This window comes from Alphaproteobacteria bacterium, from assembly GCA_018667735.1.
GTDB lineage: Bacteria > Pseudomonadota > Alphaproteobacteria > Rickettsiales > JABIRX01 > JABIRX01.
This window is the reverse complement of the sequence record JABIRX010000006.1, coordinates 1-41,382: the sequence shown is the minus strand read 5'-3', so window position 1 is coordinate 41,382 and position 41,382 is coordinate 1. Positions and strand designations below refer to the sequence as shown.

The 41,382-nt window shown below is 32.1% G+C and carries 44 protein-coding genes, 1 tRNA gene and 1 pseudogene; 27 read left to right on the top strand and 19 right to left on the bottom strand.

Going from position 1 to position 41,382, the window contains the following annotated elements; genetic code table 11:
- The coding region (locus HOH73_00665) for a HAMP domain-containing histidine kinase (protein ID MBT5827384.1) at nt 1-1,070 on the top strand (1,070 nt) is incomplete at its 5' end.
- Nucleotides 1,067-1,588: a response regulator gene (locus HOH73_00660; protein ID MBT5827383.1), complete on the top strand. Its 522-nt coding sequence runs from the start codon at nt 1,067-1,069 to the stop codon at nt 1,586-1,588. The genes HOH73_00665 and HOH73_00660, both read left to right, overlap by 4 nt.
- Nucleotide 1,589: 1 nt before the next feature.
- Here the strand turns inward: HOH73_00660 and lysA are convergent, their stop codons facing one another.
- The gene (gene lysA, locus HOH73_00655; protein MBT5827382.1) at nt 1,590-2,837 is read right to left on the bottom strand and encodes a diaminopimelate decarboxylase; all 1,248 of its coding nucleotides are present in this window, start codon (nt 2,835-2,837) and stop codon (nt 1,590-1,592) included.
- Between the two features lie 101 nt (nt 2,838-2,938).
- Nucleotides 2,939-4,333, bottom strand: a complete 1,395-nt coding sequence (argH, locus tag HOH73_00650) for an argininosuccinate lyase (GenBank protein ID MBT5827381.1) — start codon at nt 4,331-4,333, stop codon at nt 2,939-2,941.
- Between the two features lie 53 nt (nt 4,334-4,386).
- On the opposite strand from argH, the gene HOH73_00645 reads away from it, so the two are divergent.
- A complete protein-coding gene (locus tag HOH73_00645) occupies nt 4,387-4,956 on the top strand; it encodes a TlpA family protein disulfide reductase (protein ID MBT5827380.1) in 570 nt (189 codons plus the stop codon).
- Entirely contained in the window at nt 4,956-5,204 is a 249-nt protein-coding gene (locus HOH73_00640; GenBank protein MBT5827379.1) for a BolA family transcriptional regulator, read from the top strand. Before HOH73_00645 ends, HOH73_00640 begins: the two co-directional genes overlap by 1 nt.
- Nucleotides 5,205-5,342: 138 nt before the next feature.
- On the opposite strand, the pseudogene HOH73_00635 reads toward HOH73_00640, so the two are convergent.
- Both HOH73_00635 and grxB read right to left on the bottom strand, forming a co-directional pair.
- Nucleotides 5,343-5,559 (bottom strand): annotated as a pseudogene (locus tag HOH73_00635) (phosphotransferase).
- 500 nt (nt 5,560-6,059) lie between these two features.
- On the bottom strand, nt 6,060-6,731 hold the full coding sequence (grxB, locus tag HOH73_00630; GenBank protein MBT5827378.1) for a glutaredoxin 2: 672 nt from the start codon (nt 6,729-6,731) through the stop codon (nt 6,060-6,062).
- Between the two features lie 165 nt (nt 6,732-6,896).
- On the opposite strand from grxB, the gene HOH73_00625 reads away from it, so the two are divergent.
- The 4 genes from HOH73_00625 (at nt 6,897) to HOH73_00610 (ending at nt 11,478) form a co-directional block, all read left to right on the top strand.
- Nucleotides 6,897-8,213 (top strand): hypothetical protein, encoded by a 1,317-nt coding sequence (locus tag HOH73_00625; GenBank protein ID MBT5827377.1) that lies wholly within the window; start codon nt 6,897-6,899, stop codon nt 8,211-8,213.
- A complete protein-coding gene (gene glpK / locus HOH73_00620; GenBank protein MBT5827376.1) occupies nt 8,191-9,660 on the top strand; it encodes a glycerol kinase GlpK in 1,470 nt (489 codons plus the stop codon). The genes HOH73_00625 and glpK overlap by 23 nt, the downstream gene beginning before the upstream one ends.
- 6 nt (nt 9,661-9,666) lie before the next feature.
- Nucleotides 9,667-10,923: an anthranilate synthase component I family protein gene (locus HOH73_00615; protein ID MBT5827375.1), complete on the top strand. Its 1,257-nt coding sequence runs from the start codon at nt 9,667-9,669 to the stop codon at nt 10,921-10,923.
- 339 nt (nt 10,924-11,262) lie between these two features.
- Nucleotides 11,263-11,478 carry a hypothetical protein gene (locus tag HOH73_00610; GenBank protein MBT5827374.1) on the top strand — a complete coding sequence of 72 codons (216 nt, stop codon included), beginning with the start codon at nt 11,263-11,265 and terminating at the stop codon, nt 11,476-11,478.
- Between the two features lie 247 nt (nt 11,479-11,725).
- Here the strand turns inward: HOH73_00610 and HOH73_00605 are convergent, their stop codons facing one another.
- The 8 genes from HOH73_00605 to HOH73_00570 all read right to left on the bottom strand — a co-directional run bounded on the left by HOH73_00605 (nt 11,726) and on the right by HOH73_00570 (nt 17,140).
- A complete protein-coding gene (locus HOH73_00605; GenBank protein ID MBT5827373.1) occupies nt 11,726-12,283 on the bottom strand; it encodes a heme-binding protein in 558 nt (185 codons plus the stop codon).
- Between the two features lie 49 nt (nt 12,284-12,332).
- Nucleotides 12,333-12,704 (bottom strand): DUF2237 domain-containing protein, encoded by a 372-nt coding sequence (locus HOH73_00600; GenBank protein MBT5827372.1) that lies wholly within the window; start codon nt 12,702-12,704, stop codon nt 12,333-12,335.
- Between the two features lie 1,052 nt (nt 12,705-13,756).
- Nucleotides 13,757-14,221: a hypothetical protein gene (locus HOH73_00595; protein MBT5827371.1), complete on the bottom strand. Its 465-nt coding sequence runs from the start codon at nt 14,219-14,221 to the stop codon at nt 13,757-13,759.
- A 67-nt stretch (nt 14,222-14,288) separates the two neighbouring features.
- The gene (hisI, locus tag HOH73_00590; GenBank protein MBT5827370.1) at nt 14,289-14,678 is read right to left on the bottom strand and encodes a phosphoribosyl-AMP cyclohydrolase; all 390 of its coding nucleotides are present in this window, start codon (nt 14,676-14,678) and stop codon (nt 14,289-14,291) included.
- Nucleotides 14,669-15,868, bottom strand: coding sequence for a GTP-binding protein (locus HOH73_00585; protein MBT5827369.1), 1,200 nt, complete (start codon nt 15,866-15,868; stop codon nt 14,669-14,671). The genes hisI and HOH73_00585 overlap by 10 nt, the downstream gene beginning before the upstream one ends.
- Nucleotides 15,869-15,989: 121 nt before the next feature.
- A complete protein-coding gene (locus tag HOH73_00580; GenBank protein MBT5827368.1) occupies nt 15,990-16,352 on the bottom strand; it encodes a DUF393 domain-containing protein in 363 nt (120 codons plus the stop codon).
- Nucleotides 16,345-16,497 (bottom strand): DUF2256 domain-containing protein, encoded by a 153-nt coding sequence (locus tag HOH73_00575; protein ID MBT5827367.1) that lies wholly within the window; start codon nt 16,495-16,497, stop codon nt 16,345-16,347. The genes HOH73_00580 and HOH73_00575 overlap by 8 nt, the downstream gene beginning before the upstream one ends.
- Before the next feature lies 1 nt (nt 16,498).
- On the bottom strand, nt 16,499-17,140 hold the full coding sequence (locus HOH73_00570; protein ID MBT5827366.1) for a hypothetical protein: 642 nt from the start codon (nt 17,138-17,140) through the stop codon (nt 16,499-16,501).
- A gap of 270 nt (nt 17,141-17,410) precedes the next feature.
- Between HOH73_00570 and HOH73_00565 the strand changes: the two genes are divergently transcribed.
- Nucleotides 17,411-17,743: a hypothetical protein gene (locus tag HOH73_00565; GenBank protein MBT5827365.1), complete on the top strand. Its 333-nt coding sequence runs from the start codon at nt 17,411-17,413 to the stop codon at nt 17,741-17,743.
- A gap of 477 nt (nt 17,744-18,220) precedes the next feature.
- Here HOH73_00565 and HOH73_00560 read toward each other — a convergent pair whose 3' ends face one another.
- Nucleotides 18,221-20,128 (bottom strand): hypothetical protein, encoded by a 1,908-nt coding sequence (locus HOH73_00560; GenBank protein MBT5827364.1) that lies wholly within the window; start codon nt 20,126-20,128, stop codon nt 18,221-18,223.
- Nucleotides 20,129-20,270: 142 nt separating this feature from the next.
- Here HOH73_00560 and HOH73_00555 point away from each other — a divergent pair, with 142 nt between their 5' ends.
- Complete coding sequence (locus HOH73_00555) at nt 20,271-20,507, top strand: hypothetical protein (protein ID MBT5827363.1); 237 nt, start codon at nt 20,271-20,273, stop codon at nt 20,505-20,507.
- Here HOH73_00555 and HOH73_00550 read toward each other — a convergent pair whose 3' ends face one another.
- Complete coding sequence (locus tag HOH73_00550) at nt 20,508-21,725, bottom strand: tyrosine-type recombinase/integrase (protein MBT5827362.1); 1,218 nt, start codon at nt 21,723-21,725, stop codon at nt 20,508-20,510.
- Between the two features lie 306 nt (nt 21,726-22,031).
- On the opposite strand from HOH73_00550, the gene HOH73_00545 reads away from it, so the two are divergent.
- From HOH73_00545 to HOH73_00515, 7 genes are all read left to right on the top strand, one after another.
- Nucleotides 22,032-23,210 carry a hypothetical protein gene (locus tag HOH73_00545; protein MBT5827361.1) on the top strand — a complete coding sequence of 393 codons (1,179 nt, stop codon included), beginning with the start codon at nt 22,032-22,034 and terminating at the stop codon, nt 23,208-23,210.
- Between the two features lie 127 nt (nt 23,211-23,337).
- Nucleotides 23,338-23,541 (top strand): helix-turn-helix domain-containing protein, encoded by a 204-nt coding sequence (locus HOH73_00540; GenBank protein ID MBT5827360.1) that lies wholly within the window; start codon nt 23,338-23,340, stop codon nt 23,539-23,541.
- Complete coding sequence (locus HOH73_00535) at nt 23,531-25,228, top strand: hypothetical protein (GenBank protein MBT5827359.1); 1,698 nt, start codon at nt 23,531-23,533, stop codon at nt 25,226-25,228. Before HOH73_00540 ends, HOH73_00535 begins: the two co-directional genes overlap by 11 nt.
- Nucleotides 25,229-25,395: 167 nt before the next feature.
- Nucleotides 25,396-26,064, top strand: coding sequence for a hypothetical protein (locus HOH73_00530; protein ID MBT5827358.1), 669 nt, complete (start codon nt 25,396-25,398; stop codon nt 26,062-26,064).
- A gap of 532 nt (nt 26,065-26,596) precedes the next feature.
- Nucleotides 26,597-27,685 carry a virulence RhuM family protein gene (locus HOH73_00525; protein ID MBT5827357.1) on the top strand — a complete coding sequence of 363 codons (1,089 nt, stop codon included), beginning with the start codon at nt 26,597-26,599 and terminating at the stop codon, nt 27,683-27,685.
- Nucleotides 27,648-27,836 carry a hypothetical protein gene (locus HOH73_00520; protein MBT5827356.1) on the top strand — a complete coding sequence of 63 codons (189 nt, stop codon included), beginning with the start codon at nt 27,648-27,650 and terminating at the stop codon, nt 27,834-27,836. The genes HOH73_00525 and HOH73_00520 overlap by 38 nt, the downstream gene beginning before the upstream one ends.
- Nucleotides 27,826-29,283: a TIR domain-containing protein gene (locus tag HOH73_00515; GenBank protein ID MBT5827355.1), complete on the top strand. Its 1,458-nt coding sequence runs from the start codon at nt 27,826-27,828 to the stop codon at nt 29,281-29,283. The genes HOH73_00520 and HOH73_00515 overlap by 11 nt, the downstream gene beginning before the upstream one ends.
- Nucleotides 29,284-29,398: 115 nt before the next feature.
- On the opposite strand, the gene HOH73_00510 is transcribed toward HOH73_00515, so the two are convergent.
- A tRNA-Met gene (locus HOH73_00510) sits at nt 29,399-29,475 on the bottom strand.
- Between the two features lie 165 nt (nt 29,476-29,640).
- Between HOH73_00510 and HOH73_00505 the strand changes: the two genes are divergently transcribed.
- Nucleotides 29,641-30,531 (top strand): peptidoglycan DD-metalloendopeptidase family protein, encoded by an 891-nt coding sequence (locus tag HOH73_00505; GenBank protein ID MBT5827354.1) that lies wholly within the window; start codon nt 29,641-29,643, stop codon nt 30,529-30,531.
- A 154-nt stretch (nt 30,532-30,685) separates the two neighbouring features.
- Here HOH73_00505 and HOH73_00500 read toward each other — a convergent pair whose 3' ends face one another.
- Complete coding sequence (locus tag HOH73_00500; GenBank protein ID MBT5827353.1) at nt 30,686-30,985, bottom strand: hypothetical protein; 300 nt, start codon at nt 30,983-30,985, stop codon at nt 30,686-30,688.
- A gap of 61 nt (nt 30,986-31,046) precedes the next feature.
- On the bottom strand, nt 31,047-31,751 hold the full coding sequence (locus tag HOH73_00495) for a prepilin-type N-terminal cleavage/methylation domain-containing protein (GenBank protein MBT5827352.1): 705 nt from the start codon (nt 31,749-31,751) through the stop codon (nt 31,047-31,049).
- Between the two features lie 86 nt (nt 31,752-31,837).
- On the opposite strand from HOH73_00495, the gene rsmG reads away from it, so the two are divergent.
- The 6 genes from rsmG to HOH73_00465 are packed head-to-tail and all read left to right on the top strand — an operon-like array spanning nt 31,838 to nt 36,716.
- Nucleotides 31,838-32,458, top strand: a complete 621-nt coding sequence (rsmG, locus tag HOH73_00490; protein MBT5827351.1) for a 16S rRNA (guanine(527)-N(7))-methyltransferase RsmG — start codon at nt 31,838-31,840, stop codon at nt 32,456-32,458.
- Nucleotides 32,449-33,231 carry a ParA family protein gene (locus HOH73_00485; GenBank protein ID MBT5827350.1) on the top strand — a complete coding sequence of 261 codons (783 nt, stop codon included), beginning with the start codon at nt 32,449-32,451 and terminating at the stop codon, nt 33,229-33,231. Before rsmG ends, HOH73_00485 begins: the two co-directional genes overlap by 10 nt.
- The gene (locus HOH73_00480) at nt 33,228-34,103 is read left to right on the top strand and encodes a ParB/RepB/Spo0J family partition protein (GenBank protein ID MBT5827349.1); all 876 of its coding nucleotides are present in this window, start codon (nt 33,228-33,230) and stop codon (nt 34,101-34,103) included. The genes HOH73_00485 and HOH73_00480 overlap by 4 nt, the downstream gene beginning before the upstream one ends.
- Before the next feature lie 2 nt (nt 34,104-34,105).
- Nucleotides 34,106-34,999, top strand: coding sequence for an LD-carboxypeptidase (locus tag HOH73_00475; protein ID MBT5827348.1), 894 nt, complete (start codon nt 34,106-34,108; stop codon nt 34,997-34,999).
- A gap of 13 nt (nt 35,000-35,012) precedes the next feature.
- Nucleotides 35,013-35,900 (top strand): YihY/virulence factor BrkB family protein, encoded by an 888-nt coding sequence (locus HOH73_00470; GenBank protein ID MBT5827347.1) that lies wholly within the window; start codon nt 35,013-35,015, stop codon nt 35,898-35,900.
- 3 nt (nt 35,901-35,903) lie between these two features.
- Nucleotides 35,904-36,716 (top strand): alpha/beta hydrolase, encoded by an 813-nt coding sequence (locus tag HOH73_00465; GenBank protein MBT5827346.1) that lies wholly within the window; start codon nt 35,904-35,906, stop codon nt 36,714-36,716.
- Here the strand turns inward: HOH73_00465 and HOH73_00460 are convergent.
- The gene (locus HOH73_00460) at nt 36,700-37,749 is read right to left on the bottom strand and encodes a prephenate dehydrogenase (GenBank protein ID MBT5827345.1); all 1,050 of its coding nucleotides are present in this window, start codon (nt 37,747-37,749) and stop codon (nt 36,700-36,702) included. The genes HOH73_00465 and HOH73_00460 overlap by 17 nt on opposite strands.
- 72 nt (nt 37,750-37,821) lie before the next feature.
- On the opposite strand from HOH73_00460, the gene prmC reads away from it, so the two are divergent.
- On the top strand, nt 37,822-38,667 hold the full coding sequence (prmC, locus tag HOH73_00455; protein ID MBT5827344.1) for a peptide chain release factor N(5)-glutamine methyltransferase: 846 nt from the start codon (nt 37,822-37,824) through the stop codon (nt 38,665-38,667).
- On the opposite strand, the gene HOH73_00450 is transcribed toward prmC, so the two are convergent.
- A complete protein-coding gene (locus HOH73_00450; GenBank protein MBT5827343.1) occupies nt 38,664-39,275 on the bottom strand; it encodes a hypothetical protein in 612 nt (203 codons plus the stop codon). The two genes, prmC and HOH73_00450, sit on opposite strands and share 4 nt — an antisense overlap.
- A 7-nt stretch (nt 39,276-39,282) precedes the next feature.
- Between HOH73_00450 and HOH73_00445 the strand changes: the two genes are divergently transcribed.
- Both HOH73_00445 and HOH73_00440 read left to right on the top strand, forming a co-directional pair.
- Entirely contained in the window at nt 39,283-39,876 is a 594-nt protein-coding gene (locus HOH73_00445) for a hypothetical protein (GenBank protein MBT5827342.1), read from the top strand.
- Entirely contained in the window at nt 39,857-41,170 is a 1,314-nt protein-coding gene (locus tag HOH73_00440) for an exodeoxyribonuclease VII large subunit (GenBank protein MBT5827341.1), read from the top strand. Before HOH73_00445 ends, HOH73_00440 begins: the two co-directional genes overlap by 20 nt.
- Nucleotides 41,171-41,382: the final 212 nt, after the last annotated feature.

Here is a 41,382-nt window from a genome sequence, read left to right as displayed (position 1 = left end):
TTTGCTCTTGTTTGACTATCCCAAGTCCAAAACTGTATCTGAAGTTTATATCTGAAAAGTCTTCTTCAAAATTCATCATCTCAGACCATGAAATGGTAATCATTGAGAAACAAACTAGGATTAGTAATAAATTACTTATTTTCTTATTTTTTGACATAGCTATATTTACCGCTCATATTTTTATTGCAGGTGGCATCAATAACCCCTTTATTTCTTTATATATCTTACCCATTATTTTATCTGTTATAATGCTACCTAATTTTATGGGTATTAGCCTAATTATATATGCCATCTTCTTTTATAGCTGTTTATATTTCTTTTATATTCCATTCCAATTTACAACCAATACGCCTCCCTTAATTTTCTATAAATTTCATCTATTTGGCATGCTTGTATCTTTTATCTTGGTTGCTTTAACCGCTAGTTTTTTTATTTATTTATTAGTTAGAAATTTACGCCAGAAAGAATATTTAGTAGCACAAGATTATCATTTAAAATATCTTGGTTTACTTGCAGCTAACACAGCGCACCAGTTAAGAACACCGCTTAATTCTATAGAGTTAATCGGTGCTGAATTAGCTGAAAAAATTACGCCAAAGAAGAATTTCACAAGATTAAAAGAGCAAGTAAAGCGAGCTAATAATATAATTAATGATGTAGTTAAATATAGCAATAAAGCAGATAGTAATAAAAAACACCTCTTAAACGAAGTGCTTTTAGATATTTGCGCCAAATGGGAAAATTATTTTCCTAGCTGTAAAATTACAATTTCGTCAAAAATAGAAAGTAATTATCATATAATTTACAGCGATGATATTGCTTATGCATTATATAATTTATTTGATAATTCACTCAATGCAGGGGCTAACCATATTAAAGTAGTTATTATTAGCGAAAAACAAAAAGTAACCATTCAAATTAGTGATAATGGGGCGGGCTTTTGCAAGAATTATAAATCTGGTTATGGGCTATATTTAAGCAAATTAACTTTAGCAAAAATTAACGCAAAACTAAAAATTTCTAAGCTAAAGCCAGCAATTATTACCATAGATTTACCTATTAAAATATGAATACATTACTTATTTTAGAAGATGATGAAACTTTAGCCCAACTATTTAAAGCCGGCTTCATTCGAAAGGGTTTTGTTGCTTACACAGCATATAATATTGAACAAGCAAGTAGCTTGCTAGAGCAATATAATTTTACACATGCGCTCTTAGATTTAAATATTGCGGGTAATTCTTCACTAAATTTTATTGAAACTCTAAAAGACAAGGACGATAATATCAAAATAGTCATGCTAACTGGCTATGCTAGTATTAACGTTGCTGTTAGTGCTATTAAGAATGGTGCTCTTAATTTTTTAACAAAGCCAGCTTCCGTTAAAGAGGTTTTAAATGCATTTTTAGATGGCAAGCAAAATGAAATAGAGAGCTTTACTAAAACCAATCTAAAAAAACTTGAATGGGAAAATATTCAAAAAATATTGGAAAAGAATAATTTTAATATTAGCAAAACTGCCACGCAACTAAATATGCACCGCAGAACTCTACAAAGAAAACTACAGAAAAACTACCATACTAAATAAACTATAATTCCAAGCTAATCATTTCATTGTAATCAGGCCTTCTTCTAATAACATTATAGTCACTGCCTGTAACCAGAACTTCTGGTATTAAAGGTCTGGTATTATATTCATTAGCCATAACCGCACCATATGCACCAGCAGAGCGTATGGCGATCAAATCTTCACTTTCTAATAGTTGAAATTGTAGATCTTTATGAAACACATCTGTAGTTTCGCAAACAGGACCCACAAAATCATAAAGTTTTTGCCCTTTACTATGTTTGATTACGGGAACAAATTGATGCTTTGCATCATATAAAGCAGTTCTCATTAAATCATTCATACCAACATCAATAATTGCGAATTCTTTTGCTTTAGTTTTTTTAATAAAATTTACTGAACCAATTAAAATGCCAGCATTTGCGGCAATCATTCTACCTGGTTCAAAGATAAATTTTTTATCTTCTAGTTTAAATTCTTCTACTAATTGATTGATTAATTCACCATATTTTACTGGTTCTATTGTCTCATTATCACCATATGGCACTCCCACACCGCCACCTAAATCTATAGTAGTTAATGCATAATTTGCTTCTTCTAGCTTTTGTATAAATTCAAATAATTTTCTGAAAGCTGCGGCAAAAGCAGATAAATTGTTAATTTGTGAGCCAATATGTACAGATAACCCCTTAAAGTTAACATGCTTGGCCTTAGATGCTAACTTCACCGCTTCTTCTGCCATATCTAAATCTATACCAAATTTATCCCCCTTCTTGCCTGTAGAGATTTTTTCATTACCACCAGCTCCAACATTAGGATTCACTCTAATAGCAACTGGAGCTATCATGTTCATTTCTTGTGCTATTTGATTTATTTGCTCTATTTCTTCGCATGATTCTGCATTAAACTGAAAAATACCCTTCTCTAAAGCATAAGCTATTTCTGTCGAGGTTTTGCCCACACCTGAAAAAACTATTTTACTACTTTGCACTCCAGCTTTTAAAGCCCTAAAAATTTCTCCTTGTGAAACTACATCGGCACCAGCACCTTGCTCTGCCAAAAGTTTTAATATCGATATATTACTGTTAGCTTTTACCGCAAAACAAATTAGCTTTTTATTTAACTTTAAGGCGTCTGACATAACTTTATAATGTCTAATAAATGTGCTTGCCGAATATAAATAAAATGGAGTACCAACTAGCTTGGCAATATCTGGAATTGCGACATCTTCTGCATGTAATATATTTTCTTTATAATTAAAATAATCCATTTACTTCCTCTTGCTGCTTAATGTTTTTCTGCTCTGGTATATATAATACACCCTTTTTACCACAGGATATAATATTAAAAATTAATAATATAATGATAAATTTAAACATATTTCTTTTTTGCCTCTTTTAACGCCACCTCAACTTGCAATGGTGCCGTACCTCCATACGAGCTTCTTGATTTAACCGAGTTTTCTACAGTTAAAACAGAATAAATGTCTTCTTTAATTCTGGGCTCTATTTTTTGCATATCCTCAAGTTTTAAATCTGCTAAATCCACTTTATTTTGCTCTGCTAATTTGACTAATTTGCCAGTGATATGATGCGCCTCTCTAAAAGGAACTTTGAAATTTCTCACTAAATAATCAGCAAGGTCTGTAGCGGTTATAAAACCTGACGCTGTGGCACTTAACAGATTCTCTGCTTTTACCTCCATATCTGTAACCATACCTATCATAGCTTTTAACGCTATTATAATAGTATTATGACTATCAAATAAAGGCTCTTTATCTTCTTGCATATCTTTACTGTAAGCAAGTGGCAATGCCTTCATTGTAGTTAGTAAAGACATTAAATTACCATATATACGCCCAGTTTTACCTCTAACCAACTCTGCTGCATCTGGGTTACGCTTTTGTGGCATTATTGAACTACCAGTAGTAAAGCTATCTGACAATTTAATAAAATCGTAAGCTTTACTAAGCCAAATGATAATTTCTTCGGCAAAGCGACTTAAATGACTAATTGCTATAGAGGTATTGGCCAAAAAATCTAAAGCAAAATCGCGATCAGAAACACTATCTAAAGAATTGTTGGTTGGCTCTTTAAACCCTAATAATTTGGCCGTTTTATGGCGATCAATTGGAAAAGAAGTACCAGCTAATGCCGCCGCTCCTAGGGGGGACTGGTTTAATCTGTTATTTGCATCTTCATAGCGTGATAAATCTCTAGCTAACATTTCTACATATGCATGTAAATGATGCGCAAAAGTTACTGGTTGTGCGGCTTGTAAGTGAGTATATCCTGGCATAATTGTTTCAAGATTCTTCTCAGCCAGTTTAATTAAAGCAGAAATTAATTCTTTCAGTAAGATTATAACTTCAGAATTTGCTTGTTTTACATATAATTTAAAATCAGTAGCAACTTGGTCATTTCTGGAGCGTGCGGTATGTAATTTACCCGCCACATCTCCTATAATAGCTTTTAATCTAGCTTCTATATTCATATGAATATCTTCTAATTCAGCTTTAAACTCGAATTTACCAGTGCTAATTTCCTCTTTTATTTGCTCTAAGGCGGTAATAATTTCTGCTGCTTCTTGCTTGGTAATAATTTTGCAACTAGCTAGCATGGTAGCATGCGCTATTGAGCCCTTTATATCTTGTTGATATAATTTCTGGTCGTAAGCTATTGACGCATTAATATCTTCCATCACCTGGCTAGGTGCTTTTGAAAAATGCCCTCCCCACATTGGGTTTGCTTTTGAATCTTTAGTCATTTTTTTCTTTATAATTTATATTTTAGTAATTATATTTCCTGTAAAAATTTAATATGGCTAAAGAATCACAGAATTTTACTATAATTTCACTTTTTGCAATAATTTTAGCCTTTACAGGTTACATAGTTTATAACAAGCTTTTTAAAAAAATCGAGCTAGAAAGTTACGATATTCCAAAAGCTGAAATTGGTAGGATCTCCCCACCCGAACCTTTGCCTTTATTTAATTTCACTGATGAGAATAATAAATTAATTAATATAGAGCAATATAAAGGCAAAGTATTAATTATAAATTTTTGGGCAACCTGGTGCCAGCCATGCGTTAAAGAATTACCTCAATTTGATCAAATGATTGAAATTTTTGGCGAAGAAAATATGGCTATTATCCCAATCTCAATTGATAGCGCAGTGTCTTTAACTCGATTAAAAGAGTTTTATCAAGAGCATAATATTAATAATTTAGCAATATATAGAGACTTGGGTTTAAAAGCTTATGCAGCTGTTATGTCTTATGGCGTACCCACAACCTTGATAGTTGATCGTGACTTAAATGCACATTTAAAAGTATCTGGTTATTTAAATTGGGAAGATCCGCAAATTATGAATTTATTAAATAGCTTATAATGTATCAAAATATTATTGAAACAAAATTAACTCAGCAGCTAAATTGTAGCGCATTAGAGGTAATTAATGAATCACATTTACATGCAGGTCATAATGGCTTTTCTGGCGAGGGTGAATCACATTTTAGAATCAAAATTTCTGCAACAGAATTTAACCAGCTCTCACGCGTTGCAATACATCGTAAAATCAACAGCATTCTTAAAGCAGAATTAACTGAAATTCACGCTTTAGCAATTGAAATCATTTAATTTCTATAGTTAGTCTAATAAGATTTCATCCATTATGGCAGACCAAAGCTTAGAATCTTTATTATCCTTAGCTTTAATAGATAATAACTTATAGCTTGCTTTCCATAACACCATAGCTCTTGCTCTTACCCAAACATCTTACTCTAAAGATAATCTGGATTTAAATAGATCTTGAGATTTACCCTTAAAAAATTCCAATATAACGCTAAATCACAAGCTGGATCACCCACTGCCACACCTCCAAAATCTATAATTGCATTTATTTTTCCATTTTTAAGCAATATATTTCCTATAGCTAAATCTCCATGTAGCCAAACTGGCTTTTTTCCCATTGTGATTTTAAAGCTTGCTCCATGATAAATATTGCTTTCTGGCTGTTTATGCTTGTACTAAATTTTTTGATCTTAACTATAGCATCAGCATAAAAAAACTTAAGCCCAGCTCCCCTGCAAAAATTATGCTTACCAGCTGGAGGATCATTTTGGGTGTTAATTTCATGTAAATCATTAATAAGATCAGCAATAGCTTGACTATTTCCGCTAAATTTAACTTATTTCTTTCAATTAAGTTCAAAGACTCACCCTACAATCACTCATATATTGACCAATTATATGGATAAGCAACTGAAGACTGCCCAAGATGTAGCCGCTTTAGGTATTTTTAATGAAATATTCTTAGCTAATTTTGGCAACCATTCATACTCTAATTTAACTTTTCCTGCATATTGTGGCGCTATAGCCATTCTAATTAGTAAATTATGGCCTAAACGAAAGCTACGATTATCATGCCCTTGCTGCTGAACAGCAACTATCTTTAAATCTTTATCAGGATGCAGCTAAACTAAAAATCCATTTGCTAAATTGCTATTTTATCATGTAATTCTACTTTAGCAAAATCTGCCATAAATTTGCGATATGCAGTCAATTTTGGTCCATATTCCAAATCTTTAATTATAGATAAACTTCTAATTACCGCATATAAATGAATATCCATTAACGACAAATTAGCACAAACTGACTCACTATTATGCAAAATATCTTCTAATTTAACTAATAATTTATTTACCTCCTTAATATAGCTGGCTTGCTCAGCTCTATGCGCCGCAAAAGAGCCTATATATAACTCTTTTTTATGTTGAAAATAAGCCCTAGAACCCTTTGTTGCAAACTCACCCAAGAAGCCCTTGCGCTCAGAAACTAAAAGCCAAGCTGGCATCGCAAGCTTGTAACTATATTCTTTTATCTCAATTAGCCAATTTGCTATTTTACCAATATCTAGCTCTTTTGGTTCAGTTAAAATTTTAGCACCATAATTCTGCTCTATATGATTTATGATATCTAGGCTTTCAGCCATATAATCGCCATTTTCTGTGGCTAAAATAGGCACCATTTTTTGCCCTATCATCTTTATGGGCAAAGCCTCATCATCATTTAACAAAGTTACTAATTCAACCTTCACATTCTTAAAACCAAAAATCATTCTAGCTTTAACACAATAAGGGCAGTGATCATATATATATAATTTCATAATTTAAACTTGATGTGCTTATTAGTTAATAATTAGATATTAAATAAGTTTAGCAAGAAAATTGTCAAAATTTATTAAAACTTCTTAAATCATACTGTTTATAATTTAACTTTTGCCAATTGAAAATTAAGCCTTACGCTTAAATATAACTATAACTTAAAAGTAATGCCTAAATTCAGCTTATATTTAATTTTTAGCATAATACTCTCTGGCTGCTTACATGGTGAAGCAAAATATGACAAAAATATTTTAGCACAGAAAGTCTCTTCCTCGAACCTAAATATCACACAAAGAGCCCAAGAGGCATCCTCACTAAATCTGGCCGAAAAAGAAGTATATTTTTATCAGAGATTTAAAAAAAACTTTATAATTGAACCTAATTTAGTTAAAAGATACCATCATTTAAATAGCAGCAAAATAGAAGCTCATATAGATGAGTCGTTACTATTTCTTGGCTATTTAGCCCTGCGCTATCAGGCTACTGAGGAAGAACAATATCAGAAATTAGCACATAATATTATCAAAGGAATTTATTATCTAGAGAATCTTGATGGTTTTAACGGCTATTTGCCCAGATATGTTATTAAAAAAGGTGATACATTCACCATTGCTAGCGAACAAATTGCAACTAATAGTTATAGCTTATTAGCTTTTGCATATTTACTTGCATATCAGAATTTTACTGAGCCTAAAATTAAAAATATGCTCTCCAAACATTATACCACCATCATTAAATATATTTTAAATAATAACTTAGAATTAATAGAACCCGATGGTTCAGAAGTTGAATTTGGCAAATTTAAGGCAAAATTAGACCCCTCTAAACAATTAACTGGTCTTGCCTTCTTTGAGGTTGCAAATATTTTAGTTAGCAATGACAAGATCAAGGCAGCGCTACAAGATAAATTAGATAATTTTTATCGCAAAAAATATCGCAAGAAAAACAAAATCACCTATCTACGCCTTTTTGGCTTTTGGGACCTTGCCTCTACCTCGTCTAATTGGCTAAATTATTTAAAATTATACACCTCTATAAAAGCTACAAATGACGAAGTTTATAAAAAAATCTTTGCTAAGTTATATCAAAATTTAAAGAAAGAGCAAAATATCTTCTATGACTTGCTTTATTATGACATCTTCCAAGATAGTCCTCAAAGCTTAAATTATAGCAAAAATATTTTAGCCAGCTTTCCCTTAAGCCTTAATAATCTAGAAATCATTAATACCGGAAGAGAAGGAGTGAAAACCACAAAATTCACTAATATCATCAAAAATAAACGCTGGCTAGAAAGCAAACAGCCTTTACCTATTTATGCCAGACCAAGTACCTATCATGATTGGAAACGCAATCAATTTAGAGTAAATGGCAATTATAATGGCCAAGGTAATGTAGAGTTTTCTGGCTTAGATTTTCTTCTAGCATATAGCTTTTATCAAAAAAATTTAAAATCAAATCAAGATGGATCTAATTATAGCAATTGACCAAGGAACCACCTCAACTAAAGCGCACCTTATTAACCAAAAAGCAGAAATAATTTACACTGCGCGAAAATCTATCTCCCTAATAACTCCAAAAGATGGCTGGGTTGAACAAGACCCTGATGAAATTTTAAACTCTGTAATATTTTGCATAAAAGATGTTTATCACAAAGCGCTAAAATTAAATTGCAACATCTTAACTATTGGACTTACAAATCAACGCGAAACTACTTTAATTTGGCACAAAAAAACTGGCAAAGTAATTTATAATGCAATTAGCTGGCAAGATAGCCGGACGGGTAATGAGCTTAAATCACTCACTAAAAAAGAACAAGATTACATTACTGAAATTACTGGCTTAGTCCCTAGCCCATATTTTTCTGCCAGCAAAATAAAGTGGCTTATTACGCATAAATTAAAGAATAAAAACCTAGAAAATTATGCGCTTGGCACCATTGATAGCTTTATAATTTATCACTTAACTGGTAAAAAAACTCACGCAACAGACACTTCCAACGCTTCAAGAACCATGCTTTTTGACTTAAGAAAACTGGATTTTGATGCTAAATTACTCAAAATGTTTCACGTGAAACATTGTATGTTACCTCAAGTAAAAAACTCTATGGATCATTATGGCACTTTATGCCCTAGCATATTGGGCGAAGAGCTAGCTATAAGCTCAGTTATAGGTGACCAACAAGCAGCAACAATTGGTCATTGTTGCTTTAATGAAGCGGATGCTAAGGCAACTTTTGGCACTGGTTGCTTCATTATGGTAAATACTGGAAAAAAGATCCATAAATCTGAGGCCAAATTATTAACTACTATTTTATATAGCAAAAAAAATGAAGTTTTTTATGCTCTAGAGGGCTCAGTATTTTATGCTGGCTCTGCTTTAAATTGGGCTAAAGATAAATTAGAATTATACTCTGATTTTGCTCATGCAGAAAAAGAGGTGGCACAATTAGAAGATAATGGTGGAGTTTACTTGGTGCCAGCTTTATCCGGACTTGGAGCCCCCTATTGGCAAGACAAAGCTAGAGGAGTAATTATTGGTTTAAGTCATAATACAAGCAAAGCACATTTATTGCGCGCCACTTTCGAAGCTATTGCTTACCAAACTCATGACTTATGTGCGGCACTTAAACAAGAAGGCTTTGGCTTAGATAGCTTAAATATAGATGGAGGTATAGCTTCTAATAATTGGTTTAACCAGTTTCTTTGCGAAATTTTAGCTAAGGAAGTTTATAAACCATATAACCTAGAGCTTACTAGTATGGGCGCCGCTTATTTAGCTGGCCTGCAAACTGGCTTCTTTACATCCTTTGCAGAGCTTAGAAAACTACATAAAATTGAACAAAAATATACACATAATAAAATTAGCGAAAAAACCAGAAAAAAATATATCTCTTCCTGGAAAACTGCTATAAGTTTTGCAATAAAAGCGTAAATTGCCGTGAAATTTAGACATAAATTAACTTTTAACAGCCCGTTAAATCTAGCCAATGCTATAAACAGACAATCTGACTATGTAGCATTTTTATATTCTGGTGCAAAGCACTCATATAGTGGCACAAAAAGCTATTTAGCATGGGGCGTAGAAAAGCTTACTACATCTAATAGTGAGCTAGAATTAGCTTTAACAGAGTCTAAAGATGTTGTTGAAAATATGTGGTTTGGTTATTTTGCTTATGAATTTAATCATGCGAAGCAAGAAAAATTAACTATAGCAAAGAAGAGTCACTTGAACAACGATGAATTACTGTTTTTTAAACCGAAAAATCTTATAATCTTTGAGCATAACACTAATATCGCGAAATATTACAGTGTAAATAACACAAGCCTAGATATTAATGAGCTAGTTCCACAAGATCATCATTTTACTATCAATAATCTTAGCTCTAATATAAGCCGCACTGAATATTTAGCTAAAGTTGTACAAATAAGAGAAGATATTAGTGCAGGTAGTTATTACCAAGCCAATTTAACTAGAAAATTTTATGGCGAAATTTCAGGGCAGGATAATTTTGCTATTTTCAGCTCTTTATGTAAAGAAAGCCCGGCTCCATATGCAAGCTATTTAAAATTAGCTGATTTTGAGGTTATTTCTTCATCTCCCGAACGCTTTATAAATATTGATAAGTCAGGTTTAGCTAATACAAGACCAATTAAGGGCACTATTAAACGCACTTCAAACAGTAAAATAAAATTAAAGAAAAGCCGCAAAGACCAAGCTGAGAACTTAATGATAGTTGACTTAATGCGCAATGATTTAGGTAAATTAGCAAAACTTAACTCTGTTACCACTGACAGCCTATTTGACATTGATAGCTTCAGTAATTTACACCATATGTCTTCCAGTATCTCAGCGCAAAAAAATAGCTCATCATTAGCCTTAATTACCAGCTCTTTACCACCTGGTTCCATGACTGGCGCTCCAAAAATTGCGTCCATGCAGGCTATTACAAAATTAGAGTTGCAACAAAGGGGGGTATATTCTGGAATTATTGGCTATTTTGGTGGAGATGGCTCAGCAGATTTCTCTGTAGTAATTCGTACTATAATTATTCAGGGTAATTATTTTGAGTTTCAAGTTGGTGGAGGAATAATATATGATTCAGAACCAGAAAAAGAATTATTAGAAACCTACATAAAAGCTAAGGCTATATGCAAGACTCTTAACATAAGTGAATTAGAGCTAGATAATCTGTAAGCTAAACCTCAAAACCAGCACTTAATTGCCTAATATTTATAGGATATGCTTTTGTAGTAAAATTAGTTAATTTTAGCTGATTACAGGCAATTTTCTCAAGCTATTTTAATGATCTGGCTAAATGGCCAAACCTGCGCTAGAATTTGGTAATAAAGAGCCTAAAGAAATAAGAGGCAAGCCAATAATTAACGCTAATTTAAAGGCTTAATTATTACTTTTTTATCGAAAAAAGCTGCAGGCAAATTGCAAATAAAAAGCTTAGCTTTTTAACGCCATTTAGCTAATGATTTCCTACCTCCAAAAAGAGGTTGTGGAACTGATAAGGAGTGTGTAGTTGGAATGATTGAAAGAGGTGGCAAAGTTAAGACTAAGCAGCACTCTAACAAAGAAGGAAGTAAACTGGATTGCAAATCATTGCATTCTATTCTTTTTAAGAATATTGGCCCAAAATCTACAACTTTGATGACTGATGATTTTAGAGGATATAAACCATTTAAAAAGGTTGTTTCTCATTTATTAGTTAATCACAGCAAGATGATAGAAAAAAGCTATTAAAGTGCGAAATACACAGAAAATATACCACCTTACCCCCCGAAATATAACTAAAGAAAGATAATAAAAGCGTTCTAGCTAGGTAGCTAGAATTCAATTTATTTCTAGATTTTTTTATTAACACTATAGAAAAGGCACATAATATCTTATATATGAGAGTGATGAATAAACAAACATTAGGAATTTGCAGCCTTAACTGCAAGATATACCAACCAAAATAAAGTTAAAACTCAGATTTAAGCATCACTGTTTAATTTATTAATTCTAACATTATTTCATTACGGCGCAAAAAAGGCAAAGTCCATGGCGGATTATAAAAGGCAAATAATACGCTCTCTTTAACCCTTAATTCATTAATTTTTACATAATATCTTAATTCTTCTAGCGCTTCTTTTAGCTTACCATCAGAGGCCAGGCCACTAAATCTAATAACTAGATATTTTCTTTTATTTAGCTTCCTTAGCTTAATTTCTGGATTATTTACAGCTGGTAAAGCGGCATACGTAAATTTGCTTGGCATTATAAAACTAATATTCCATGCTTCTTTGGCTTCTGGTGTAAAATCTGCTTTTGCTAAATATTGCCTTACTGGCGCTGTCATAGAAATTTTAATATTTTGTTCATTATTACCAAATATATAATCAGCTAATATACGGAAAGCTGAGCTAGCGGCAGCTTTTCTTTGTCCATGCACCGTCACCTCTGCGATAATATTTGCTTCATAATTTCTAATTTCAATATTATTTTCTTTAGTTAAAACCTGGTATTTAGGCTCTTCTGTTTTACTAAAAGCTGGTTTAAAACTCATATTTACCAATATAATAAGAATAATGATTCTATAGAAATTTTGCTTCATTTTATTGAATATAATGTTTTTCTAATTTTTCCTTAGCGATAAAGTCAAAAACTTTTTCATTTGTAGCTTCCGCCTTGATCGGTGGAGCAACGCCATTTTCATATGCTTCCATCCACCTTAAAGCGCATAAGCACCATGAGTCTCCAGCTTTCAAACCTGGAAATTGATATTCTAACCTTGGTGTAACCAAGTCGTTCCCTTTTGCCCTGGAAAATTCTAAAAACTCATCTGTAACCACAGCGCACACCACATGTGTTCCGTGATCTAGTTGATTAGTATGACAAAAACCATCTCTAAAAAACCCTGTCATAGGAGCGTAGCAGCATGCTTCTAATTTAGCTCCCAAAATGTTCTTAGCCTCTTTTTTACTCATAGCAGATAAAAATATAGTGATTAATATTAACGATATTAATTTAGTTAAATTTTTCATATTTATAATTTAGTTAAGCCTGCTAAATAATAATCGATAATTCCATTATAATTAAGCTAAGAAATAAGCGCAAGATATGTTCAGTAAAGTCATCAGAATATCCCAGCCTATATTAGAAATTAACAGCTAATTTAAAGCACTATTTACAATAAATATGACTAAATTAGTATAAATAGCAAAATTAAGAAGTAGCTACAAACTTATCTCTTTTTAGCTCCTATGGCTTCTCAATTTTACTAAAATTATTTTCTATTTATGCCAAAAGCCAGCATTTTATCTATAAATTATCTATTTTTAGTTTGCTTTATCTTAATCTTAGTATTTTCGTCAAACTTTATTTAAATGCCCTTAACAGAACTAAACCAAAAAATTTAGAATAAAGCATATTGTCTTTTCTCCATGTAAGTGAAATTTGCTTCAGCTCTATTAGCATCTAATAATTTACTGCAAATATTCTACCATTCACCTTAGAAAATAATCACCTTAATTTAGACTACTAACTTTTCTTTTATTTTTGTTGTAAATTAACTACTCTTTTTCCCAATATGAGAATGTTAAAAAAACATAAAGCGTTGGATTCTCAGTTAATAGTTAGAAAAATTACATAATTTTATTTAACAGGGGTATATTTCTCTCCAGCTAAATAGATCTTCTAATTATTCCTTTTTTACTTAATATTTGGTCGCTAACTATCTTGCTTAGCTTTTTACCTCTTTTTACTAAAAACTTACATAATGCCGAATCCCATCTATAAAGCTAATTCTCTTCTGCAATTTTTTTCCATAAATTTTACCTTGAAATTTTGCATTAGCAATAGCTAGCCCTGCAATTCTAAGGCAAAATTTCTAGCACAAAATTCATTGAATATAATCATCCTTACAAATGAGACTTGGTATAACAACAAAAACTATGCAAAACATTACTCCATAACCATAAGGGTGGCTCTAGCCGCATAATCTATCTTATGCAATTAAGCTTAGGGGGTTGCAAAAATATTAATTTTTAAATGGCAGTGAAGAATGATGTAAATCTATTTTTAATTGACCAGAATATTTTTTATAAGAAAAGCTATATTCTACCATTACCTCATTATTATCATAATCAGTGAAGAAACAATTACCCATAACTAAAGCTCTATCTTCTTCTAATATCATGCGCGCATCATCTGCAAATCTAACCTCCTTCCATGGGGTAATAGCAAAACCTTTATCTTCTTCATAATTTGGATTACCACCAATAAAATAAGATAATGCAGCCTCTCGATTCGCTCTAAATTGCACTCTTGCAGCCTTGGTTGGTTTAAATAAAACAGGACCTTCTGCAAAAGCGTATAATTGATCTATAAATTTGTGGCTATATTCTTTACATAAATCTAGATTACCCTTAAGCGAGCCTATCTTTACAATACCATCTGCCCATTTTTTTTGAATTTCTTGTATCTCAGCTTTCTTTATTAACATAATCTTCTTTCTGTAATCTATAATAAATTTCTCTCATTATTATTTAAAATATTTTACTTTGGCAAGCTTATTTCATTGGTTCACTTATTATTTCTATTTCTTCACCCCTAACCGCATAATAGAAACAATTTGGCCGATTAGTATGGCAGGCAGGTCCTATTTGCTCTACTAAAACTAAAACTGTGTCTTTATCGCAATCATAGCGAAACTCTTTTAGAGTTTGAAAATGCCCTGAAGTTTCTCCTTTACGCCATAATTTTTTTCTTGATCTAGACCAATAACAAACTTTATTAGTTGCTAAAGTTTCAGCAATAGCGTCTTTATTCATCCAAGCAAGCATTAAAACTTCTTTGCTCTTATGCTCTTGCGCTATTACTGGCACTAAGCCCTTATCATTATATTTTATTTCAGCTGCTATATCTTTTTTCATATTAACCTTATTGCTAATTAACTCCATTTAGGAAAAGGGTCTTTCGCATTTAACCATTTAGCTTTATTTTTAGCATAATCAGTAATTAAACACGCATCAAGCTGTTTTCTCATATCTTCTTCATCCATTTGCTTCACTAGTCCAATAAAAACTATTTGTTGCCTTCTATCGCCATAATCTTCATGCCAATATTTTTCAATAGCTTCTTCAAATTCAGCTCCTGCTGGCCACCTCTCTTCCGGCACCGCAGCTAACCACTGACCTATTTTTTCTTTACGCACAAATGCACCAGCCTGTGATAATTCTACTACAAAATCTGGCTGTGTGGCAAGCCAGAAAAATCCTTTAGACCTAATTACACCAAGCCACTCTTGATTAAAAAAATGGTGAATCTTTTCTGGATCAAAAGGCGCTCTTGCTTCATATACAAAGCTTGAAATACCATATTCTTCTGTTTCTGGTTTATGATCTTTAAAATTATTTAACTCTTGCGCCCATAATGGATGTTGCTGCGCTTCTTCAAGATTAAAAAGCTTGGTGTCTATCACTTGGTTAATGTCTATTTTTGCCTCTTTAGTCTCAATAATCTTAGCTTTTATATTTAGGCCACGAATTATTGATTTTACTATTTGGAGCTGTTCTTCTGAAATTAAGTCTATTTTATTCAATAATATAACATTAGCAAACTCTATTTGCTCAACTAACAAATCTACTAAAGCTCGATCATCTTCTTCACCAAGGCTTTCATCGCCATCCTTTAAAAAGTCTGTAGAGCTGTAATTTCTTATCAAATTAGCGGCATCAACTACTGTTACCATAGTATCTATTTTTGATACATCTGCTAAGCTTGCACCATTTTCATCTCTAAAATCAAAGGTGGTTGCAACTGGCAAAGGCTCAGATATACCAGTACTTTCTATTAGCAAATAGTCATATTTATTTTTAGCAGCTAATTCTTTTACTTGCTCTAATAAATCTTCTCTCAAAGTGCAGCAAATACAGCCATTGCTCATTTCCATTAACTTTTCCTCTGTTTTTGATAGCTCTGATCCGCCTTTTTCTATTAAATCAGCATCTATATTTACTTCGCTCATATCATTTACAATTACTGCTACTTTTTTACCTGCACGGTTATTTAAAATATGATTAAGTAAAGTGGTTTTTCCTGCGCCTAAAAATCCAGACAAGACTGTTACTGGTAATATATTGCTTTGCATTATTTTCTGCCTAAAAATTAAGGGTAAATGTTATAATATAACAATCTATTTAGCAAATAATTTATAATTTACTCCATATATATGCTTAAGATTATTAATTACTTAAGTGGAATTTAAGCTTTTATTTTTCTTTTATAGTGCAATATGTAGTCTCATTATAACGATATTTAGCAAAGACAAAGTAGCTTATTTTTGCTACTTGCTTAATAATTGGCAAAGCAATTATTTTACTTAAAATATGCCATTTTGGCAAAGCTGACCAAATTACAATAAAGCCATCTATACCTAATTTTAAATTTCCTTTTTTATCTTTTACATGCAATATTTTGAGCGCAGCTTTAAGCTCTATTTGTTCTTCCTTAAGAATTTCTTGATTTTGTGTAATATCATACCAAAGAAAGGTATTTTTTGGCGCTATTTTCATGTAATAGTTAATTTCTTTACTACATAATCCACATTTACCATCATAAAATATTTTAATCATCTTTCTTAATTTTAGTATTTTTATTGTTGCGACATCTTTTGGAGCAATATTTTACTTCGGCCCAAACTTTCTCCCACTTCTTACGCCAGTTAAATGGGCGTTTGCATATTATACAAGTTTTTTCAGCTAATTGATTTTTTTTCATTTTAATCTGGTTTATAGATTGGCAATGATGATGAAAGTTGCTGTATGTGGTTTTTATAGCCTACTCGCTGTAATGCTGCGGCTGCCAGATTAAAATATTCTACCCCTATTTCTGTTTCCAAGATATTTTTAGGTAGAAGCTGCTTTTGCAGATATTTTTTACATGAATTAACCATTATTTCTGCATCATCTATATGTGTATTACCTTTATCGGTACCACTTACTAAGGCCTCAAAAATCATAACTTCTTCTGTGGCTGCAGTAAAATTATCGGCAGAAAATGAGAATTTTAAATTTGGTTTTAGATGCAATAAATTTTTAAAAATATGGGTCATTATGGGCAAATTAAGAGCCAGAACTTGAGCCCCCGCTCCCGCCGACCATGGTCTTCTACCCTCCCCTTTTCTGGCTTTGGTTGCTAATAATAGATCGGTCCTTAAAGGTACAAATAAGGGAGCTTCTAAGCCTAAAATTAAACCATTATTTTCACATATACTACTTAATACAGGGTATAATTTTAGCAAATCAGCGCCTTTGTAATATTTGTTATGCAAAGCATCATAAACACACCAACCAATATTACCTAATTTGGGAGAACCAATGTCAATAACACAGATAGAATATTGATTTAGTAATTTAGTCATTAATTTTATTAATTAGTTAGCGCAACCAATAATAACAGTTGTTTTTGTGAATACAGCATTAATATTTTATTATCTTAAAGTATTTCTTATAACTAAACATAGAACATATTTGCTCGTTATTATTCAACTGTTTTAAAGGTGAAACCTATATTAGATTCCAAGCTGTGGCTTTAATCTGCTAAAAACTCAATTAAAACCATAAAAAACTAATACTGCTTGAACTAAGTTACATTTTATGTTATCATCTTAATTAATTTAATGGTATTTATTATGATAGCTGAAACTTTATTACTTAGCGCAGCAGGCGGAGTTGTTAGTGCAATGGCAAGTTATGCAACCAAAACAGCAATCGAGCAAGTAGATCCAGCAACCATAGCAGATTTGGAAAAAACTAGTCTTAAAGCAGAAAGGCAAGAGCAACAGAAGACAGAGGCAAACATAGAAAATAGTGGCTTAACAGCCAAGAGCCCAAAAACCTCTAATCCAGATGATGACACCCAGCTAGACCAAGCAAAAAATTCTAGTTTAACTAAAAAAGAAGAGCTGACATTTGCAGAGAAAGTAGAGGCTGGAAGAGCTAACCCGTCAAGTCACACCAGGTAACTTGAGGTGAATTGGGTGCAAAGGCCGACCCAAAGTCTGGCGCAAGCCAGTTTGAATAGCGCCCTAGAAAAAAGCATAGCGATTATCCCGTTCAGGCTGAAGGTCAAGATAGATTAAGCATGCTGTCTGATTGAGTATATACTTGATATTGGTTGCGGGGGCAGGATTTGAACCTACGACCTTCAGGTTATGAGCCTTAAATAAGTGAAATCTCTTTAATTCTCATTCAATCTTTTTATGTCTCTTGGGGTTTGAATTCTATAGCTTCTATTTTCTTTTATGATCTATTTAGATCTTTTGAAATCTTATTAAGTTGCGGCATTTTTACGGCACTTTAATTTTTTCTTACAGGTGAAATACCTTAAAAGTTATTTGAAGTGTTGAAACTCGAGGAACATTTAGAACCCCACTTTAAAGGAAATTACTTTCACTAAAGACAAAATATACCATTAATTACAATAATAAATTTATTTTTATCTATCTGCTGAATCCGTCTCCCTTACCTTTTCCCTGCTGTTCTCTTACCATATCAGCAAATTTAGGGTCGTGATCCATGGCTTCTTCTAGTTTTCCTTCTTTTAAAAGGGAGTTAGTGGTTGGTCTTCTATAATGAGGCTCTGTTTCTCCCATAGATACACCTGATCTTGATAATTGCTCACCTAGTGCTTTATGTTCTGGAGTGTGTTGTTTTTTCTCTTCTGGTAGGGTTAAACCAGATTTCTTTAGTTCTTTTTCTACATCAAACCCATTTTCTCTAGCTTGATCTAAATAATGTTTTGCTCCTTCATTTTTCCCTTGTGATAGATACAATTCTCCTAATAAATATTGATATCGGTTAAACCCTCCATCCGCAGCTATTTTTAATTGGGGCTCTGCCTGCTCAAGATTCCCTTCTTTCTTTGCCGCTTTACCTAGAGAGCCTACTGCAGATAAACTACCTAACTCTGCTGCTTTTTCGGTATATTCTGTATCTTTTCCTTTGCAAAATTTATTAAAATCCATATCTGATGGTTTTTCTACTAAATGCTCTACTGCTTCTTTATATGGAATATGAGGATCTTGCATCCATTCATAAGCTGTAGATAGATAAGTGCAACCTCTGCTACTTCCCATATCTGCACATTGGTTTGCTGCTTTAAAGTGTTGTTGTGCAACCTGATCAAAGTCTTCACATTTTCCTCCTACTGATGGCATTTGCATTATGACCGCACTTGCCTGACATAAAGCAGATGCTTTAGCAGGAGTAGTAAAATTTTCTGTATATTTTTCTGCAACTTCTCTTGCATAACTTTCTGTATGATCTTGAATTTGTTTAAATGTTACATTCCCTGAAAGACCAAAATGTTCTTCCAATACGGGAGCTAATTTTTTTATTTCTTGCTCTCTATCTGTTTCGTTTAATTTATTTAAATGACCCGTAATTTTAAACTTACAAATAGCATAATATCCTTCAGCATCTATCCTTTCTCCTTCTGACCTATTTCCATCCTTCGTTACTTCTGTGAATCCACCTATTTCTTTATGAATATTAGCCCAGCCATCCTTGCTATAACTAGAATTTATATATTCCTTTATTAATGGAGAATTAGGGTCTAATCCATTTTGTGATAAATCTCTAACTGAGGCTATTTCTTGTTTTAATATATCTAGTGACTTTGTATCGTTAGCGTGTAAAGGAAAATGATTCCTTGCTTCTTTTACAAAAGATAAGGGGTTATGGGTTTGTAGGGACTCCATATCTTGGGATAACCCACTACTATTTCTTCTAGCAAGAAAACCAGAATTAGATATTGCCACATCAATAGAAACAATGTCACCACTTGGTAAAGATATTTGAGGAGGTTTTTCATCTCCTATACCAAAGCTAGATAAAGAGCCCTGTGTACCAAAAAGTTGAGGTTGATCACTATTTCTAAGAGTTCTATCTGTTAAATAGCAACAAAACCCTCCATTGGCTCCATCCTCCTTCATTAATGATAACATCTCACTCTGCCTTCCTACTACTCTACTGTCTGATAATTTATCTTGCCATGTAGATGCTATATCCTGCCCTGTAATATCATAATTTTCTGCCTTTATCCTCGGAGTTATATTTGCGTCTAAATGTTGTACACACAAAAATGCTGCTGTTTCTACAGCTAAAGCATCTTTTTGTGATAATCCTATTTTTGTTAATTTGTCTTGAGACGGCCATCCATACTGATCTGTATATGATTTTAGGGTTTTATAATTTTCTTCTACCATTGTAGAATATTGTGCAAAATGCTCTTGTGCAGGATGCTTTCCACTTGTATCTGGAAAATAATCAGTTGTTCTAGTTTCTACTATAGAAACTAAAGCCTCTCTTTCTGTAGAATTGGTAATATTCCTTAGTGATTCAAACATATATTATCGGAGTATTTTAATTATAAAATAATTGTAACATTTCTACCGCAAAATTAGAAATAAAATTTTACTTTTATTCATTTACAATTGCAACTGCACCGCTTTGATTGAATGGGTTGTTAATCTAATTGAATATTTTACTATGAACGATAAAACCCAAGCTTTAAACGAAGAAATTAGTCTTTTTAAATCCCAAATGTTGCAGGTGAATAAAATTATATCCAGCTATGAAAGTGACTTAAATCTTGCCCGAGAAGAAGTCCATATTTTAAGAGGATCTTTTGCAACTTTAATGAAATTAATGAATGCTGAATTAATTAATTCTCTGGATAAAAATACTTCTCTATTGGAGAAAATAGTTTTTATGAAAAAAGATTAATTATTCCCACCAGAAATCTTGCTTTTCTGTATATTCTTTAATCTTACTCCAAGCTCTTCCTATTGAATCACGTTGAGCTTCCAAGCTTGATCTTGCATAAGTTTCTGTAACATTTTTATTCTGATGACCTAAAATAGCACTAATTATAAAGGGGTTGCTTTCTGTTTGGTTCAGATATGTAGCTAAAGTTCTCCTAATATCGTGAATTGTTAAATCTTCTATTTTTGCATTTTCTAATATTCTAGCCCAACCTTTTTTAGGGTCTTTATAATAACCACCTTCTCCTTTCCCATGAAATACATAATCGCTTTTGATTTTAGATCTTTCTTGTAATTTCTTTCTAAACCTCAGTATTTTTATTACATCTTCTACCAATGCTATATCTTGATTTCGTCCTGGCTTGGTTTTGTTTTCTAGATGTAATTGTAACTTAGGGATATTAGCATCTAAATTTACATCACTCCATTTTATTTTAAGAATATTGGTTTTCCTAACCCCAGTTAAAAGAGCCACCATAACAAAATCTTTTACTGTTTGGTTATGCTCTTTTGTTAAAGCATCAAAAAATCTTGGGATCTCATTAGTTTCTAAAAATCTATCTCTAGATTCTTCCTTAAATTTTTTAATTCCTTTAGCTGGATTAAACTGAAGCCTCTCCCAGTAAATTGCTTTATTATAAATTGCACTAATCCTTTGAATTACTCTATTAGCATGCGTTCTACCTGAATTTTTTCCTATTTTATCATGAAGCTCAATTACTTCTTGTTTGGTAATGCTAGCAGCTTTTCTATGAAACCAGTGTTTTGCATGCTTATTTATTTCTGCCTCATCGTGACTCCAGCTATCTTTTTCCTCTTTTGCATATCTATTTAAGAATTCTGTAAATATTTCTTGGAACGTCCTTTGGCTAGTAGTTTTATTATCTAGGGTAGATAGGTATAGATTTTTAGAATTTCGTATTACAGTGATCGCCTCCATAGCTCTTGACCTTGCCTGAGATACAGTAACATCTGGAAAATCTCCTATTAATATTCTTTTATCTCTTTTGTTACGATCACGCCTTCTAATGGAAAAGCTTTTTCTACCTGTTTTTCTAACAATTACTGATAAGCCAATTTGCTGAGTGTCGTAATATAAAACTGATTCCTCAGTTGGAGTTAAGTTTTTAACTTTATCATTAGTTAATAATAAAGATCTTTGTCTAATTTTATGCGCCATATCTATAACCAAAATAATTAATATTGGAGATAGATGCTAGATAATGTTTTTAAGTATTTGAAGCGATATGGATAGCCTCGGTATAGGTTAGGGTTAATTATTATGACATTGACTACATCTAATATAGATAACTGGTTCATGATATTATTTCTAGAGTATTATTAAAATATTACTCTCAATCAAAACGTGACTGTTGCAATTGTAAATGAGCAATTTTTACATGGCTTATCTATAATAATGGTGGCTTTTATTGTCCTTAATCTGCTAAAATAGATCGTTTACCTAATTTTTAATGTGTATTGATTTATGTCTAGCTCTTTAAAAGATTATAATAGATTTGGAAGCCTATCTGAAGCCACTTATGAGATAAATATTCCAGAAGATAAGATCAAAATAAAAACGAATCCAAGATATTATGGAATCATTGAGCTGTTTAATAAAATAGGTAGAACTCAAATTAAAAATTGGGATGATGAAGATAAATTCTCTCTTTATAATATCCAAGAATATGTACTAGATCTTATTGATGAGGCTTATAATAAAATAGCCAAGTTACACGAAGAAGGAAAGGATATATCAGGGTATTTGTTTCTGGCTAATGATTTAAGAGGCTCTAAAAAAAGCTCTATTGATTATTTAAAAGACCGTATAAATGATTTTGAGGATAATAATTCTTGTAGCGATATTACAGATTATATATCTCAATTTGTGGATAATATAGGTAAAGATTATTTATCTGATGATCTATTTATAGAGCTCTCTGAGAGTTACAAAAGATACCATTCTGTATTACAGATCCTAAGAGATCTTATTAAATCTAATAAATTAGAATTTAAAATAAAATATTCTGATATTGAAACAATAAAGGAATTTGATCCTAACAAATATGATGATTTATTTATAGATCCTTTAAATTCTTACGTGGTTGATAGAAATCTAACTATTTGCAATAATCTTTTAGTTTCTAAAGATGAATTCCAAACATACATAAAAAGTGAATTCTTGGAAATAGTTGGAAGAAAAAATATGGATATTAGTGATGTTAATGATGAAAGAAGAAAACATGGAAAGATGCATGCTGAGAAGGCACCCACTAGTATTCTAAAGAATGCTGTAATTAATCATATGCAAGAAATCATAGCTCCAATAGTAACAGAAAAATGGAGTAAGAAAACATCAAATAATAAAGGAGAGTTAGAATATAAATATAATGAAGACCATACTGTAATGACTGATTATATATTGGAATATATTGCTAATTCCAATAATGAATCTGAATATCTTCTCCAAGATGACAAAGGAAATATTTTTAACCTTAAAGAACAATATATTTGTTTTGCAGGTGGTATCAAACAGGAAAGCAAGAAATACCGCGGGATTAAAAAATTATTTAAATCTGTAGAGGGGCATGTGCGAGAACAGCTTATTGAAATTGCTAAGAAAGCACCTGAATATAAGAAAAGAAATTTAATCAAAGGAATCTGAGAAAAACTAACCCTTACCCTAGGTTAGGGTATCACTACAAATTGAAAGATTATGAACAAATGGTAAAAATGAGGCTACGAATTTAAGGAATAATTCGTAACTTTATTAATTATTATTTGAGGTAATCATGCCAAAATCTGATGAAATTCTAACTCCTGAAGAAGTAGCAGAAATATTAAAAATATCTCCCAAGCAATTAGCCCAATGGCGTTATTTGGGAAAACATAAAGATCTACTTTATTTCCATTGTGGTAGAAAAGTTCGCTATAAATCTTCTGACATAAAAGCTTTTATTAACAGAAATTATATAGAGGCCAATCATGGAAAATAAAAGTAAGAATCCTGAAGTATCAGCGGCTACTCATACTCCAGAAAACATATCTAAAACTAATGACAATTCATATAATGCAAAAATAAAGTCATTGATGGGGCGTTATATTGCCTATGCTGATTCTTTATGTGGTGACAAAAGAACGAACTTCTTAAATAATGAGGGAGGAGCTTACCATATTGTAAAAGTAATACTCCGATATGATTTGAGTTTGATTAAAACCAATAACCAAATATTTGTATTTTTAGGTGATGAAGGAGCTTGCACTCTAGATTCAGAGCAATTCTATGATTTTGTAATAAGTAAATCCTTTGAATATGAATTACATGCTATGAGCTATGCTACTATAAAGACTGGAGCTAGATTTATTGAGTCTCTAGCTCGTAGAAATAGTGTTAGCACAGAATCGTTTATTAGGGTTGGAGAAAAGGACGGTGATCTATATTTAGATTTGATGGATGATAAATTACGAGCTGTAAAAATCACTTCTGATGGCTGGGATGTTATTGATAATTATGATGTAATGTTTCGGCGTAATTCATCCATGAAAGGGCTTTTTATTCCTGAGAAAAATGGAGATGCTAATTTGCTTCGTAATTATATAAATTATGGCAGTGAAGAAAATTTTAGATTAATTCTTACTTGGATAATCCATACATTATTTCCCCAAAAACTAGTTGGTTCTAAAGTAATTTTAAATCTATCTGGAGATCAAGGTTCGAGTAAAAGCACAACCAGTAAAATTATTAGAAGTCTAATTGATGATAGCCATACTCCTCTTCCATCAATACCAAATAATGAACGAGATTTAATGATTGTTGCTAATACTGGCTATTATTTAGGATTAGATAATGTTTCATTTATAACCCCTAAAGTATCTGATAGTTTAGCAAAGATCTCAACTGGAGCTTCTTTTGCTGCAAGAAGATTACGTACTGATTCTGAGACTATACAATTTTCTGTATCCTCTCCGGTAATTCTAAACGGTATCAGTGAAACTATTATTAATAGAGGTGATTTAGCTGAGAGGTCAATTATAATAAAACTTCCCAAGCTTGAGGTAAAAAAGAGTGATGCTTATTTATTAAATAATTTTAGATCTGATGCACCTAAAATTCTAGGTGGGATTCTTGATATTACTGCTAAAATATTAGAAATCTTACCTGAAATAAAAATTGATAATTTACCTAGAATGTCAGATTTTGCTAGAATAGGAATAGCTCTAGATGAGGTCTACCCTTCTTCTTATAAATATTATGAAGGCTTTGAAGAAGCCTATAGTGAGAACCTCATGCAATCTAATTATGACAACATAAACAACTCTCTTTTAGGAATAACAATTATGGAATATCTAAAAGTAGGTTTTAACCCATTAGATGGGACTCCTACTGATGTTTATGAACAATTAGAAGATCATTACACTCAAACCCACCCATTCGTTGGTAATGAATTTCCTAGAAACTCAATCTCCTTTTCTAAAGCTCTTACCAGATTAACTCCTAGTCTTGAAAAAGTTGGTATAGAGGTTATAAAAAGTAGAGGAAAAACTAGATATACAAAACTCTTTGATAAGAATTCTGCAATTGTACCAAGGGAAGTTGTTAATGACCCTGTTGAAATGGCAGAAAAGAGAAGGAAGTTTAAATTAAAGAGTGATTTGAGGAAGAAAAAGAAAAAATTAAATTAGTAAAAAGCGCTCTAATGAATATCAAGGTAATTATTTGACTGGTAAAATGGTGTAGAGTGAAATATTCCTGTTTGAATTTATCTAGTATTTCTTTTGATTTCTTATTGCACCAAGGTTATTAATGTAATCAATAAATCTCATAAATTAAAACTCATCTTTAAAAAGTTATGAAAAAGGCTCCTCTCTTTTTGGTAAAATTTGGAAAGGAAGAGCATATAGATGATCTCATGAAGGGGAATATTTATATGAATACAGTTAGTTTCTTCCAAAAAATAAAAGATAACAAAATTCGAGGTGATTCTTATGAAAATAATACTTATTTAGCATCGCCAAAGGAAAGCAATATTATGATTAATGGTATTGTAATCAAAGATATAGTGCAATCAGTTGGCATATATAGCCCTAAAGATGATAATAATAAATATACGCACCTTTTTTCAGCATCAGCGGTATATAAGGAAGATGCATTAAATGATGGAGATAATATTTTTGATAATCGAGTGAAAGAATTTGGTGATACCATATTGGTGATTCACAATTTAAATGAATTTTCTACTCGGTTGAATCGAGCAATAAAGAAATCCGACTTTTACACAATATCTGCTTCTAATGTTGAATATCTTCCCTCTTTTTTTGATGGAAAAGTAGATCTTTTTAATAAGTTAGATGAATATGCATGGCAGAAAGAGTGGAGACTAGCTATTGGCTCGAATACAAAAGAACCTTTTAAAATTAATGTGGGGTCAATAGAAGATATATCTAAAAAAATAAAAATTTCTGAATTTAAAAATAAAATGGTTGAACAGAATAAAGAATTAAATTTTTATTTCTCTTAGCTTTTATATTGCTAGGGCGTCGTTACGTCGGTTGCATCGAGTAAATTGGCTTGATTAGTTTTTATGTGGCAATGTTAATATAACCGACTTCTTTGTAGATGAATATAAAGTGGCTAGCACAATATTTACCTAACGGTCGTTACAAGATTCTTATTAATAATGAACCCTTGTATCCGCTTGATTATTAGAAGAATCTAATTTTTAAAATAAAGAAAAATCTTGGTATAAAATTTGGAATGAATTCCTTTAAAATCTCTTAAAAACTCATGAGATCTGTTAAAGTTGCGGCATTTTCGCGGCATTATTTTGATTTGGGAGTTTTGGGGTTTTCGTGAAACCCTTATGGAAACTGGTTGCGGGGGCAAGATTTGAACTTACGACCTTCAGGTTATGAGCCACATAGACATCATATTTGCTATCATTTCTCTTTACTCATAAAGCTTGACATATAAAGGGCTAAAGCCTACTCTTTCATTTACTAACTTTGCTGGAAATTGGTTAATTTTTATTAAAAAGGTGTCCCTGAAATATTATGAAAGTTAAATTAGAGAAATTTAGCAACTTCGTTATTTTCCAAACCGCATCAGGAAAAGTTCATATCGATGTGTTTTTTAAAGATGATAATCTGTGGCTTACGCAAAAGAAAATAGCAGAACTATTTGAGACAACAAAACAAAATATCAGTCTGCATTTAAAAAATATATTTGCAGATAATGAGTTAGAAGAAATCTCAGTAGTAAAGGATTTCTTGACAACTGCCGAAGATGGGAAAAATTACAAAACTAAATTTTATAATTTAGATGCAATTATTGCCGTTGGTTATCGGGTTAATTCCTACCAAGCAACTCAGTTTAGAATTTGGGCAACTAAAATCATAAAAGAATATACTATCAAAGGCTTTGCTATGGATGATAATCGTCTCAAGCAAATCAAAAATTTTGGAAAAGATTACTTTGACGAGCTACTGGAACGGATTCGAGAGATTAGAGCTAGTGAGCGGAGAATTTATCAAAAAATCACTGATATTTACGCTCTTTCTGCTGATTATGATAAAAACGCACCAGCTACCAAAGACTTCTTTGCAACTGTTCAAAACAAGCTCCATTTTGCTATTACTGGCAATACTGCCGCTGAAATAATTTATAATGAAGCAGACTCTAAAAAAGCCTTTATGGGTTTAAAAACTTGGAATGATGCTCCAGATGGAATAATATTAAAAAATGATGTCTCAATTGCCAAAAATTACTTAGGCAAAAAACACATTAAAGAACTAGAACGAATCGTAGCCTCTTATGTTGATTTAGCCGAGAATCGAGCAGAGAGAGGAATTGTCACTAATATGCAAGATTGGATTACTTTCCTAAATAAATTCCTAGATATTTCAGATTATCCTATTCTAGCAGACAAAGGCAAAGTAACTGCTTTGGAAGCAAAGCTAAAAGCAGAAAACGAGTTTGAGAAATTCAGAGTTATCCAAGATAAAAATTTTCAAAATGATTTTGATAGAGCTATTTCCAAGATGGAAAAGCTCAAAAAGCCAGTTATTGAAAAAGAATTAACAGAAAGATTCTTGGATTCTAAAAGTGAAAAATCACATCGAGAACCAAGCCAAAGCAAGTGATGATATTTTGTCTGAGGTTATAAAAATAATGGCAAAAAGTGCAGAAGATAGAAAAACCATCATGCTTCAGGCAAGACTTGCTAAGCAAGGGGTCGATAAAGATAAAATAAAAGGTGAGATTAAAGATACTAAGGGAGACGATGATGAATAAATCAAAAGACTTACCATTAAAGTTATTTATATCATATAGTTGGAGTAGTGAAAATCATCAACAATGGGTTCTTAAACTAGCCACAGAGCTAAGATGCAAAGGAGTTGATGTAATACTTGATAAATGGGATTTAAAGGAAGGAAGCTGTATGTATACTTTCATGGAAAAAATGGTTTCTGATGAAGCGATTACAAAAGTAATCATTATATGTGATAAAGAATATCAAGAAAAAGCAGATAAAAAAACAGGAGGAGTTGGTACGGAGACTCAAATTATATCTCCAAAGGTTTATAATAAAGCAAATCAGAACAAATTTGTTGCTGTGATTTCTGAAAAGGATAACAACAGTAAACCATATTTGCCAGCTTACCTAGAAAATAGGATTCATATAGATTTGAGTGACGATGGTATGTATTCTGCTAATTTTAAACAATTGCTAAGGTGGATATATGATAAACCTACTCACATAAAACCGCCTATAGGACAAAAGCCAAAATTCCTAAATGCAGAAACTTCTGTTTTCTTTGAAAATAACATTGAGTTTGAAGATTTAAAAGGCTCTATTAGAGACTCCAATGGAAATGCAGAAGGTAGATTAGATGAATTTTTATCTAATTTTATTAATCAGCTTGGAAAATTCAGAATCGCTAAATCTAAAGAGGATAGCAGATTTTATGATGAATTATTATTAGAAAGTATAGAGAAGTTTATTCCGTACAGAAACCAAATAATTGAGCTGATAACTTTAACTGTAAGATATGATTGTTTAAATTTCGTAAGAAAATTTCATAAATTTTTTGAAGAATTATTTCGCTATACTCAAGTGCCAAGTGTAAAACGGCGCTTCAATGAACAAGATTCTGAGAATTTTAAATTTATATTACATGAGCTATTCCTTTATACCATTGCGATTTTTCTGAAACATGAGAAATTTGACATGGCATGTGATCTTATGCACACTGAATATTACTTGGACAAAAAATATAATTCTCAGGATGATAAAATGAGTTCTTATTACGCTTTTTATTCACACCTTCATTCTTTAGCAGAGAGAAACATAAGATTAAAATTGAATAGAGTGTCTGTGCATGCTGATCTCTTGAAAGATCGCTCAATAGCTTCAGGGGTAGAATTTAATTATCTAATTCAAGCAGATTTTATATTATATCTTTATAGTAAACTAAACATTGAGTCTTGGGTAAGTTGGCATCCTATGACTATGGTGTATTTAGGATATGAAGGTAATAGTTCAAAATTCAGGCTTTTTTCAGAAGCTAAGTCAGCAAAGCATTTTGTGAATATAAAAAAGATATTCAATATTAAATCCAAAGAAGATTTTACTTCTTGGCTTAATGATACAAATCCATTAAAAGAATTTGGCAATGCTTTATTGCATTTGTCCTTAGAAAATTTGGTGAATTACGATTTACTGGATACAGCAGCATAATTTATCTTCTAAAACTTATGCAAAAACAGCTTAGATTATTGATTGTCTTTTATCTGTGTGGTACCCCCAAGGAATATGAAGAAAAATTGAAAAGGGCTTGACCCCTTATAAAAACTGGTTGCGGGGGCTGGATTTGAACCAACGACCTTCAGGTTATGAGCCTGACGAGCTACCGGGCTGCTCCACCCCGCGACACTTTAGAATGTTTAACTGTTTTAAACCCGCTAAACCTTATAGTCAAGATCTAAGCATAATTAAACAAAGCCCCTTCTTTGTTTGTGCTTTTCATTAAAATCTAAAAAAAACTTGTGTTATTTTTACTTTTAGGAGAAATTATAAGAAAATATTTCTACTAAAATGAGACTTTACAGCAAAATTATTATTTTACTCATTTTCATCAGCTCATGTAGCCAAGATATTGCGCCAATTAGCTATAAAGGTCATCTGCATTATGGCAAAAAAGGTATTGAACCTATAAAAATCACCAAACCAACACCCAAAATAACTAAAGCAAAACATAAAAAAAACCTAAAAGCTAACCAGATACTAATAAATAACGGCGACAATCTATATGTAGTTGCAAAAAAGCATAAAGTTACCACCAGACAATTAATAGATAGTAACAACCTTAAGCCCCCCTACATATTGCAACCAGGGCAGATATTAGATTTACCAAATAAAAGAAAAACACATGTGGTGGTAAATGGCCAAAGCCTAACCGTAATTGCGCGGAAATATAATGTAAGCCTGAGTGAACTAGCTCAACTTAACAATCTTAAAACTAATAGTAACATTAAAATAGGTAGAGTGCTACTTATACCTTATAACGCTAAACCTTCACATAAAAAACATATTGTATCAAATATTTTTAAAGGCAAAATCAAACTTAGCAAACCACTAAATGGTAATATTATTAAGAAATTTGGACCTGGAAAAAATGGTACTCATAATGATGGTATAAATATAGCAGCTCCGCTTGGTACTGAGGTAAAGGCTGCAGCCGATGGCAAAATTGTTTATGTAGGAAATGAGCTCAGAGGTTATGGTAATCTGATAATTATTAAACATAGTGGCAATATTTTAACTGCATATGCACATAGTAACGAAGTTATTGTTGCTAAAAATCAAACAGTCAAAAAAGGTGAAAAAATAGCCACTGTTGGAGCTACAGGAAATGTCTCTTCACCCCAGCTGCATTTTGGGGTAAGACAAGGCAGAAAAGCTGTAGACCCAGTTAGTTATTTTTAACTAACCATTTGCGCTAAAGCGCCATATTCTTCCCTGTATAATCTGTTCTCATAAGATAATTCAGAAAGATTTTCCTCCTCATTTGCTTATTTAATAGTTCTGGCCTTCACCATTTTAGCTCTTGTTATATAATCTTGAATCTTATCGCTTATTTTTAATTAATTATTGAAGCTAAAAATACGACCTTAGCCTGCGCACAATCTATTTTTGTAGATAACTTAGTGAAATTTTGCTTGCTCATCTGCATGTTTTTGATAATTACTATTTTATCCTGCTTCAGCTCTTTTTGCATAATATAAGTTAAATTATTAAGCTGCTGCTCTGAAATTTTAGAGCATTTAGGCTCTACGCTTATCACAGTCTCCACACCATTTGCGGCAGAGCTCTCTACATATAAAGCTGCAGCGTTAATATTACAGCTAGCTTCTTGTTTTAATTTACAGTTTATATCCATTGCATCCTAAGTTAAGTTAATACAACTATAACATAATTTTATGGCCTGTGCAAGCTGTGTATTAATATAAAATGAAGAATATATTACAGGAGCTACTCTCCTCATAAGCAACTTTATAATTTGTCTCATCATGACAATTCTGATCATAATTAGCATCATCAGACTCGTCCCCTCCTAAAAAACCATGCCCACCCCTTAATTGACCTTTAACCGGACTCGAATCATCTAACTTTTGATCTATTCTCTCTGCAATTAAGGGCAGAAAAGCGCCACCATCACTAGTACCGCCCGAGACACTAACAAATGAACCAAGCTTTATGACATTACCATAATCTTCTTCTTGCTTAACCGTTAAAATAGAATCAAAATCACTCTCCATATAATATTGATCCACACCCCAAACACCACTATAACTACCCTTAATTACACCAGCCAACTCTAAATGCTGCCACAATCTATATGTCTCACTACTATATTTTTCACCCACTTCTATATAACCATCATCATCTCCATTACACTGACTTTCCTCTCCACAAATATCATCAGAATCATAGGCAAAATAACGATATGCATCACTAAAATCGCCTGGGTAGCTTCCATATTTCTCTTTAAAATTAAACACCGCCAAATCAACCTCCTTAACACGCTTTGCTACCGACAAAACTTGCGCGCTTTCTAAAATACTACCCCCCACAGATACTCCCGCCATTAATAACGCCATAATTGCAATCGCAATTGACAACTCTAGCAAACTAAAACCCTTCATAACATGTCAAATATAATTGCACGCTATAATATATTATTACATGGTGTTGGCAAGATATTTATCTAGAATTTAAATATATTTAATTTATGAATAATAGTATGGAAATTGATTACTTTAATAAATTAAACGAGATTTCAGATGTTTCACGTGAAACATGCAAAAATCTTGAAAATTATGTAACTCTATTATTAGAGCATAATAAGAAACTAAACCTAATAGGGTCTGGCACACTCCCTCATATATGGCAACGCCATATTATAGACTCTTTGCAACTAGCTAAATATCTAAGCAAAGACCTGACTATTGTAGATTTTGGCTCTGGCGCTGGCTTGCCCGGCCTTATATTAAGTATTATTGGCTATGATGTTGTGTCTGTTGAATCTATTGCCAAAAAAGCCAATTTTCAAAAAGAAGTAGCTAAACAGCTGGGTCTAAAGATATGCGTACTTAACAAGCGCATCGAAGATGTAACGATTAAAAACGATTATATTTTAACCGCAAGAGCTGTAGCACCTTTAACGAAACTCTTTAATTTAAGCTCTAATTTACTTAATAATAAACACAAAGCTGTCTTTATGAAGGGAAAGAACTATAAAAACGAGATTCTAGATGCAGAAAAATCCTGGCAATTTAACTACAAAACATATAAAAGTATAACTTCAGATGAAAGTGTCATTTTAGAGATTAGTAAGTTAAAATGGAAGTAATAGGTATAGCAAATCAGAAAGGTGGCGTTGGCAAAACCACCACATGCATGAATCTTGCAGCATCTCTTGCGGTTATAGGTAGAAAAATCTTAATTATAGATATAGACCCGCAAGGTAACGCATCAACTGGCATGGGTATAGAACCTAACGAGCGCCAAAAAGATATCTATGGAGTTTTGACCAACCAATGCGACATAAACAGCGCCGTAAAACAAACTGATCTAAAAAACTTAGATATTATATCAAGTACTGTTGATCTGGCCGCTGCAGAATTGAGTCTTGCTAAGCAAAATAAACGCGAATATATTCTAAAATCACACATAAAACAGCTTAATAAAAAATATGATTATATCATAATTGACTGTCCACCTTCTTTGAATTTACTAACCATAAATGCAATGGCCGCGATTGATGAGTTAATTATTCCTGTGCAATCCGAATTTTTTGCTTTGGAAGGGCTAAGTCACCTACTTAAAACCATCAAACTTATTCGCAAAACAATAAATCCTCAGCTTAAAATAAAGGGTATATTGTTGACAATGTATGATCGCAGAAACAGAATATCAGAACAAGTAGCTAGAGAAATAAAAAAATTTCTTGGTGACAAATTATTTAAAACCATAATACCAAGAAATGTTAAAATATCTGAAGCACCTTCATTTGGTAAGCCAGTAATTGCATATGACCATAATTGCAAAGGGGCTAAAGCTTATGTAAGATTAGTAAAAGAAATACTGCAACAAGAAAAATTAAAACAAAAGGTTACATCATGAATAATATGAATTTAGGCAAAGGTTTATCAGAGCTATTAGGAGCCGAACTTAGCAGCAAAGATTTTGACTATCAAATTCAAGAAATTAAACTAGCCAATATAGAGGCAGGAAAGTTTCAACCAAGAAATAGCATTAATAAAAACGAACTAAATAGTCTCGCTGAATCTATCCAAGAAAAAGGCGTCTTGCAGCCTATCTTAGTAAAATTTGATGATATTACACAAAAATATATAATTATTGCCGGCGAAAGAAGGTTCCAGGCTAGCAGACAAGTGGGGCTTAATTCTGTGCCCGCACTTATTTTGGATGTTAGTGATCAAGAAGCATATGAAATAGCCCTAATTGAAAATATTCAAAGAGAGAAGCTCAATTATATTGAGGAGGCGCAAGCTATTGAAAAGCTAATTCGAGAATATAGCTACACACAAGAACAAATAGCAAAAAAACTTGGTAAGAGCAGAACTTACATTTCTAATATGCTAAGACTCCTTAAGTTGCCAGAAGAAATTAAAAACTTACTTATCAATGACGAACTCAGCATGGGCCATGCTAGAACTCTTATTAACTCCTCTAACCCTCTAGAGCTAGCAAAGGAGATAATGTCTAATAACTTAAGCGTTAGAGAAGCAGAAGAGCTGGTTAAAAAAAGTAAGAATAAAAAGCTGGTTAAAACTAGTCAATATGACACGCAAAAACAGATTTATTTAGACAATATTGCGGCCGAATTGTCAAAACTTACTGAGCTTAAGGTTAAAATTAGACATAAAAACAATAAGGGTAGATTCTTAATAGAGTTTTCTAATAATCAACAAATGGATTACATTATTGAGATTTTCGAAAGTTTACAACAAAGTATAAAAGAGCATAGTTAATTGTGAAGCCGATAAATCTAGGAGTAGCTTATCCAGCTTGCAACTTACCTGACAATGATTTTTTATTAGCAAAAGAAAAGCTACAAAATTATGCTATCAACTTGGAAAAAAGCACTCATGCAGAAGATATCAAGCAGATACCTTACAGATATAGCCCCAAAAATAGAGCAAAGGAAATTGAATCTTTATTTCTAGATAAAAACATACACGCCATTATCTGCGCAAGAGGCGGCTATGGAGTGCAACATATATTGAAATATTTGAATTTTGACATTATCAAAAATAACCCCAAGCCATTTATTGGTTATAGTGACATTTCTATCTTACTAAATGAAATCTCTAAAAGAACCTCTCTTGTTACTCAGCACGGGCCTATGGTAAAGGAATTAGCACAAATCAATGATGATAATTTCTTCCAACAACTAAAACTCAACATTCTTAACAATTTTAACTCTCCCGCAAAGCTAAATTTCGACAATTGTGAGACAATCAAAGAGGGAGTTGCAGAAGGTATTTTAGTTGGTGGCAATTTATCTAGTTTAGTAGCTTCCACTGCCACCCCTTATGAAATAAACTTCAAAAACAAAATATTATTTTTAGAAGATACTGATGAAGAATATTATCATATTGATAGATTATTAACCAACCTTTGTGATAGTAAAAAGATCTATGACAGCTCTGCCATTATATTTGGTGATTTCAATCTGATGGAATGCAAAAAACTTCACTATAATATTTCTCTTAAAGAATTGATTCTCTCTATTTTAACAGCATATAAGAAGCCTATTCTTTGGGGCTTGCCTGTTGGACATCAAAATTATAAAAATTATTTACCTATTGGCAGAAAAATAAATTTATCTTTAACTAAGAATAAAAAAGAAATAAGCTTTTTATAAAAAATTAATTATTATGCTAACTATTAAAATTAAATATATTTTTAATATTTTTACAAATGCTTTAAGGAAGTCTTTCTTTGATACCATTAAGCATGATGGCATAGAGCATGCTGGTTATTTATCTTTTCTGGGGATTTTATCCCTCTTTCCCTTCTTGGTTTTTTTAGTTTCTCTTTTAGGCCAAATTGGCGACACTGAGCTTGGCTTTGAATTTACCAATCTTTTACTTGCAAATATACCTAAAGAAGTGTCTGTGGCATTGGAACCACGCATAAATGAGATTATATCAGGCCCACCACAAAGCTTACTGACTATTGCTGTTTTAGGAGCAATATGGACCGCATCTGGAACGGTAGAAGGTCTTAGAACTATTTTTAATCGCGCTTATAGGGTTTCAACACCACCATCTTATATTTTAAGAAGATTAACTAGTATTGCGCAATTTATTCTTATCACTTTTTTAATTATAACAGCCATGTTTATAATCATATTAATACCCATAATTTTAGAAAGGCTAATTATATTTAAGAGCGTTATCTCTTTATATGGAATATTAGAACATGCCTTAAAATTACGCTTTCTTTTTAGTACTATCATTATTTTCTCTGCTGTATCTTTTATTTATTATGTTATACCAAATGTTAAACAAAAATTAATAAACATATGCCCTGGCGCTATATTAGTTGCTGTATTATGGTCTATTATTGGTAGCGCTTTCTCATTTTATTTGCAGAATTTTGATCAAGTAAATTTAATATATGGTTCATTAGCAAGCTTAATTATAGCATTATTATTTTTTTATATTATAGCCATGATTCTAATTTTTGGCGCTGAATTTAACTTCGCTATAGAAAAGCAGACTGGTTTTAAATTTATAGAAAAAATTGAGCAAGCAAAGTAAATCATGAAAATATCACTTTTTTTCATATTAATTTATTGTAGTTTATGTTTAGCGGTTTTTCTGTTTCAAAGAAAATTAGAATATATACCAACTGGCACTTTGTTAGAACCCCAACAATATGATTTTAACGAGGCGCAAAGCCAGATGTTTAAATCTTATGACGGATTAAAGCTAACTTATTGGTATGCTGGCAACCAAAACAATGAAGCTGATATCATCTTATATTTTCATGGTAATGCAGGAAATTTAGGTGGTAGGGCAGATAAACTCAAATATATAAAGCGTAATAGTAGCTTTTCATTAGCTGCACTATCTTACAGAGGTTATGCCGCAAGTGAAGGCAGCCCCTCTGAAAGAGCCTTCCAACTAGATGCTGAAATGTTTTTAAAAAAAATCTTAGCTAAAGGTTATAAATTAGAAAATATAATTTTATATGGTGAGTCTTTGGGTAGCGCAATGGCAATAAAACTAGCTAGCAAATATAAGGTTAAAGCAGTTTTTTTAGAGGCGCCTTTTTGGTCTGCAAGCGAGGTGGCCAAGCAAACTTACTGGTTTTTACCAGTTGAATTACTCATGATAGATAAATATGAATCTCACAAATATTTGGCTAAATTCTCTGTCCCTATCTATATGATTCATGGCACTAAAGATAGTGTCACACCCATTGAGCATTCTAGAAAAATATATGCAACTCTACCAGAAAATCTTCTTAAAACAAAGAAGGAAATCATTGGTGCAGACCACCTAGAATTTGAGCTAGACTATCTTAATAATGAGCTACACAATTTTATTAATGAAGTTAATATAAATAATTAAGCAAATTTGCCAACCTATCACGCAAATAGCCTAGATCTCCACTAGCTAAATCGCTTAAATCCCGCTTCTGGTCTTTAATTATACTAACAAAATCATCAAAACCGCTGCCCGCATATTCTTGATAATTAGCTATTTTATTTGCGACAACTTCTTTAACTAAATTTGCCACTAAACTTGCCAAGAAGAAATCTAAATCTTTTACTGTCAGCTTGCTTATTTCCTGGTTTTTTTTCGCTCTAATTAATTGGTCAAAATTAACTACCAGCCTTTGTAGCTCCTCTTGGGCTTCAGCTAAAGCTTTCTGAAGATGCTCTTGGTTGAAAAAAAAGATGTCTTGCCACATTCTTTTATTTGAAAAATATAAGCGTGTGAACTTGCTAAAAGATTCATTATTATAGTCTTTATTTAGCTCAGCCAAATCTTTTCTGCTATGATGAAACAAGTAGTTAAGATTAAAGGCTATATTTTGCACCAGATGCGAAACATAAGCGTATATTTGATCATGTGAATTTGCCTCCATATATTCTATTTTGCCACCTATCTCCTCCCAAATTCTTGCAACCTCCATGGATTGTTTATGTTGCTTTTCAGTTATTATAATTTTTTTATTTTGGTATAAGTCTTTAACCAAAACCCCAGTTCCAGAGCGCTCAGAACCAGCAATAGGATGAGTAGCCACAAAATTCCAGCTCTGCATATGCTCTTTTGCCAGAATTTTAACCTTGTTTTTTACTGAGCCTACATCCGAAATTATTACTTCTTTTTTTAAAGTTAAATTTTCTAATTTCTTAAAAATTTCTTCATAAGTTGATAATGGCGTTGCTATAAATATAAGATCTGAATCTGTAAGATCTTCATAGTTAATGGTTATATGCGCAGCTTTATTTTGAATTTCTGCTATAGCTTCTTTGGTTCTAGCTAAAATTACCAGTTTTTTAGCAAGCTGCTTTTCTACTAACGCATATGCAAGTGAACCACCCATTAAACCTGCACCTATTATAGAAATTTTTTCATATGGTTTTGTTAATGGCATAATTTATAAATTACTCGAAGTTGATTATTTCTAAATAGTAACTATAAAGCTATTTATATTATTTTAAAGCTTATGAATCTCAAAGAAGCTCTACAGCAAGGACAAAAATTATTAAAGGAAGCGTTAATAGACAGCTATCTAATTGATGCTGAGTTATTATTGCTAGAAACATGCAAGGTCAATAAAACCACCTTATATTGCAATCCTGAACTTGAGCTTAGCAAGCAACAATATCATGATTTTCTAGCCTTAATTAAATTAAGGCAAAAACATAAGCCCGTCAGTAAAATTATAGGTTATAAGGAATTTTACAGCTTAAATTTTCGCACTAATCAACATACTTTAGACCCAAGACCAGACACTGAAACCCTTATTGACGCCTGTAAAACACTGCTTAGTCCAAAAAAACAATATTCGTTTCTAGAAATAGGTACGGGTACAGGCTGTATAATTATAACTTTATTAAAGATTTTCAATGTTTCACGTGGAACATCTCGAGATATTTCGCAAGAAGCATTAAAAATAGCCGCCTTAAATAGCCAAGATCACCATTTAGAAGATAGATTAATATTAGAAGAGAATAGTATGTTTGATGGTTTAAAGCTCAAATATGATCTGATTATATCTAATCCACCCTATATAAAAAAAGCCCAGCTTGATTTACTCGCACCAGAAGTAAAAAACTTTGACCCACATCTCGCTTTATATGGTGGTATAGACGGTCTAGATTACTATAAAATCATTGCAATGGAAGCTAAAACACACTTAACTCCCAAAGGCGTAATTTTGCTTGAAATTGGTTACGATCAGGCAAATGAGGTAAAAGAGCTTTTTAAACAGGAGGAATACTCTCTAATAGAGCAATATAAAGATCTAGCAGGTCACATTCGCTGTTTAGCCTTTAGCGCCAAAACTTAGGGCTTTTTTTTAACTACCTTAGTGCCACAGATAAGATCGTGGACTGCACGGTATGAACGTTTTAAGATTTTTGGCTCATACCAAAATACTACTAGTAGCATACAAGCTAATATTAATGATTTATTCTTAGCATACAAAGCTAACAACATGCTAATATGAAATATCCATGGAACTAAACCAACTAAATAGCGCTTGAAAAGATCTTGTATTTTTAGTGCGCTGTCATCAAATTTAACTATTTTTATTTTAAATATAGCTTTTCCTGGTGTTGCACCTAACTTAGTTAGAGGAGCTGCAATCCAATAAATTGGACCCATTAAAAAAACTAAGACCAAGAAAAACAAAGTCTCAAAAAATATACTGTGACTGATAAAATTATTATAAAATACCATCATATCAACATCCAAGCTGCTGACATTTGTTTTTTTATAAAGCTGATCAGCAAAAAGTAAGAAGCTTTTAGAATACCATAAATACAACAAACTATAGGCAAAAATATATCTAATTCCAGCTAGAATAAAAATATCTATTGTATATGCTAAAAAGCGTATAGTAGGATTTGCATAATTTGTATTTTTAATTTTTTGTTCCTTTAAAAATTTTAGCATCTAAAAAATGAATCGTTATAAAATTGATAATATATGTAATCATCTTAAAAAAGAAGAGGTTATTTGCATGCCAACAGATACAGTCTGGGCTTTAATCGCCCTAGCCACATCTGAGAAGGCAACAAGTAACATCTATAAACTTAAGCATCGCCACAATAACAAGCCCCTAGCGCTCTTGGTTAACAATATAGCTATGGCAAAAAATATTATAGAGCTAAATCAAAAGGCAGCAAAAATGCTCTGTTATGAAAATATGCCAATCACGATAATAGCTAAACAAAAATTAAACAAAAATATAGCAAGAGCAGTTAATCTTAAAACCCAAAACATAGCTCTTCGTATTCCTAAAGCTCTAGAATTAATAAATATTATTACTAAATTAAACACCCCCCTTGCCGCAACTAGTGCAAATATAAGCGGCCAAGAATTCTGCAAAATTAATGCCCAAAAGATTTTTTATAATAAAGTGAGTTTTTTTGCACATGAACAGCAAATTACCGAACCGTCTGTGATACTTGATTTTACTAGTATGAAAGCTAAAATTATACGGGCAAATAATAGCCAAAAAGAAATATTAAAAGATGTATTCAAACTATCCTAGAACACAAAATTCCAGCATTTTTTCAGTAAGTGAAATCTCTGGCCTAATCAAAAATACTGTAGAAGATAGCTTTTCTCAAGTTCAGATTAAAGGCGAAATTTCTGGGCTAAAAATACATAGCTCAGGTCACATTTATTTTAGCTTAAAAGATGAATATGCCTTAATTAACTCTGTTTGTTTTAAAAATTATGCCAAACTGCTAAAAATTCAGCTAGAAGATGGTCTTGAAGTAATTCTAACGGGAAAAATCACTACCTACACCGCTAGATCAAATTATCAAATACTTGTCTCTAAAGTGGAATTAGCCGGGCAAGGAGCGCTAATGGAGCTGTATGAGAAAAGGAAAAAAGCATTAGCAGCTGAAGGTTTGTTTTCCTCCATTCACAAAAAAGCAATACCCAAAATCCCCAGAAAAATAGCTATTATAACCTCTGAAACAGGGGCTGTTTTTCATGATATTTGCCATAGAATAACAGATCGCTTTCCTCTGGATGTAATGCTTTACCCATCTAATGTTCAGGGACGAGGAGCAGAGATAAACCTCGCCAATGCTATAGCTCATTTAAATGAAATTAGCGATAAAGCCGATCTTATTATTTTAGCAAGGGGAGGGGGTAGCATAGAAGATCTGTGGTGTTTTAATGAAGAAATCTTAGTTAGAGCTATTTTCAACTCTAAAATTCCCATTATTTCTGCTATTGGCCACGAAACTGACACCACCCTTGCAGATTATGCCGCCGATCTAAGAGCGCCAACCCCATCCGCTGCCGCTGAACTTGCCACACCAGATAAAAACGAAATAAAACAAAATTTAGATAATGTGGAGGTTAGATTAAAAAGAGCACTTTTTATTTTAACTGACAATTTAGAGCAACGATTGAAATATATTAATATTTTACATCCAAAAGAAAGCTTAAAAAACAAAGCTCATGAGCTTAATAACTTGCACAATAAATTACGCTATCTATTCACACAAAATATAAATTATATAGAACAAAAATTGGTCCGTTTAAGATTAGGCAAAGATAAATTGAGTGCCAACTTGAAATATCAACAGAATTATTTAAATAACTATAGTAAAAGTTTTACTCAGGCGCAAAATAACCTCATAGAAAGTAAAACTAGCAAACTTCAATATATAAGCAAATTATTAGAGTCATATAGCTATAAGAAAACTTTAGCTAGAGGCTTTAGCGTAGTTAGAACAGCAAAGGGAGAGGTTATTAGTTCTAAGGAGAATTTAAGCTACCCTCTAAATATTGAGTTTAAAGATGGTACAGTCAAAATAAAGTAATATAATTGCAACCTACTTTTCAAACAGAAATATTACCAGCGCAGATTTTTGTTCTTGGATTTTTAGCAAATAAACTCTTTTATATTATATACTCAGCATAGGACCAAACCAACCTAAAAACTAGCAATATTGAAAAACAATGCTTAAGAACCCAGCTAAAGAGATGTTTTATTGTAGCCTATCTTAATTTATCAACTATATCAAAGTGAGGG

What these genes read in the sequence shown, in the direction of transcription:
- HOH73_00645 (MBT5827380.1), top strand. Translation starts at nt 4,387, where the DNA reads ATGGCTAAAGAATCACAGAATTTTACTATAATTTCACTTTTTGCAATA.
- rsmG (MBT5827351.1), top strand. Translation starts at nt 31,838, where the DNA reads ATGAATAATAGTATGGAAATTGATTACTTTAATAAATTAAACGAGATT.
- HOH73_00530 (MBT5827358.1), top strand. Translation starts at nt 25,396, where the DNA reads ATGAAAAAGGCTCCTCTCTTTTTGGTAAAATTTGGAAAGGAAGAGCAT.
- HOH73_00460 (MBT5827345.1), bottom strand. Translation starts at nt 37,749, where the DNA reads ATGCCATTAACAAAACCATATGAAAAAATTTCTATAATAGGTGCAGGT.
- HOH73_00565 (MBT5827365.1), top strand. Translation starts at nt 17,411, where the DNA reads ATGATAGCTGAAACTTTATTACTTAGCGCAGCAGGCGGAGTTGTTAGT.
- HOH73_00625 (MBT5827377.1), top strand. Translation starts at nt 6,897, where the DNA reads ATGCCTAAATTCAGCTTATATTTAATTTTTAGCATAATACTCTCTGGC.
- HOH73_00505 (MBT5827354.1), top strand. Translation starts at nt 29,641, where the DNA reads ATGAGACTTTACAGCAAAATTATTATTTTACTCATTTTCATCAGCTCA.
- HOH73_00555 (MBT5827363.1), top strand. Translation starts at nt 20,271, where the DNA reads ATGAACGATAAAACCCAAGCTTTAAACGAAGAAATTAGTCTTTTTAAA.
- HOH73_00465 (MBT5827346.1), top strand. Translation starts at nt 35,904, where the DNA reads ATGAAAATATCACTTTTTTTCATATTAATTTATTGTAGTTTATGTTTA.
- HOH73_00595 (MBT5827371.1), bottom strand. Translation starts at nt 14,221, where the DNA reads ATGTTAATAAAGAAAGCTGAGATACAAGAAATTCAAAAAAAATGGGCA.
- HOH73_00660 (MBT5827383.1), top strand. Translation starts at nt 1,067, where the DNA reads ATGAATACATTACTTATTTTAGAAGATGATGAAACTTTAGCCCAACTA.
- HOH73_00480 (MBT5827349.1), top strand. Translation starts at nt 33,228, where the DNA reads ATGAATAATATGAATTTAGGCAAAGGTTTATCAGAGCTATTAGGAGCC.
- glpK (MBT5827376.1), top strand. Translation starts at nt 8,191, where the DNA reads ATGGATCTAATTATAGCAATTGACCAAGGAACCACCTCAACTAAAGCG.
- HOH73_00580 (MBT5827368.1), bottom strand. Translation starts at nt 16,352, where the DNA reads ATGATTAAAATATTTTATGATGGTAAATGTGGATTATGTAGTAAAGAA.
- HOH73_00570 (MBT5827366.1), bottom strand. Translation starts at nt 17,140, where the DNA reads ATGACTAAATTACTAAATCAATATTCTATCTGTGTTATTGACATTGGT.
- HOH73_00535 (MBT5827359.1), top strand. Translation starts at nt 23,531, where the DNA reads ATGGAAAATAAAAGTAAGAATCCTGAAGTATCAGCGGCTACTCATACT.
- HOH73_00450 (MBT5827343.1), bottom strand. Translation starts at nt 39,275, where the DNA reads ATGCTAAAATTTTTAAAGGAACAAAAAATTAAAAATACAAATTATGCA.
- HOH73_00545 (MBT5827361.1), top strand. Translation starts at nt 22,032, where the DNA reads ATGTCTAGCTCTTTAAAAGATTATAATAGATTTGGAAGCCTATCTGAA.
- HOH73_00560 (MBT5827364.1), bottom strand. Translation starts at nt 20,128, where the DNA reads ATGTTTGAATCACTAAGGAATATTACCAATTCTACAGAAAGAGAGGCT.
- argH (MBT5827381.1), bottom strand. Translation starts at nt 4,333, where the DNA reads ATGACTAAAGATTCAAAAGCAAACCCAATGTGGGGAGGGCATTTTTCA.
- prmC (MBT5827344.1), top strand. Translation starts at nt 37,822, where the DNA reads ATGAATCTCAAAGAAGCTCTACAGCAAGGACAAAAATTATTAAAGGAA.
- grxB (MBT5827378.1), bottom strand. Translation starts at nt 6,731, where the DNA reads ATGAAATTATATATATATGATCACTGCCCTTATTGTGTTAAAGCTAGA.
- HOH73_00610 (MBT5827374.1), top strand. Translation starts at nt 11,263, where the DNA reads ATGATTGAAAGAGGTGGCAAAGTTAAGACTAAGCAGCACTCTAACAAA.
- hisI (MBT5827370.1), bottom strand. Translation starts at nt 14,678, where the DNA reads ATGGAGTTAATTAGCAATAAGGTTAATATGAAAAAAGATATAGCAGCT.
- HOH73_00515 (MBT5827355.1), top strand. Translation starts at nt 27,826, where the DNA reads ATGATGAATAAATCAAAAGACTTACCATTAAAGTTATTTATATCATAT.
- HOH73_00550 (MBT5827362.1), bottom strand. Translation starts at nt 21,725, where the DNA reads ATGGCGCATAAAATTAGACAAAGATCTTTATTATTAACTAATGATAAA.
- HOH73_00495 (MBT5827352.1), bottom strand. Translation starts at nt 31,751, where the DNA reads ATGAAGGGTTTTAGTTTGCTAGAGTTGTCAATTGCGATTGCAATTATG.
- HOH73_00640 (MBT5827379.1), top strand. Translation starts at nt 4,956, where the DNA reads ATGTATCAAAATATTATTGAAACAAAATTAACTCAGCAGCTAAATTGT.
- HOH73_00485 (MBT5827350.1), top strand. Translation starts at nt 32,449, where the DNA reads ATGGAAGTAATAGGTATAGCAAATCAGAAAGGTGGCGTTGGCAAAACC.
- HOH73_00575 (MBT5827367.1), bottom strand. Translation starts at nt 16,497, where the DNA reads ATGAAAAAAAATCAATTAGCTGAAAAAACTTGTATAATATGCAAACGC.
- HOH73_00525 (MBT5827357.1), top strand. Translation starts at nt 26,597, where the DNA reads ATGAAAGTTAAATTAGAGAAATTTAGCAACTTCGTTATTTTCCAAACC.
- HOH73_00605 (MBT5827373.1), bottom strand. Translation starts at nt 12,283, where the DNA reads ATGAGTTTTAAACCAGCTTTTAGTAAAACAGAAGAGCCTAAATACCAG.
- HOH73_00470 (MBT5827347.1), top strand. Translation starts at nt 35,013, where the DNA reads ATGCTAACTATTAAAATTAAATATATTTTTAATATTTTTACAAATGCT.
- HOH73_00500 (MBT5827353.1), bottom strand. Translation starts at nt 30,985, where the DNA reads ATGGATATAAACTGTAAATTAAAACAAGAAGCTAGCTGTAATATTAAC.
- HOH73_00585 (MBT5827369.1), bottom strand. Translation starts at nt 15,868, where the DNA reads ATGCAAAGCAATATATTACCAGTAACAGTCTTGTCTGGATTTTTAGGC.
- HOH73_00445 (MBT5827342.1), top strand. Translation starts at nt 39,283, where the DNA reads ATGAATCGTTATAAAATTGATAATATATGTAATCATCTTAAAAAAGAA.
- HOH73_00600 (MBT5827372.1), bottom strand. Translation starts at nt 12,704, where the DNA reads ATGAGTAAAAAAGAGGCTAAGAACATTTTGGGAGCTAAATTAGAAGCA.
- HOH73_00540 (MBT5827360.1), top strand. Translation starts at nt 23,338, where the DNA reads ATGCCAAAATCTGATGAAATTCTAACTCCTGAAGAAGTAGCAGAAATA.
- lysA (MBT5827382.1), bottom strand. Translation starts at nt 2,837, where the DNA reads ATGGATTATTTTAATTATAAAGAAAATATATTACATGCAGAAGATGTC.
- HOH73_00440 (MBT5827341.1), top strand. Translation starts at nt 39,857, where the DNA reads ATGTATTCAAACTATCCTAGAACACAAAATTCCAGCATTTTTTCAGTA.